This is a genomic window from Mangrovicoccus sp. HB161399, assembly GCF_013184745.1.
Classification (GTDB): domain Bacteria; phylum Pseudomonadota; class Alphaproteobacteria; order Rhodobacterales; family Rhodobacteraceae; genus Mangrovicoccus.
Genome location: NZ_JAATVU010000049.1, coordinates 1 through 44,456, shown reverse-complemented (window position 1 = coordinate 44,456; position 44,456 = coordinate 1). Strand labels below are relative to the sequence as shown.

General features: G+C 67.4%; 44 protein-coding genes, 1 tRNA gene and 2 pseudogenes. 27 read left to right on the top strand and 20 right to left on the bottom strand.

Going from position 1 to position 44,456, the window contains the following annotated elements:
• Positions 1 to 119 (bottom strand): annotated as a pseudogene (locus tag HCC78_RS22300) (IS5/IS1182 family transposase); the annotation flags it as partial.
• Between the two features lie 1,196 nt (positions 120 to 1,315).
• On the opposite strand from HCC78_RS22300, the gene groES reads away from it, so the two are divergent.
• A complete protein-coding gene (gene groES / locus HCC78_RS22295; protein ID WP_172331000.1) occupies positions 1,316 to 1,627 on the top strand; it encodes a co-chaperone GroES in 312 nt (103 codons plus the stop codon).
• A 54-nt stretch (positions 1,628 to 1,681) separates the two neighbouring features.
• Positions 1,682 to 3,322, top strand: coding sequence for a chaperonin GroEL (gene groL, locus HCC78_RS22290; RefSeq protein WP_172330999.1), 1,641 nt, complete (start codon positions 1,682 to 1,684; stop codon positions 3,320 to 3,322).
• 116 nt (positions 3,323 to 3,438) lie between these two features.
• Here groL and arsH read toward each other — a convergent pair whose 3' ends face one another.
• Positions 3,439 to 4,176 carry an arsenical resistance protein ArsH gene (gene arsH / locus HCC78_RS22285; protein ID WP_371743906.1) on the bottom strand — a complete coding sequence of 246 codons (738 nt, stop codon included), beginning with the start codon at positions 4,174 to 4,176 and terminating at the stop codon, positions 3,439 to 3,441.
• 72 nt (positions 4,177 to 4,248) lie between these two features.
• A pseudogene (locus HCC78_RS33255) lies at positions 4,249 to 4,635 on the bottom strand (arsenate reductase ArsC); the annotation flags it as partial.
• Between the two features lie 253 nt (positions 4,636 to 4,888).
• Here HCC78_RS33255 and HCC78_RS22280 point away from each other — a divergent pair.
• From HCC78_RS22280 to HCC78_RS22260, 5 genes are read left to right on the top strand one after another with little or no spacing between them, the layout of a single operon-like run.
• Positions 4,889 to 6,739, top strand: coding sequence for an extracellular solute-binding protein (locus HCC78_RS22280; protein WP_172330998.1), 1,851 nt, complete (start codon positions 4,889 to 4,891; stop codon positions 6,737 to 6,739).
• 7 nt (positions 6,740 to 6,746) lie between these two features.
• On the top strand, positions 6,747 to 7,841 hold the full coding sequence (locus HCC78_RS22275) for a microcin C ABC transporter permease YejB (protein WP_172330997.1): 1,095 nt from the start codon (positions 6,747 to 6,749) through the stop codon (positions 7,839 to 7,841).
• 1 nt (position 7,842) lies between these two features.
• Positions 7,843 to 8,994 (top strand): ABC transporter permease, encoded by a 1,152-nt coding sequence (locus HCC78_RS22270; RefSeq protein ID WP_253949304.1) that lies wholly within the window; start codon positions 7,843 to 7,845, stop codon positions 8,992 to 8,994.
• Positions 8,991 to 9,296 carry a hypothetical protein gene (locus HCC78_RS22265; protein WP_172330996.1) on the top strand — a complete coding sequence of 102 codons (306 nt, stop codon included), beginning with the start codon at positions 8,991 to 8,993 and terminating at the stop codon, positions 9,294 to 9,296. Before HCC78_RS22270 ends, HCC78_RS22265 begins: the two co-directional genes overlap by 4 nt.
• The gene (locus tag HCC78_RS22260) at positions 9,293 to 10,924 is read left to right on the top strand and encodes an ABC transporter ATP-binding protein (protein WP_172330995.1); all 1,632 of its coding nucleotides are present in this window, start codon (positions 9,293 to 9,295) and stop codon (positions 10,922 to 10,924) included. Before HCC78_RS22265 ends, HCC78_RS22260 begins: the two co-directional genes overlap by 4 nt.
• 18 nt (positions 10,925 to 10,942) lie before the next feature.
• Here the strand turns inward: HCC78_RS22260 and hemN are convergent, their stop codons facing one another.
• The gene (gene hemN / locus HCC78_RS22255; protein ID WP_172330994.1) at positions 10,943 to 12,298 is read right to left on the bottom strand and encodes an oxygen-independent coproporphyrinogen III oxidase; all 1,356 of its coding nucleotides are present in this window, start codon (positions 12,296 to 12,298) and stop codon (positions 10,943 to 10,945) included.
• 51 nt (positions 12,299 to 12,349) lie between these two features.
• Here hemN and fnrL point away from each other — a divergent pair, with 51 nt between their 5' ends.
• Entirely contained in the window at positions 12,350 to 13,105 is a 756-nt protein-coding gene (fnrL, locus tag HCC78_RS22250; RefSeq protein WP_172330993.1) for a transcriptional regulator FnrL, read from the top strand.
• Between the two features lie 160 nt (positions 13,106 to 13,265).
• Here fnrL and HCC78_RS22245 read toward each other — a convergent pair whose 3' ends face one another.
• Complete coding sequence (locus HCC78_RS22245; RefSeq protein WP_172330992.1) at positions 13,266 to 14,102, bottom strand: universal stress protein; 837 nt, start codon at positions 14,100 to 14,102, stop codon at positions 13,266 to 13,268.
• Between the two features lie 205 nt (positions 14,103 to 14,307).
• On the opposite strand from HCC78_RS22245, the gene ccoN reads away from it, so the two are divergent.
• The 5 genes from ccoN to HCC78_RS22220 all read left to right on the top strand — a co-directional run bounded on the left by ccoN (position 14,308) and on the right by HCC78_RS22220 (position 18,884).
• Entirely contained in the window at positions 14,308 to 15,921 is a 1,614-nt protein-coding gene (gene ccoN, locus HCC78_RS22240) for a cytochrome-c oxidase, cbb3-type subunit I (RefSeq protein WP_172330991.1), read from the top strand.
• A gap of 12 nt (positions 15,922 to 15,933) precedes the next feature.
• Entirely contained in the window at positions 15,934 to 16,659 is a 726-nt protein-coding gene (gene ccoO, locus HCC78_RS22235) for a cytochrome-c oxidase, cbb3-type subunit II (protein ID WP_172330990.1), read from the top strand.
• A gap of 10 nt (positions 16,660 to 16,669) precedes the next feature.
• Complete coding sequence (locus HCC78_RS22230) at positions 16,670 to 16,855, top strand: cbb3-type cytochrome c oxidase subunit 3 (protein ID WP_172330989.1); 186 nt, start codon at positions 16,670 to 16,672, stop codon at positions 16,853 to 16,855.
• Complete coding sequence (ccoP, locus tag HCC78_RS22225; protein WP_172330988.1) at positions 16,852 to 17,718, top strand: cytochrome-c oxidase, cbb3-type subunit III; 867 nt, start codon at positions 16,852 to 16,854, stop codon at positions 17,716 to 17,718. Before HCC78_RS22230 ends, ccoP begins: the two co-directional genes overlap by 4 nt.
• A gap of 98 nt (positions 17,719 to 17,816) precedes the next feature.
• A complete protein-coding gene (locus HCC78_RS22220) occupies positions 17,817 to 18,884 on the top strand; it encodes a calcium-binding protein (protein WP_172330987.1) in 1,068 nt (355 codons plus the stop codon).
• Between the two features lie 19 nt (positions 18,885 to 18,903).
• Here the strand turns inward: HCC78_RS22220 and HCC78_RS22215 are convergent, their stop codons facing one another.
• A complete protein-coding gene (locus tag HCC78_RS22215) occupies positions 18,904 to 19,593 on the bottom strand; it encodes a DUF2270 domain-containing protein (protein ID WP_172330986.1) in 690 nt (229 codons plus the stop codon).
• 350 nt (positions 19,594 to 19,943) lie between these two features.
• On the opposite strand from HCC78_RS22215, the gene ccoG reads away from it, so the two are divergent.
• From ccoG to ccoS, 4 genes are read left to right on the top strand one after another with little or no spacing between them, the layout of a single operon-like run.
• Positions 19,944 to 21,434 (top strand): cytochrome c oxidase accessory protein CcoG, encoded by a 1,491-nt coding sequence (gene ccoG, locus HCC78_RS22210; protein ID WP_172330985.1) that lies wholly within the window; start codon positions 19,944 to 19,946, stop codon positions 21,432 to 21,434.
• Positions 21,434 to 21,895 carry a FixH family protein gene (locus HCC78_RS22205; RefSeq protein ID WP_216671261.1) on the top strand — a complete coding sequence of 154 codons (462 nt, stop codon included), beginning with the start codon at positions 21,434 to 21,436 and terminating at the stop codon, positions 21,893 to 21,895. The genes ccoG and HCC78_RS22205 overlap by 1 nt, the downstream gene beginning before the upstream one ends.
• A gap of 3 nt (positions 21,896 to 21,898) precedes the next feature.
• On the top strand, positions 21,899 to 24,094 hold the full coding sequence (locus HCC78_RS22200) for a heavy metal translocating P-type ATPase (RefSeq protein ID WP_172330983.1): 2,196 nt from the start codon (positions 21,899 to 21,901) through the stop codon (positions 24,092 to 24,094).
• On the top strand, positions 24,095 to 24,256 hold the full coding sequence (ccoS, locus tag HCC78_RS22195) for a cbb3-type cytochrome oxidase assembly protein CcoS (protein WP_172330982.1): 162 nt from the start codon (positions 24,095 to 24,097) through the stop codon (positions 24,254 to 24,256).
• A gap of 10 nt (positions 24,257 to 24,266) precedes the next feature.
• Here the strand turns inward: ccoS and HCC78_RS22190 are convergent, their stop codons facing one another.
• The 7 genes from HCC78_RS22190 to HCC78_RS22160 form a co-directional block, all read right to left on the bottom strand.
• Complete coding sequence (locus HCC78_RS22190; protein ID WP_172330981.1) at positions 24,267 to 24,644, bottom strand: VOC family protein; 378 nt, start codon at positions 24,642 to 24,644, stop codon at positions 24,267 to 24,269.
• Positions 24,641 to 25,300, bottom strand: a complete 660-nt coding sequence (locus tag HCC78_RS22185) for a class I SAM-dependent methyltransferase (RefSeq protein ID WP_172330980.1) — start codon at positions 25,298 to 25,300, stop codon at positions 24,641 to 24,643. Before HCC78_RS22185 ends, HCC78_RS22190 begins: the two co-directional genes overlap by 4 nt.
• An 8-nt stretch (positions 25,301 to 25,308) precedes the next feature.
• Complete coding sequence (locus HCC78_RS22180) at positions 25,309 to 26,538, bottom strand: DUF3419 family protein (RefSeq protein WP_172330979.1); 1,230 nt, start codon at positions 26,536 to 26,538, stop codon at positions 25,309 to 25,311.
• A gap of 20 nt (positions 26,539 to 26,558) precedes the next feature.
• Positions 26,559 to 27,353, bottom strand: a complete 795-nt coding sequence (locus HCC78_RS22175; RefSeq protein ID WP_371743905.1) for a UDP-2,3-diacylglucosamine diphosphatase — start codon at positions 27,351 to 27,353, stop codon at positions 26,559 to 26,561.
• Positions 27,354 to 27,516: 163 nt separating this feature from the next.
• Complete coding sequence (locus tag HCC78_RS22170; protein ID WP_172330977.1) at positions 27,517 to 28,221, bottom strand: DUF1045 domain-containing protein; 705 nt, start codon at positions 28,219 to 28,221, stop codon at positions 27,517 to 27,519.
• A 168-nt stretch (positions 28,222 to 28,389) separates the two neighbouring features.
• A complete protein-coding gene (locus HCC78_RS22165) occupies positions 28,390 to 29,337 on the bottom strand; it encodes an alpha/beta fold hydrolase (RefSeq protein WP_253949303.1) in 948 nt (315 codons plus the stop codon).
• 17 nt (positions 29,338 to 29,354) lie between these two features.
• Positions 29,355 to 29,642, bottom strand: coding sequence for an SCP2 sterol-binding domain-containing protein (locus HCC78_RS22160; protein ID WP_172330976.1), 288 nt, complete (start codon positions 29,640 to 29,642; stop codon positions 29,355 to 29,357).
• Between the two features lie 62 nt (positions 29,643 to 29,704).
• Here HCC78_RS22160 and HCC78_RS22155 point away from each other — a divergent pair, with 62 nt between their 5' ends.
• The 5 genes from HCC78_RS22155 to HCC78_RS22135 all read left to right on the top strand — a co-directional run bounded on the left by HCC78_RS22155 (position 29,705) and on the right by HCC78_RS22135 (position 34,912).
• Positions 29,705 to 30,259, top strand: coding sequence for a tetratricopeptide repeat protein (locus HCC78_RS22155; RefSeq protein ID WP_172330975.1), 555 nt, complete (start codon positions 29,705 to 29,707; stop codon positions 30,257 to 30,259).
• A gap of 25 nt (positions 30,260 to 30,284) precedes the next feature.
• Entirely contained in the window at positions 30,285 to 33,305 is a 3,021-nt protein-coding gene (locus HCC78_RS22150; RefSeq protein ID WP_172330974.1) for a helicase-related protein, read from the top strand.
• Positions 33,305 to 33,670: an RNA-binding S4 domain-containing protein gene (locus HCC78_RS22145; protein WP_172330973.1), complete on the top strand. Its 366-nt coding sequence runs from the start codon at positions 33,305 to 33,307 to the stop codon at positions 33,668 to 33,670. Before HCC78_RS22150 ends, HCC78_RS22145 begins: the two co-directional genes overlap by 1 nt.
• Before the next feature lie 46 nt (positions 33,671 to 33,716).
• The gene (gene fdxA, locus HCC78_RS22140; RefSeq protein WP_172330972.1) at positions 33,717 to 34,055 is read left to right on the top strand and encodes a ferredoxin FdxA; all 339 of its coding nucleotides are present in this window, start codon (positions 33,717 to 33,719) and stop codon (positions 34,053 to 34,055) included.
• A gap of 347 nt (positions 34,056 to 34,402) precedes the next feature.
• A complete protein-coding gene (locus HCC78_RS22135; protein ID WP_108258842.1) occupies positions 34,403 to 34,912 on the top strand; it encodes a CarD family transcriptional regulator in 510 nt (169 codons plus the stop codon).
• Positions 34,913 to 34,976: 64 nt separating this feature from the next.
• Here the strand turns inward: HCC78_RS22135 and HCC78_RS22130 are convergent, their stop codons facing one another.
• The 3 genes from HCC78_RS22130 to HCC78_RS22120 all read right to left on the bottom strand — a co-directional run bounded on the left by HCC78_RS22130 (position 34,977) and on the right by HCC78_RS22120 (position 37,341).
• Positions 34,977 to 35,630, bottom strand: a complete 654-nt coding sequence (locus HCC78_RS22130; protein WP_172330971.1) for a serine protease — start codon at positions 35,628 to 35,630, stop codon at positions 34,977 to 34,979.
• The gene (locus HCC78_RS22125) at positions 35,602 to 36,024 is read right to left on the bottom strand and encodes a hypothetical protein (RefSeq protein WP_172330970.1); all 423 of its coding nucleotides are present in this window, start codon (positions 36,022 to 36,024) and stop codon (positions 35,602 to 35,604) included. Before HCC78_RS22125 ends, HCC78_RS22130 begins: the two co-directional genes overlap by 29 nt.
• Before the next feature lie 102 nt (positions 36,025 to 36,126).
• Positions 36,127 to 37,341, bottom strand: coding sequence for a bifunctional alpha/beta hydrolase/OsmC family protein (locus HCC78_RS22120; RefSeq protein WP_172330969.1), 1,215 nt, complete (start codon positions 37,339 to 37,341; stop codon positions 36,127 to 36,129).
• Between the two features lie 1,602 nt (positions 37,342 to 38,943).
• Between HCC78_RS22120 and HCC78_RS22115 the strand changes: the two genes are divergently transcribed.
• On the top strand, positions 38,944 to 39,735 hold the full coding sequence (locus HCC78_RS22115; protein ID WP_371743904.1) for a DUF3445 domain-containing protein: 792 nt from the start codon (positions 38,944 to 38,946) through the stop codon (positions 39,733 to 39,735).
• 72 nt (positions 39,736 to 39,807) lie between these two features.
• On the opposite strand, the gene glnA is transcribed toward HCC78_RS22115, so the two are convergent.
• Entirely contained in the window at positions 39,808 to 41,214 is a 1,407-nt protein-coding gene (gene glnA, locus HCC78_RS22110) for a type I glutamate--ammonia ligase (protein WP_172330967.1), read from the bottom strand.
• A gap of 48 nt (positions 41,215 to 41,262) precedes the next feature.
• Positions 41,263 to 41,601: a P-II family nitrogen regulator gene (locus HCC78_RS22105; RefSeq protein ID WP_108258133.1), complete on the bottom strand. Its 339-nt coding sequence runs from the start codon at positions 41,599 to 41,601 to the stop codon at positions 41,263 to 41,265.
• 151 nt (positions 41,602 to 41,752) lie between these two features.
• Here HCC78_RS22105 and HCC78_RS34945 point away from each other — a divergent pair, with 151 nt between their 5' ends.
• Positions 41,753 to 42,403, top strand: a complete 651-nt coding sequence (locus tag HCC78_RS34945) for an NAD(P)H-hydrate epimerase (protein ID WP_371743903.1) — start codon at positions 41,753 to 41,755, stop codon at positions 42,401 to 42,403.
• The gene (locus tag HCC78_RS34940; protein WP_371743902.1) at positions 42,400 to 43,266 is read left to right on the top strand and encodes an NAD(P)H-hydrate dehydratase; all 867 of its coding nucleotides are present in this window, start codon (positions 42,400 to 42,402) and stop codon (positions 43,264 to 43,266) included. The genes HCC78_RS34945 and HCC78_RS34940 overlap by 4 nt, the downstream gene beginning before the upstream one ends.
• A gap of 9 nt (positions 43,267 to 43,275) precedes the next feature.
• Here the strand turns inward: HCC78_RS34940 and HCC78_RS22095 are convergent, their stop codons facing one another.
• Positions 43,276 to 43,482, bottom strand: coding sequence for a hypothetical protein (locus HCC78_RS22095; RefSeq protein ID WP_172330966.1), 207 nt, complete (start codon positions 43,480 to 43,482; stop codon positions 43,276 to 43,278).
• Between the two features lie 168 nt (positions 43,483 to 43,650).
• On the opposite strand from HCC78_RS22095, the gene HCC78_RS22090 reads away from it, so the two are divergent.
• Positions 43,651 to 43,735 (top strand) — tRNA-Leu (locus HCC78_RS22090).
• Positions 43,736 to 43,819: 84 nt separating this feature from the next.
• On the opposite strand, the gene HCC78_RS22085 is transcribed toward HCC78_RS22090, so the two are convergent.
• Entirely contained in the window at positions 43,820 to 44,143 is a 324-nt protein-coding gene (locus HCC78_RS22085) for a tyrosine-type recombinase/integrase (RefSeq protein ID WP_172330965.1), read from the bottom strand.
• Positions 44,144 to 44,171: 28 nt separating this feature from the next.
• Here HCC78_RS22085 and HCC78_RS22080 point away from each other — a divergent pair.
• Positions 44,172 to 44,456 (top strand): transposase (locus tag HCC78_RS22080; protein ID WP_172330964.1); only part of this gene is annotated, 285 nt, incomplete at its 3' end.

Here is a 44,456-nt window from a genome sequence, read left to right as displayed (position 1 = left end):
GCGAAGATAATCCCGCTCAGGACGCGCCGGTCGTCGACACGCGGTTTGCCGTGGGACTTCGGGAAGCAGGGCTCCAGCCGCGCCATTTGCGCATCGTTGAGCCAGAAGAGATCAGACATGTCACCGCTCAGTTTTCGCGCGGAGAATCATGCCGTTCCGCTGGGATCAATGGGTCCTGACACTAGGCACAAGGTTTCGCTTGCCAGCGGCGAGAACGGCTTCATCGGTCCGCTGCGCGCCCTGGCTGCCATCCAGGGCAGCGCGGTCACCGGGACGGGCAGCGTCCGCCTGTCCGCGCTCGGCTCGGCCTGCACGCTGGCCGGGCGCATGATCTTCAATGACGGCACGCGGACCCGGCACGGCCGTCTATTCCGTCATCCAGACGGCAGTGGCGGCCCAGGTTTCCATCGTCGCCATTCTCGACAACGTCGGCCATGTGCAGGGCGACGCTTTCGGCATGTCCCCGGGCCGCACGGATGACGGCATGGCGATCTTCCTGCAAAATACCGGCAGCATCGGCGCGGTCTCGGCCGGGACCTTCATGCGGTCTCGGCCGGGACCTTCATATCGATATCGGCATGCAAGTCTCCTTGGTGCCGGATTCCCGGCTGATCGAGGGGGCCGAAGCGACCTCCATCTCCGAGGGCGGGCTGCGGCTCTCCAATTTCAGGCAGCGGGGCCGGACTCGATCTGGAAGGTTCCGGCGGAACGGCCATCCAAGTCGGCCCCCCTGCCGACAGGAGCTTGAACTCGGGGGCGATCAGCAGCGAGTTCCGCACCGGTTTGGGCCAGGATCCGGTACGGAAATCCTGGATGACATCGGGGGAAGCGCCGGCGGTGCCGGCGCTCCCAAACCGATCCATGAGGAGATCTGCGGCCGCCCCGGCGCAGCGCCGTGGAAATGCCCCGGCTGCCGGACCCCGGCCGGAGCTGTCCGCGAGGAACCCGCCATGCCAATCCCAACCCCAACCGGTGCCGCAACCGGGGTGGAACTCACTGCGCTTCGCGGGAAGGGCCGGTCACTCCGCGGGCGATTTCCCGGTCAGAGGTGCCGCGGCGGGGAATCGCCGTCCCGTCTGGCCCCGGCTTGCAGCCCGCCGGGCGCCTCCCTACCTGCGGAGGGCAGGGTCGGCCGTTCCCGCCGCCTGCCGGTCGCCGCCTTCTGCGGCACCGGAGCGCGAATCCGGGCAGCAGGAGCAATTTTGCGCAGTGCCGGACTTGACAGGCGGGGTCTGCGGTGACTACCTCGCCCGTGTTGGCACTCACACCGAGTGAGTGCTAAAAGCGTCATAAACCTCTGAGAGGAGAGTCAGAGATGGCATTCAAGCCGCTGCATGACCGTGTTCTCGTCAAGCGTGTCGAGAGCGAAGAGAAAACCAAAGGTGGCCTGATCATCCCCGACAGCGCGAAAGAGAAGCCCGCCGAGGGTCTCGTCGTCGCCTGCGGCGAAGGCGCGCGCAAGGATTCCGGCGAGCTCATCGAGATGTCCGTGAAGGCGGGCGACAAGGTGCTGTTCGGCAAGTGGTCCGGTACCGAAGTTTCGATCGATGGCGAAGAGCTGCTGATCATGAAGGAAAGCGACATCCTCGGGATCATCGAGGACGCGGCTGCCGCTGCCGCTGCCTGAAAAGGCGCCAGCGTCATCCCCTTTCCTGACAACCGAAATTAAGGAGTAATCTCCATGGCTGCAAAAGACGTCAAGTTCGACACCGACGCCCGCAACCGCATGCTCAAGGGCGTGAACATCCTGGCAGACGCCGTGAAGGTCACGCTGGGCCCGAAAGGCCGCAACGTGGTCCTCGACAAGTCCTTCGGCGCACCGCGCATCACCAAGGACGGCGTGTCCGTGGCGAAGGAAATCGAACTGGAAGACAAGTTCGAGAACATGGGCGCCCAGATGGTCCGCGAAGTCGCTTCGCGCACCAATGACGAAGCCGGCGACGGCACCACCACCGCGACCGTGCTGGCCCAGGCCATCGTCAAGGAAGGCCTGAAGCAGGTTGCTGCCGGCCTGAACCCGATGGATCTCAAGCGCGGCATCGACATGGCAACCGCCAAGGTCGTCGAAGCCATCAAGGCCGCTGCCCGCGACGTGACCGACAGCGACGAAGTCGCCCAGGTCGGCACCATCTCCGCCAACGGCGAGGCCGAAATCGGCCGCCAGATCGCGGACGCGATGCAGAAAGTCGGCAATGACGGCGTCATCACCGTCGAAGAGAACAAGGGCCTCGTCACCGAGACCGACGTCGTCGAAGGCATGCAGTTCGACCGCGGCTACCTGTCGCCGTACTTCGTGACCAACGCCGACAAGATGGTCGCCGAGCTCGACGACGCCATCATCCTGCTGCACGAGAAGAAGCTCTCCTCGCTCCAGCCGATGGTTCCGCTGCTCGAGTCGGTCATCCAGTCCGGCAAGCCGCTGCTGATCATCGCGGAAGACGTCGAAGGCGAAGCGCTGGCGACCCTCGTGGTCAACAAGCTGCGCGGCGGCCTGAAGATCGCAGCCGTGAAAGCACCGGGCTTCGGCGACCGCCGCAAGGCCATGCTGCAGGACATCGCGATCCTGACCGGCGGCCAGGTCATCTCCGAAGACCTCGGCATGAAGCTCGAGAACGTCACCATCGACATGCTCGGCTCGGCGAAGAAAGTCTCCATCACCAAGGATGAGACCACCATCGTCGACGGCGCTGGCGAGAAGGCCGAGATCGAGGCACGCGTGTCCCAGATCCGCGCCCAGATCGAAGAGACCACCTCGGACTACGACCGCGAGAAGCTGCAGGAGCGTGTTGCGAAACTCGCGGGCGGCGTCGCAGTCATCCGCGTCGGCGGCATGACCGAAGTCGAAGTGAAAGAGCGCAAGGACCGCGTCGATGACGCCCTGAACGCAACCCGCGCAGCTGTGCAGGAAGGCGTTGTCGTCGGTGGCGGCGTTGCCCTGGTCCAGGGCGGCAAGGCTCTCGAAGGCCTCAAGGGTGCGAACGCAGACCAGGACGCAGGCATCGCCATCGTCCGCCGCGCGATCGAAGCGCCGCTGCGCCAAATCGCCGAGAACGCAGGCGTCGACGGTGCCGTCGTTGCCGGCAAGGTCCGCGAATCCAACGACCTGTCCTTCGGCTTCAACGCACAGACCGAAGAGTACGGCGACATGTTCAAGTTCGGCGTCATCGACCCGGCGAAAGTCGTCCGCACCGCGCTGGAGGATGCCTCCTCCGTCGCAGGCCTGCTGATCACGACCGAAGCCATGGTCGCCGACAAGCCGGCCAAGGACGCGCCGGCCGGCGGCGGCATGCCCGACATGGGCGGCATGGGCGGCATGATGTAATCAGCCGTTCCGCCGGGAACTACGGAAAGGGTCGCCCTCGGGCGGCCCTTTCTGCGTTCCGGCCGTGGCCGGGCGCGGGTGAGGGCCCGGGAGAGGGCCTCCCTCTCCCGGCGGCTTCAGATCTCCGCCTGGCCGACCCGCTGCGACAGCGCCTCGCGGCTTTCCACCCGCTCGGAATAGCGGTCGAGCAGATAGCCGCCGCGGCCGCGGGTGAGCATCGTGAACTTCACCAGCTCCTCCATCACGTCGACCATCCGGTCGTAGAAGGGCGACGCCACCATCCGCCCGTCTTCGCCGAACTGGGTCCACGCCTTCGGGACCGAGCTCTGGTTCGGAATGGTCAGCAGCCGCATCCAGCGCCCGAGGATGCGCAGCTGGTTCACCGTGTTGAAGCTCTGGGAGCCGCCCGAGACCTGCATCACCGCCAGCGTCTTGCCCTGGGTCGGCCGCACGCCGCCGAGCGAGAGCGGGATCCAGTCGATCTGCGCCTTCATCACGGCGGTCATCGCGCCGTGGCGTTCGGGGCTCGACCAGACCATGCCCTCGCACCAGGTCACCATCTCGCGCAGTTCGGCCACCTTGGGATGCTCCGCGGCGGCATCGTCGGGCAGGGGCAGGCCCGAAGGATCGTAGATCCTCGTTTCGGCGCCCAGCCGGTGCAGCACGCGGGCGGCTTCCTCGGCCATCAGCCGCGAGAAGGACCGTTCGCGCAGCGAGCCGTAGAGCAGCAGGATGCGCGGCCGGTGCCCCATCGGCTCTGCTACCGCCAGCCGCGCGGCGTCTATGGGCTGGAACAGCGCCTCCTCGAGCTGCGGGACCGACGGATCGGCAGGCTCCGGCCCGCGGGCACCGATCCCGGCCAGGCTGGCGGCCAGTTCGTCCTTTGCCATTGTCTCCAGCGGCAGCGCCAGCATGGCGCGCAGCCGGTGGTCGAGCTGTCGCCAGGTTTCGGCCATGGCCGCGCCGGGATCCGGCGCGGCGGCCGGGTCGGGCAGGCTCCAATGCGCGCGGACGGCCGGTCCCGGGAAGACCGGGCAGGGCGACGCGGCGGCATCGTCGCAGAGCGTGATCACGATATCGACCGGCTCTGCGCCGGGCGCGGCAAATGCGTCCCAGCTCTTCGGCCGGACGGCGCCGGAGGCGATGCCGTTCTCCTCCAGGAGGTGCAGCGCGGCCGGGGCGGCCTCCGGGGCAGGGTCGGTGCCGCCGGACAGGGCGGCGACCCGGCCATGGCCCAGGCGGGCCAGCAGTGCCTCGGCCAGGATCGAGCGGGCGGAATTGCCTGTGCAGGCCAGGAGGACGCGGAGGGGCATGTCAGCCATCCATATTTCAAGAATTGTCGAACTGTTTTTGCCTAGCCCGGATCCCTGCAGCCTTCAACAAGCGGGCCGCCTGCGGCATCACTATCCCGCAAGGCACCGAATTCGCCGCTTGAAACTTGGACTCCGCCCCCTTTAGCTGAGGGCAACGGACCAGACTTTCCGAACGGAGGCCTCCATGACGCAATTCCGACCAGACGCTGCCGCCCCCCTGCGCGTGCGAGAGCGGGGCCGCAGGACGGGCCGGATGTTCGGGGCCTCCTTCGCGGCGCTCGTGGCGGCCGGCCCGCTGGCCGCGCAGGACGCGCCGAAAATCATCGAAAGCTATGGCTACTCCAATTTCGGCGAACTGAAATACCCTGCCGATTTCGACCATCTCGACTACGTCAATCCGGACGCGCCCAAGGGCGGCGAGATCTCGATCTGGGCTCAGGGCAATTTCGACAGCTTCAACCAGTACGCGATCGCGGGTGTGCCGGCGGCGCTGAACACGATCGGCTCGGAACGGATCATGACGTCCTTTGCCGACGATCCCTACGGGCTCTACTGCCTGATGTGCACCTCGCTGGAATATCCCGAGGACCTCGGCTGGGTGATCTTCCACCTGCGCGACGACATCAAGTTCCAGGACGGCACCCCGGCAACCGCCGAGGACGTGGCCTTCACCTCGAACCTGTTCATGACCCAGGGCATCCCGGAATACCGCCGGATCGTGGAGAACTTCTACAAGAGCGTCGAGGTGATCGATCCCTACACGATCAAGTTCACCTTCAACCCCGACAGTTCGGTGCGCGACCGGATCGGCCTGGCCGGGTCGACGCCGCTGTTCTCGAAGAAATGGTTCGAGGAGCGCGGGCAGAGGCTCGATGAATCGACGCTGGAGCCGTTCATGTCGACCGGCGCCTACATGCTGGACAGCTACGACTTCAACCGCCGCGTGGTATACAAGCGCAACCCCGACTACTGGGGCGAGGGCCTGCCGATCAACAGGGGCCGCAACAATTTCGACAGGATCCGGGTCGAGTATTTCGCGGACACCTCGGCCGCCTTCGAGGGCTTCAAGTCGGGCGAATACACCTTCCGGATCGAGGACAAGGCGCAGAACTGGGCCGAGAGCTACAACTTCCCCAATGTTGGCAACGGCTCGGTGAAGCGGGAGGAAGTTGCGGACGGCAATGTCGGCTACCACCTCGCCTGGGTGTTCAACCTCGACCGCGCCAAGTGGCAGGACAAGCGGGTCCGGCAGGCGATCGGCCTGGCCTTCAACTTCGAATGGACCAACCGGACGATATTCTACGATCTCTACAAGCAGCCCGTCAGCTTCTGGGACGGGACCGACCTGGCCGCGACCGGCACGCCCTCCGAAGGCGAGCTGGCGCTGCTGAAGCCGCTGGTCGAGGAAGGGCTGTTCGGCGAGGACATCCTGACCAACGAGGCGGTGACGCCGGTGCCGCACGAGGCCGACAGCAACCGGCTGTCGCGCAAGACGCTGCGCGAGGCGGGCAAGCTGCTGGAGGATGCAGGCTGGAAGATCGGCGATGACGGCATCCGCCGCAATGCCGAGGGCCAGCCGCTGGAACTGGTGATCATCCAGACCAACCCGACCTATGACCGCATGGTGAACCCGTTCCTGCAGAACCTTCAGCTGATGGGCATCCAGGGACGGCTGGAGCGGGTCGACACCTCGCAATATGTCGAGCGCCGCCGCTCGGGTAATTTCGACCTCGCGAACCAGGGCTTCACCATGGATTTCGAGCCGTCGCTCGGCCTCTACCAGTGGTTCGGCTCGGCCACTGCCGACAACAGCTCGCGCAACCTGATGCGGCTGCGCGACGAGGGCGTCGACAAGCTGATCGCGACCGCCGTCGCCGCGACCTCGCTCGATGCGCTGAAGACCTCGACGCGGGCCATCGACCGCGCGCTGCGCTACACCCGGTTCGACATCCCGCTGTGGTACAACGACAAGACCTTCGTGGCCTACTACGACATCTACGGCCATCCCGACATGCTGCCGCCGCTCGACCTGGGGCAATTCGATTTCTGGTGGTACGACCAGGCCAAGGCCGATGCGCTCAAGGCGAAGGGCGTGCTGAGGTAAGGGGCCCATGGGCAGCTACATCCTGCGGCGCCTTGCGCTGATCATCCCGACCCTGATCGGGATCATGCTGATCAATTTCGTGCTGACCCAGTTCGTCCCCGGCGGACCGGTGGAGCAGATCATCGCCCGCATCGAGGGGCAGGGGGACGCCTTCTCGGCGATCTCCGGCTCCGGCGACATGGGCACCCAGATGACGCCGGATGCAGGGGGAGGGGCCGACAAATATCTCGGCGCGCGCGGCCTGCCGCCGGATTTCATCGCGGAGCTCGAAAAGCAGTTCGGCTTCGACAAGCCCGCCTGGCAGCGCTTCCTCACCATGCTTTGGAACTACGCGCATTTCGATTTCGGGCAGAGCTATTTCCGCTCCATCTCGGTGGTCGACCTGGTTCTGGAGAAGATGCCGGTCTCGATCTCGCTCGGGCTCTGGTCGACGCTGATCGCCTACCTGATCTCGATCCCGCTGGGCATCCGCAAGGCGGTGCAGGACGGGTCGCGCTTCGACACCTGGACGAGCGGCGCGATCATCGTCGGCTACGCGATCCCGGGCTTCCTCTTCGCGATCTTGCTGCTCGTCGTCTTCGCGGGCGGCAGCTACCTGCAATGGTTTCCGCTGAGGGGCCTGCATTCCGACGGCTGGGAGCAGCTTAGCTTCCCTGCGCAAGTCGCGGACTATTTCTGGCACATCGCGCTGCCGGTCCTGGCCTCGACCATCGCCTCCTTTGCGACGCTGACGCTGCTGACCAAGAACAGCTTTCTCGACGAGATCAAGAAGCAGTACGTGGTCACCGCCCGCGCCAAGGGCCTGTCGGAAGGCGCGGTTCTCTACGGCCATGTCTTCCGCAATGCGATGCTGATCGTGATCGCGGGCTTTCCGGGGCTCTTCGTCTCGGTCTTCTTCGGCTCGTCGCTGATCATCGAGACGATCTTCTCGCTCGACGGCCTGGGCCGGCTGGGCTACGAGGCGGCGATCAGCCGGGACTATCCGGTGATCTTCGGCACGCTCTACGTCTTCGGCCTGATCGGGCTTCTGGTGGGGCTGCTGTCGGACCTGATGTATGTCTGGATCGACCCGCGGATCGATTTCGAGAGCCGGGAGACCTGAGATGGCCGCCACCGACATGTCCGACGTGACGCCGCCGCGCCAGGGCTGGCTGTCGCCGCTGAACCAACGGCGGCTGCGGAATTTCCGCGCCAATTCCCGCGCCTTCTGGTCGCTGGTGGTCTTCGGCGTGCTGTTCTTCGTCTCGCTCTTCGCGGAGTTCCTCGCCAACGACAAGCCGATCCTCGTGCGCTACCAGGGCGCCTTCTACACGCCGATCTTCAACTTCTACCCCGAGACGCAGTTCGGAGGCGATTTCCGCACGGAAGCCGTCTACCGCGACATCGAGGTGCAGTGCCTGATCGTCTCGGGCGGGTCCGAGGCCTGCTGGGACGACCCCGAGGGGGTGATCGCCGAGGCAAAGGACAGCGGCACGGTCGAGGGCGAGAAGGTGCAGGCGGGCTGGCTGCTGTGGCCGCCGATCCCCTACAGCTACAACACCGTCAACGACATTTCGGGCACGGCGCCCTCAGCGCCGGATGCGCAGCACTGGCTGGGCACCGACGACACCGCGCGCGATGTGCTGGCGCGGGTGATCTACGGCTTCCGGCTGTCGGTGCTCTTCGCGCTTGCCGTGACGTTCCTGACATCGGTGATCGGCATTGCGGCCGGCGCGGTCCAGGGCTTCTTCGGCGGCTGGACCGACCTGATCTTCCAGCGGATGATCGAGATCTGGGGCGCGACCCCGCAGCTCTACATCATCATCATCGTGGCGGCGATCTTCCAGATGAACTTCTGGCTCCTGGTCTTCCTGATGACGCTGTTCGGCTGGACCGCGCTGGTGGGCGTGGTGCGGGCCGAGTTCCTGCGGGCGCGCAACTTCGAATATGTCCGCGCCGCGCGCGCGCTCGGCGTGTCGAACGCGGTGATCATGGTGCGCCACGTCCTGCCGAACGCGATGGTGGCGACGCTGACCATGCTGCCCTTCGTGATCACAAGCACGCTGGGCGGGCTGGCCACGCTCGACTTCCTCGGCTTCGGCCTGCCGTCCTCGGCGCCGTCGCTGGGGGAACTGACGCTGCAGGCCAAGCAGAACCTGCAGGCGCCCTGGCTGGGATTCACCGCCTTCTTCACCTTCGCGATCATGCTGTCGCTGCTCGTCTTCATCTTCGAGGGGGTCCGCGACGCCTTCGATCCGCGGAAGACCTTCGCATGACCGGGGGCGCGCTGAACGGGCGGATGGTGGCGACCGCGGCCTGGTACGGGTCGCTGGCGATCATCGGCGGATGCCTGGCCGTCGCGGTCGAGACGCTGCATGCCGGGATGGAATTCCCGCCGCCGGCCTGGCTCGGCCAGATCATCGCGGCCGGGGCGCTTCTGCTGCCGGTGGGCTGCACCGGGCTGGGGCTGCGGCTCCACCTGCGGCTGGGCCGCCTGCCGGGCCCGGTGGTGCAGACTGCCGTCTGGGCGCTTGCCGCCTGCATTTTCCTCCTGACATGGGTGCTGACCGGGCAATGACGCGCGACACGATCCTGAACGTCCGCGACCTGAAGGTCGCCTTCTCGCAGGACGGCAAGCTGCATGATGCCGTGAAGGGGGTCGCCTTCGATGTCGGCCGCGGCGAGACCGTCGCGCTGGTCGGCGAATCCGGCTCGGGCAAGTCGGTGACGGCGCTCTCGACCGTCTCGCTGCTGGGCGACAACGCGCATGTGTCGGGCTCGATCACCTACAAGGACCGCGAGATGGTCGGAGCGGGCAAGGCCGCCCTGCGCGAGATCCGCGGCAACGACATCAGCTTCATCTTCCAGGAGCCGATGACCTCGCTCAACCCGCTGCACACGCTGGAAAAGCAGATCGGCGAAAGCCTTGCGCTGCACCAGGGGCTGAAGGGAGAGGCGGCGCGGGCGCGCATCCTGGAACTGCTCGACAAGGTGGGGATCGTCGATCCGGCCTCGCGCCTGTCCGCCTATCCGCACCAGCTGTCCGGCGGGCAGCGGCAGCGGGTGATGATCGCCATGGCGCTGGCCAACCGGCCCGAACTGCTGATCGCCGACGAGCCGACCACCGCGCTCGATGTCACCATCCAGGCGCAGATCCTCGACCTCCTGGCCGAGCTGAAGCGCGAGGAGGGGCTGTCGATGCTCTTCATCACCCATGACCTCGGGATCGTGCGCCGCTTCGCCGACCGGGTCTGCGTCATGAAGGACGGCGAGATCGTCGAGACCGGTCCGACGGCCGAAATCTTCGCGGATCCGCAGCATCCCTACACACAGAAGCTGCTGGCCGCCGAGCCGACCGGCGTGCCCGACCCGGTGCCCGCCGGCGCCGAGGAAATCGTCAGCACCGACCACCTGCGCGTCTGGTTCCCGATCACCGCCGGCTTCATGCGCAAGACCGTGGGCCACGTGAAGGCCGTCAATGCCGCCGCGCTGTCGGTGCGCCGCGGCGAGACGGTGGGGATCGTCGGCGAATCCGGATCGGGAAAGACCACGCTGGCGCTGGCGCTGATGCGGCTGGTCAGTTCCGAAGGGCCGATCGTCTTCCAGGGCACCGACATCCAGGGCTGGAAATCGAAGCAGCTGCGTCCCGTCCGGCGCGACATGCAGATCGTCTTCCAGGATCCGTTCGGATCGCTGTCGCCGCGGATGAACATCGGCCAGATCATCGGCGAGGGGCTGGGGGTGCACGGCACGTCGGAGGGCCGCAAGCCGGACGAGGCGGTCGCCGAGATCCTGACCGAGGTCGGGCTGTCTCCGGCGATGATGCACCGCTATCCGCATGAATTCTCCGGCGGGCAGCGCCAGCGCATCGCGATCGCCCGCGCCATGGTGCTGCGTCCGAAGCTGGTCGTGCTGGACGAGCCTACCTCGGCGCTGGACATGACGGTGCAGGTCCAGATCGTCGACCTGCTGCGGCGGCTGCAGGCCAAGTACAGGCTGGGCTACCTGTTCATCAGCCACGACCTGCGGGTCGTGCGCGCGCTGAGCCACAAGGTCATCGTCATGAAGCGCGGCGACATCGTCGAGTCCGGAGAAAGCGCGGCGGTCTTCGACCGGCCCGAAAGCGCCTATACCCGCGAGCTGATGGCCGCGGCCTTCGCGAAAACGGAAACGGCCGCGCCGGAGGTCCTGGCGCAGCCGGTGTGACGGGCATCGGCGCCGCGGTCAGACCGCGGTGCTGTGGCCGGTCTTGCTCATGTCATAGGCATCGAAGGCGCGGGCGACGATCCGTGCCAGCGGACGGCCGTCGCGGGTGATCTCGAACCGGTCGCCCTCTAGCGTGACGAAGCCCTGGAACTGCGCTGCCGCGGCGGCCATCCAGCTGCGCACGGTGTCGGCGCCGGGACCGTCCGGGCAGAGCACCGGAGCGAGATCGAAGGCGAAGTCGCACATCAGCATCTCGATGATCCGGGCGCGCACCTTGTCCTCGCCGGTGAAGGCATGGCCGCGCATCGTCGGCAGCCGCCCCGCGCGCACCAGCGCCGTGTAGTCCGAGGTCGAGGAGGCGTTCTGCGCGTAGCCCTGCGGGAAGCGCGAGATCGACGAGGCGCCGATGCCGATCAGCACCTCGGCCGGGTCCTCGGTATAGCCCTGGAAATTCCGCCGCAGCCGCCCTTCGCGCTGCGCCACGGCCATGCTGTCGAAGGGGCGGGCGAAATGGTCGATGCCGACTTCCATGTAGCCGTCCCAGAGGAACAGCTTGCGCGCGGTCTCGAACAGCTTCAGCCGCTCTTCGGGCGTGGGCAGCAGCGCAGAGGGGATCATCGACTGCCGCCGCGCCATCCACGGCACATGCGCATAGCCGTAGAGCGCGACCCGGTCGGGCGACAGGCTCAGCAGCTTCTGCACGGAATCGGCGATGCGGGCGGGGGTCTGGTCGGGCAGGCCGTAGAGGATGTCGGCATTGAGGCTGCGGACGCCCGCCGCTCGGATAAGCTGGACCGCCTGCTCGGTCACCTCGTAGCTCTGGATCCGGCCGATGGTCTTCTGGATCTCGGGGTCGAAATCCTGGACGCCGATCGAGGCGCGGTTCATCCCGGCTTCGGCCAGCGCATCCATGCGTGCCGCGTCGATCTCGTTGGGGTCGATCTCCACCGAAAATTCGCCGCCCGGCGCCAGCGGGGCCACGGCGCAGATCGCCTGCGACAGGGTGCGGATCATCTCCGCGTCCATCATGGTCGGCGTGCCGCCGCCCCAATGCAGCCGCGACAGGGTCACGCCCTCTGGCAGCATGGCGTCCAACTGGCGGATTTCCGACAGCAGGGTATCCAGATAGGCGCGCACGGTGTCGAGCTTCTGCGTGCCCTGGGTCCGGCAGGCGCAGAACCAGCACAGGTGCCGGCAGAAGGGAACATGCACGTAGAGCGAGATTTCCGAGCCGGGCGCGACGGAACCGATCCACTTCCGGTTCAGCGCCGCATCCACGTTGTTGGAAAATTGCGGCGCAGTCGGATAGCTGGTGTAGCGCGGAACGCGCGCGTCAAATAATCCGAGGCGGGAGAGTTGTGTCATCAGGCTCATTCGAATACGTTTAGCCGGTCCATCACCTCCGACCTTGATCGAGGTCAAATCATGAACACCGCCGTGAAACTGAGCCACAACGACCATGTCCCCGATTGCCGCGACTGCCCGATTCGGCATCGGGCCGTCTGTGCGCGCTGCGAGGCCGAAGAGCTCGAGCGGCTGGAAGAAATCAAGTATTACCGTACCTATCCGGCGGGTCAGACGGTGGTCTGGGCCGGTGACCGGATGGATTTCGTGGCCTCCGTGGTCTCGGGCATCGCGACCCTGTCGCAGACGATGGAGGACGGGCGCACTCAGATGGTGGGCCTGCTGCTGCCGTCGGACTTCATCGGGCGGCCGGGACGCGACGACGCGGCCTATGACGTGACCGCGACGACCGACCTGATCATCTGCTGCTTCCGCAAGCGGCCGTTCGAATCGCTGATGGAGAAGACCCCGCATATCGGCCAGCGCCTGCTGGAGATGACGCTGGACGAGCTCGACGCCGCGCGGGAATGGATGCTGCTGCTCGGCCGCAAGACCGCGCGCGAGAAGATCGCCAGCCTGATCGCGATCATCGCCCGCCGCGACGCCTCGCTGAACCTCAAGGGCAAGGACAAGTCGATGGTCTTCGACCTGCCGCTGACCCGCGAGGCGATGGCCGACTACCTCGGCCTGACGCTGGAAACCGTCAGCCGCCAGATCACCGCGCTGCGCAAGGACGGGGTGATCCAGCTCGAGGGCAAGCGCCACGTCACAATCCCGGATTTCGAGCGGCTGCTCGGCGAAACCGGCGACGACAGCGACGGCGGCTACCTGGTCTGAGCCGCCCGCAGCCCGACTGAACGGACAACGCCCCGGCCGCAAGGACCGGGGCGCTCTTTTTCGGCGAAAGGGGAGGGGCCGCCCCCTGCGGGGCGGTCGTCTTGCCCGGCCCGGGCCCGGAGGCCCGGAGCGGAGGCTGACTGCCTTGCCGCGGCCCGGTTCAGCGGGCCATCAGCACCGGGACCGGCGCCTCGGCCAGCATGTCGCGGGTCGGGCCGCCGAGCACGGCCTCGCGCAGCCGCGAATGGCCGTAGGCACCCATGATGATCAGGTCGGCCTTGCGGTCCTGCTGGTGGCGGATCAGCACGTCGGAGATCCGCGGCATGGTGCGGGCGAGGATCGAGACCTCGGCGCGCACGCCGTGGCGGGCCAGCATCATCGACAGCGCGCCACCCGGATCGGAGCGTTCCGGCCCATGGCGGGGCGGATCGACGATGGCGATGTTGGCCTGGCCGACCATTTCCAGCGCGGGCATCGCGGCGCGCACGGCGGCGATCGCCTCGGGGCCCTGGTTGGTCGCGATCATCGGATCGGCGGGGGCGTCGCCCTCCCAGCCCGGCGGCACGGTCAGCACAGGCGTCGGACCGAGGAACAGCGCGGCTTCGGTGATGGCCTCGTCCTCCGGCCCGCGGATCTCGCCATAGGGCTGCGGCAGGATCACGAGGTCGGCATAGCGCGCGGCCTGCTCGACGGCGGGCCCGATGGCGCCCCACTGGACGATCATCGCCTCGGCCGCCCAGCGGATGTCGCTGTCCTCCAGCCGTGCGGAGACGAAGTCCTTCAGCTTGCGGGCATCTTCCTCTGCCTGGGCGAGCGAGTTCTCGGCGACCAGCGCGGTCGCGCCGGCATAGTAGAAGCCGACCTGGACGCGGTCCACGCCGAGGCACAGCACGTCGAGATGTGCGTCGTAGCGCCGGGCCAGCCTTACCGCATGGTCCAGATGCGCCAGATCGCCCTCCGCAGTGCGCAGGATGCACATGAGGGATTTGTATGTCATGGCCCTTCCTCCTTTCGAGTGAGTACGACCAATGTAGCTGCGTCGCATTGCAGCGCCTTGATCTGAAACAATGGTGTAATCGCGATGTTTTGATACAGATCAATGAGGTGGTAACGTGCTCTCGCCATAGCAGCACGGACGAAAACCCCGCGGAGATTCCGTCTCGACTCTCTCCGCAACTCAACAAGGGACGAAGGGACAAGACATGGTCGATTATCTGAAGCTCATAGCCTTCGGATTGATCGCACTCATCGCGGCCATCGCGGCGAATTACGCCCACGATGTGTCCTACATGGTGCACGCAATCATCATCATGCTCGTGAGCGGGGGGCTGTTCCTCTACACCCTGCGCACGATCGACGAGCCTAAGACGCCCATCGACACCACCGTCTACATGGATGATGTGGTGCGCTACGGCGTAATTGCAACCTGCCTGTGGGGAGTCGTCGGCTTCGCGGCGGGCACGTTCATCGCCTCCCAGCTCGCCTTTCCCGGGCTGAACTTCGAATTTGCGCAGCCCTACATGAATTTCGGGCGCCTGCGTCCGCTGCATACTTCGGCGGTGATTTTCGCCTTCGGCGGCAACGCGCTGATCGCGACCGCCTTCTACGTGGTGCAGCGCACCTCGGCGACCCGCCTCTGGGGCGGCAACCTCGCCTGGTTCGTGTTCTGGGGCTACAACCTCTTCATCGTCCTGGCCGCGACCGGCTACCTGCTGGGCGGCACCCAGTCCAAGGAATACGCCGAGCCGGAATGGTACGTCGACTGGTGGCTGACCATCGTCTGGGTCGCCTTCCTGGCCGTGTTCCTCGGCACGGTCATCAAGCGCAAGGAACCCCACATCTACGTGGCGAACTGGTTCTACCTTGCCTTCATCGTCACCGTAGCGATGCTGCACGTGGTCAACAACATCTCGATCCCGGTCTCGCTCTTCGGCTCCAAGTCGGTGCAGGTCTTCTCGGGCGTGCAGGACGCGATGGTGCAGTGGTGGTACGGCCACAACGCCGTGGGCTTCTTCCTGACCGCGGGCTTCCTGGGCATGATGTACTACTTCATCCCGAAGCAGGCGGAACGCCCGGTCTTCTCCTACAAGCTGTCGATCATCCACTTCTGGGCGCTGATCTTCCTCTACATCTGGGCCGGTCCGCACCACCTGCACTACACCGCGCTGCCTGACTGGGCCGCGACGCTGGGCATGGTGATGTCGGTGATCCTGTGGATGCCCAGCTGGGGCGGCATGATCAACGGCCTGATGACGCTCTCGGGCGCCTGGGACAAGCTGCGCACCGATCCGGTCATCCGGATGATGGTGGTCGCGGTGGGCTTCTACGGCATGTCGACCTTCGAGGGCCCGATGATGTCGATCCGCTCGGTCAACTCGCTGTCGCACTACACCGACTGGACCATCGGCCACGTGCATTCCGGCGCGCTCGGCTGGAACGGCATGATCACCTTCGGCGCGCTTTACTACCTGACGCCCGCGCTTTGGCAGAAGAAGAAGCTGTATTCGCTGCCCATGGTCTCCTGGCACTTCTGGCTCGCCACCATCGGCATCGTGCTCTACGCCGCCTCGATGTGGGTGACCGGCATCATGGAAGGCCTGATGTGGCGCGAAGTCGACGCCAACGGCTTCCTCGTGAACTCCTTCGCCGACACCGTGGCGGCCAAGTTCCCGATGTATGTCGTGCGCGCGCTCGGCGGGGTGATGTACGTCACCGGCGCGATCATCATGTGCGTCAACCTCTACCTGACAGCCACCCGCGGCGAAGCGAAGGAAGACGCGCCTTCCGCCGCCCCGGCTGCGCAGCCCGCGGAATAAGGACCGAAGAGAATGGGTATTCTTGACAAGCACAAGGTCCTCGAGACCAACGCCACCCTTCTGCTGGTCTGCTCCTTCCTGGTCGTGACCATCGGCGGGATCGTCGAGATCGCGCCGCTGTTCTGGCTGCAGAACACCATCGAGGACGTGGAGGGCGTGCGCCCCTACTCCCCGCTGGAGCTGACCGGGCGGGACATCTACATCCGCGAGGGCTGCTATGTCTGCCACAGCCAGATGATCCGCCCGATGCGCGACGAGGTGGAGCGCTACGGCCACTACTCGCTGGCGGCGGAGTCGCAGTACGACCATCCGTTCCAGTGGGGCTCTAAGCGGACCGGGCCGGACCTGGCCCGCGTCGGCGGCCGCTATTCGGACGCCTGGCATGTCGCGCACCTGACCAACCCGCAGTCTGTGGTCCCGGAATCGATCATGCCGAAATACGGCTTCCTGACCGAGACCCTGGTCACGCCGGAGATGATCGAGGCCAAGATGGAGACCCACCGCATGGTCGGCGTCCCCTACACGGACGAGATGATCGAGAACGCCGAGGCCGACTTCATGGCGCAGGCGGATCCCGACAGCGACTACGAGGGGATGCTGGAACGCTATCACGGGGCGCAGGTGCGCAACTTCGACAGCCAGCCGGGCATCTCCGAAATGGACGCGCTGATCTCGTACCTGCAGATGCTGGGCACGCTGGTCGATTTCTCGACCTTCACGCCCGACGCAAGCCGCTGAGGAGGGAACCATGGAACAGCTCTTCCGCGAGTTCATGGACCATTTCACCCTGGTCTATCTCTTCACGATCTTCACCGGCATCTGCATCTGGGTGATCTTCGGCAAGTCCAAGTCCTACCGCGACAGCGCCGAGATCATCTTCCGCCATGACGACAAGCCCGCCCAGGACGACGCGGGTCAGGAGGCCCGGACATGAGCAACCATTCCGACAAGACCCACCAGGGCGATGTCCCGACGACGGGCCATTCCTGGGACGGGATCGAGGAATACGACAACCCGATGCCGCGCTGGTGGCTGATCGTGTTCTACATCTGCATCGGCTGGGGCCTGGTCTACTCGATCCTGATGCCGTCCTGGCCCGGCTTCTCCGGCGCCTGGCCGGGGCTGCTCGGCTGGTCGACCCGCGGCCAGGTGGCCGAGGAGATCGCCCAGATGCAGGAGGCCAATGCCGCGATCGACGCGCAGCTGGCCGCGGCCGACCTGACCGCGATCGGCGACGATCCCGAGCTGAACCAGTATGCCGTCAATGCCGGCGCCGCGGTGTTCCGCACCTGGTGCGCGCAGTGCCACGGCTCGGGCGCGGCGGGGGCCACCGGCTTCCCGAACCTGCTGGACGACGACTGGCTCTGGGGCGGCGACATCGAGGCGATCCACTACACCGTCACCCACGGCATCCGGAACGAGACCGACCCGGACGCCCGGTTCAGCCAGATGCCGGCCTTCGGCGAGATGCTGGCCCCGGGCGAGATCGCCTCGCTGGCCAACTACGTCATGTCGCTTTCGGGCGAGCCGCAGGATGCCTCGCTGGTCGACCAGGGCGCGCAGCTCTTCGAGGACAACTGCGTCGCCTGCCACATGGAAGGCGGCGTGGGCAACCGCGAATTCGGCGCACCCAACCTGTCGGATGCAATCTGGCTCTACGGCGGCGACTATGACACCATCGTCGAGTCGATCACCAAGGCCCGCTTCGGCGTCATGCCGAACTGGAATGCGCGCCTCACCGACGCCCAGATCAATGCCGTGGCCACCTATGTCCACGGACTCGGCGGCGGCGAGTAAGCAAATTCTGCCCTGCGATCGGTGGCCGCGGTCTTCCGCGGCCCCATTTGTGTTTGAGAGGTAGTCCCCTATGGTTTCGGGACGCGGAGGTTATTGAAATGACGACCTATGTTCTTGTCGGATACGCATTCGACAATACTTCCAGCCTGCGTCCGGGCGACGACGGCTATGAATATGTCCCGTTGGAGCTGCGCATCGTCCTGCCGGACGGCATCTCGATCGTGCAGGGCGATCCCTCGCCGCTGGAGCAGAGTCCGGGACTGAACGCCCTGACGTTCAGCGACGGCACCGGGGACGCGGTCAGCCCCTATGCCTTCGAGCTCGACGGGCTGGAGCTGACCACGGACGATGCGGCCTGGACCGGCATCGTCTTCCGCTACATCGATACCGGCGGCAGCGGCGAATATGACGGCATGCTGGGCCTGTCCTTCCTGTCCGACGACTATGTCTCCGGGCCGGTCCCGCTGTTCAATGTCACCGGGCTGGACGTCAGCAGCTATGCGAAGCTGGTGGAGTTCTTCGAGCTGACCACCGCAGAGGACAGCAGCTACGCGCTGCAGGTGGCACCGCAGGAAGCGGCGGTTTTCGACCTTCTGGACGTGCCGGGCGTGATGATCACCGAGGATGACGTGATCGTCGGGACCGCGGCGTCGGAAACGTTCTATTCCGGCATCGGCAACGACACCGTGACGGCCAAGTTCGGCGCCGACTGGGTCTATGGCGGCACCGGAAACGACTGGCTGGCCGGGAAGGCCGGGCGCGACCACATCTTCGGCGGCAAGGGCCATGACCGGCTGTTCGGCGGCATGGGCGACGACACGCTGAACGGCGGGCGCGGCGAGGACAAGCTGTTCGGCGGCTTCGGACGCGACGTGCTGGACGGCGCGCTCGGCGACGACGAACTGGAAGGCGGCGGCGGGGCCGACGAGTTCCGCTTCGGCGTCGGCTACGGCGACGACGTCGTGACCGATTTCGGCACCGGGGCGGACGAGCTGGTGTTCGATCCCGCGCTGTGGTCCGGCGAGCTCACTGCCGACGAGGTGGTCGATGCCTTCGCCGAGGTCGAGGGAAGCGACCTGGTGTTCCGCTTCGACGGGGGCGAGTCGCTGACGCTGCTCGGCTACACCGATGTCGCGGCCATCGCCGACGACATCTCCTTCGCGTGATCCGGACGGGCGGCGGCCGCTAGCCCAGCGACTTGCCGCCGCCCTTCCTGCGCGCGCTGGCCGCGTCCTTGCGGCGGACCCATTCCGCCAGCGCCAGCCAGCTTCCGAGATAGAACAGCCCGAAGCCCAGCACCGCCCAGCCCGGCGCCGGTCCGATCGCGGCGCGGCCGATCACGTCGCCGATGCCGCGCGCGGGAACCGGATGGACGGTCAGCTTGCCCAGATAGGCGAGATACTGGATCGACAGGATCCACAGGTAGTTGCGCCGGATCCGGCGGCCCATCGCGCGGGACATGCTGACATGGTATTCCGGCCGCCAATAATCCTTGGCCAGGGTCTTCTGCCAGTTCTCCTCGGTATGCAGGTCGCCGTCATCCAGCATCGGCGCGTAGAAATGCGTCTCCATCCAGCGCGCCCGCGCCCGCCAGACGTTGAAATAGCGGTAGCGCCGCGCCTCCAGCACCATGAAGAGCCCGATCAGCACGCCCACCAGCAGCAGCGGCAGCTCCGACGCGCCCGGCGAGGAGAAGGCAATCGACAGCGCCACGCCCAGCGTCACCACCGACCAGTTGGTCGTCGTGTCGAGCCGCGTCCGCCAGATCGTGCTGCGGTAGACTTCGCCGCGGTAGAGATGCGCGATCGCGCCGATCTCCGCCTGGGTGAATTCCCTCTTCGCGGATGTCGCCACCCGCGGCTCTGCCTGGCCCATCTGTCCTCCCCTTCCGCAGCCTGCCGAATCTATGCCCGGTCATTCCGACTATCTGCCGGAAGCATGTGCAGGCCCAGCATGGATCGCCGGATTGACCTGTGTCAAAGCCGGGGGGGCGAGTCGCGCGTAGAACCGGGGGCAAGGACCGACCGGTGCTGAACCTCGTTCGGATCCTCTCAACATCGGCACCCCTTCCTGTTCGCGCGTTTCCTTGGGGGGTGCCGATGTTTTTTTGTTCGGAATCGAGGGATTTGCGACGATTAGGCTATGATTGATCCACGTCAAGTCCCTAGCCAATCGCGCATGGCAGATACACGAATAAGACAAGTGCAGTCGAATCGGAATATGTCATGAGCGCGAGCGAGCAGCCCCCCTCCCTTTATGCCAGCCGCGAGCCGATCTTCCCCAAGCGCATCTCGGGGAACTACCGCCGGCTCAAATGGATCATCATGATCGTCACGCTGGGCATCTACTACGTGACGCCCTGGATCCGCTGGGACCGCGGCGCCAAGCTGCCCGACCAGGCGGTGCTGATCGATCTCGCCAACCGCCGCTTCTTCTTCTTCTGGATCGAGATCTGGCCGCATGAATTCTACTTCGTCGCGGGCCTCTTGATCATGGCCGGTCTCGGCCTCTTCCTGTTCACCTCGGCCCTGGGCCGGGTCTGGTGCGGCTATACCTGCCCCCAGACCGTCTGGGTCGATCTCTTCATCCTGGTGGAGCGCTGGATCGAGGGCGACCGCAACAACCGCATCCGCCTGCTGCGGCAGAAATGGGACGCGCACAAGGCGCGGCTCAGGATCACCAAATGGGCGGTCTGGTTCGCCATCGCCGTCGCCACCGGCGGTGCCTGGGTGTTCTATTTCGCCGATGCGCCGACGCTGCTGCATGACCTCGTGACCTTCCAGGCGCCGCTCGTGGCCTACACGACCGTCGGGCTGCTGACGGCCACGACCTTCATCTTCGGCGGCTTCATGCGCGAACAGGTCTGCATCTACATGTGCCCCTGGCCGCGCATCCAGGCGGCGATGATGGACGAGGACACGATCACCATCGCCTACCGCTCCTGGCGGGGCGAACCGCGCGGCAAGCACCGCCGCAAGCATGTCGAGGTGGCCGAGACGACCCGCACCGCCGATGCGATCAGCCAGCGCGAGGCGCCGAAGGACGCGCCCTCCCTGGGCGACTGCATCGACTGCAACGCCTGCGTGAACGTCTGTCCGATGGGGATCGACATCCGCGACGGCCAGCAGCTGGAATGCATAACCTGCGGCCTGTGCATCGACGCCTGCAACGAGATCATGGACAAGATCGGCAAGCCGCGCGGGCTGATCGACTACATGGCGCTGACCGACGAGGAGCACGAGAAGTCGGGCAAGACCCCGATCCCGGTGCTCAAGCATGTCCTGCGGCCGCGCACGATCCTCTATACCGTGCTCTGGGGCGGGGTCGGCGTCGGCCTGGTGGCCGCGCTCTTCATGCGCGAGGACATATCGGTCACCGTCGCGCCGATCCGCAACCCGGTCTACATCACCCTTTCGGACGGCACGATCCGCAACACCTATGACGTGCGGCTGCGCAACAAGCACGGCGAGGACCGGCCCTACCTGATCACGGTGGAATCGGACGAGCCCTTCGCCGTCGATCTCGAAGGTTCCGACACCCAGACGGTGATGGTGCCAGCGGATTCGACGATGCTGCAGCGGGTCTATATCATGGCGGCGCCGGGCTCCGAGGCGGCGGCCGCGAACCGGACCGACCTGTGGATCCATGTCGAGGACACGGTGAGCAAGGAAGCGACCGAGAAGGATACCGTGTTCAACGGCAAGGGGACGAAGTGATGGGCGAACTGACCGGCTTCAAGGTTCTGATGATCGCGGTGGCCTCCTTCGGGATCGTCATCGCGGTGAACGTGGTCATGGCCTGGCAGGCGGTGGCGACCTTCCCGGGGATCGAGACCGCCAGCAGCTACCAGGCAAGCCAGGAATTCGACGTCCACAAGTCGGCGCAGCTGGCGCTGGGATGGACCGTGGATGCCCGCTATGCCGACAAGGTGCTGGAAATCGAGATCACCGGGCCGGATGGCGGTCCCGCGGAGATTTCCTCGATGGCCGCGCTGGTCGGCTGGGCGACCTCGACCCGGGACGACGTGACCCCGGAATTCACCCGCAACGGCGCGGTCTATGCGACGCCGCTGGACCTTCCGGACGGCAACTGGAACATCCGGCTGAAGGCGGTGGCCGCGGACGGCACGGAATTCAGCCGCCGCATCCCGTTCCCGATCCGGAACGGGCAAGGCTGAGCCATGGCGCTGGCGGACACTTCCGAGCTGCCCGGCGCCGTTGCCTGCCCGGCCTGCGTCGCCACCGATCCGGCCGAAACCGTCGCGCAGATCCGCGCGGCGCGGTCGGAGAAGCTGATGCTGTCGGTGCCCGGGATCGCCGATGCCGATGCGATGCTGGCGGCCGAGCGCGCGCTGCGCGGCGTCGAGGGCGTGCGCGAGGCGCGGGTCAACATGACGCTGAAGCGCGCCTCGGTCACGGCCGGGGCGGGGGTGACGCCCGAGGCGCTGGTCTCGGCGCTGGAGGCCGCGGGCTTCGAGGCGCACGAGCTCGATGCCGGAACGCTGGCCGCGACCCAGACCGACCGCGCCGGGCGCGAGCTGCTGATGCGCCTGGGCGTGGCGGGCTTCGCGGCGATGAACGTGATGCTGCTGTCGGTCTCGGTCTGGGCCGGGGCAGAGGGCGCGACCCGCGACATGTTCCACTGGATCAGCGCCTTCATCGCCCTGCCGACCGTCGCCTTCGCCGGCCAGCCCTTCTACCGCAACGCCTTCGCCGCGCTGCGCCGGGGCGCGCTCAACATGGACGTGCCGATCACGCTTGCCATCGTGCTGACCATCGTCACGTCGCTCTACGAGACCATCCAGTCCGGGGCGCATGCCTATTTCGACGCGACGCTGATGCTCTGCTTCTTCCTGCTGGCCGGGCGCTATCTCGACCACCGGACGCGTGCCGTCGCGCGCTCCGCCGCCGAGGAGCTGGCCGCGCTTGAAGTGGCCCGCGCCACCCGCATCCGGGGCGGCATCGAGGAAACCGTTCCGCAAGCCGAGCTGGTCGCGGGCGATCTGATCCGGGTCCGCCCGGGCGGCCGCATCCCGGTGGACGGCGAGGTGACCGAGGGCATGTCGGAGCTCGACCGCGCGCTGCTGACCGGCGAGACCCTGCCGGTGCAGGCGCGGCCCGGCATGGCGGTTTCGGCGGGTGAGGTGAACCTGACCGGGCCGCTGCTGCTGCGCGCGACCGCCGTGGGGGCGGATACCTCGCTGCATGCGCTGACCGACCTGGTGGCGATCGCCGAAAGCGGCCGGTCGCAATATTCCTCGCTGGCCGACAAGGCGGCGAAGCTCTACGCGCCCGGCGTGCACATCCTGTCCGCGCTGGCCTTCCTCGGCTGGTTCGCAGGCACCGGCGACCTGCGCGTGGCGCTGAACATCGCGGCGGCGGTGCTGATCATCACCTGTCCCTGCGCGCTCGGCCTCGCCGTGCCGGCGGTGACCACGGCGGCCTCTGGGCGGCTGTTCCGCCGCGGGCTGCTAATCAAGGACGCGACCGCGCTGGAGCGGTTGGCAGAGACCGACACGGCGGTCTTCGACAAGACCGGCACGCTGACCCTCGGCCAGCCCGAAGCGGTCGATTTCGCCGCTCTGGCGCCGGAATGGCAGCGGCTGGCGGCAGGGATCGCCGCCGGCTCTGCCCATCCGCTGGCGCAGGCGGTCCTGCGGGCTGCCGGGGACATCGATGCGGCCGGCGTGGCGGAGCTGCGCGAAGTGCCGGGCTACGGCATAGAGGGCCGCGCGGACGGCGCGCTGCTGCGTATGGGTCGGCTCGACTGGGTCGGCGGCACGGGCGCGGCGGTGCAGGGCACGGCCACCTGGCTGCGCCTGGGCGACGGGTCGCCGGTGGCGATCCGCTTCCGCGACCGGCTGCGGCCGGGGGCACGCGAGGCGGTCGAGGGGCTGAAGGCGCAGGGGCTTCAGGTGCACCTGCTCTCGGGCGATGCGGAACCGGCGGTGCGCGCGCTGGCCGAGGAGCTGGGCATTTCCGAATGGCGCGCGGGAATCCTGCCGGCCGAGAAGGCGGGCTACGTGCAGGATCTGGCCGCGAAAGGCGCCAAGGTGCTGATGGCCGGGGACGGGCTGAACGACACGGCGGCGCTGGCCTCGGCGCATGCCTCGCTCTCGCCGGCCTCGGCGCTGGAAGCGGCGCGGGTCGCCTCCGACATGGTTCTGCTCCATGCCGACCTGTCGGCGATCCCCGAGGCGCGGGCGACGGCGCGCAGGGCGGTGCGCCGCATCCGGGAAAACTTCCGCATCGCGACGGTCTACAACGTCCTGGCCGTGCCGCTGGCGGTGGCCGGGCTCTGCTCGCCGCTGATCGCGGCCGCGGCCATGTCGGCGAGTTCGATCACGGTCTCGCTGAATGCATTGAGAGTGAGATAGATGGAAATCCTGGCTATCCTGATCCCGGCTTCGCTGCTTCTCGGCGGCGTGGGCCTGATCGCCTTCCTGTGGTCGCTGCGGGCGAACCAGTACGAGGACCCCGAGGGCGATGCCCGCCGCATCCTCTCGGGCGAGTACGACGACAAGCCCAAGCAGGACTGAGCCGCGCGGCTCAGGCGGGTTCCGAGATCTCGATCAGGTTGCCGTCGGGATCGCGCAGGTAGACCGAGCGGATCGGTCCGGTCGCGCCGGTGCGCATCACCGGGCCTTCCTCGATTGCGGCGCCGGCATCGCCGAGGCGGCGCATCACCTCCTCGAGCGGGCAATCCGCCAGGAAGCACAGGTCGAGCGCGCCGGGCTGCGGGATCCGCGCCTTGGGATCGAATTCCCGGTCCTTCACATGCAGGTTGATCTTCTGGTCGCCGAAGCGGAAGGCGCGGCGCCCCGCGCCGAAGGTTTCCAGCGCCATGCCCAGAACGCGGGTATAGAACTCTATGCAGGCCGCCTCGTCCGCGGTGGTCAGCACCAGATGGTCGAGCGACCTGATCATGCCGCCGGGCGCGCGAGCGTGCCGATCACCGCGTAGTCGCGGTAGAGCGGCCGGACGTCTGTCTCGAGCCCGTGCTCCGCGGCGAGGCGCTCGAACGCCTCCGCCATGCCCGCGCGCGGGGCGACATGGAATTTCGACAGCCACAGGTGCATGCCCTTGCCGAACCAGCGGGGCAGGCCGCTCTGCAGGCCGAAATCGACCATGTGGATCCGTCCGCCCGGCGCCAGCATCGGCACGGCATGCGCCAGCGCGCCCTGCCAGTCGGGGATCATCGACAGGCAGTAGCTGAACACGATCCGGTCGAACTGCGCCTGGCCGAGCGTCATCCCGGGATCGAAGCTGCAGGCATCCGCCTTGGCCAGCTTGATCCGCCAGCGCATCGCCGAGCGGGCGCTGTTCTTCGAGGCCTGGCGCAGCATCTTGTGGGAGATGTCGACGCCGAAGAGCTGGGCGTCGCGGTAGCGGTTGCCGATGCGGATCAGGTTGCGCCCGGTGCCGCAGGCGATCTCCAGCACCGTGCCGTCGCCTTCCACGTCCAGCTCGTCGATCAGCCGGTCGCGGCCCAGCAGGTAGTATTTCCGCGTCAGGTCGTAGATCGCTGCCTGGTGCCGGTAGACCCGGTCCATCAGGTCGCCATGATCGTGATCAGCCTGCATGCCGCGCCCTATCCCTGGAACGTGTACTTGTGGAAGCCGCCGTAGATGGCGGACCGGTCCTTCTGCCAGAATAGGTGGCCCTCCTCGGGGATCGAGACCCAGCGTCCGAGGGTCGCAGGGTCCACGCGGCCGGGCAGGATATCGGGGGCGCCGCCGGTGCGGAAGATCACGCGCGCCCCGGGCCGGGCGGTGCGGGTGATCTGGCTCCAGAGCGCATCGAGCTGTCCGTCGGTCATCCAGTCCTGCGCATCGAGCAGCACATAGGCGTCCTGGCTGGCATCGGGCTTTTCCGCCAGCATGTCGGTCAGGTTGCGGTTCGCCACCTCGGCGCGCGGCGCGGCAGCGCGCACTGCCTCCCAGTTCTCCGCCGCCAGGTAGGGCGGGACCGGGCCGGTTCCGTCCGGCTTGTAGCCGCGGTTGAAGGCGGCCCAGGCGAAGTAGTTCTCGGAGATCGGGAAATCGCACATCAGCTTGCGGGTGCGCTCGCGCAGCACCGGGACGATGTCGCCGCCGCCGTCGGCCGCGAGCTTGTCGAACTGCGCGGGCGGGATGCCGAGCCCGAAGAGCGAGGCCTTGCGCCGCGCCAGGAAGCGGACGCCGCGGGTCTCGAACAAGGGTGCTACCTCGGCCTCGAAGAAGTCGCGCTGCTCCTCCAGCGTCCGCGCGGCCAGAAGCGGGCGGAAATCGACCTTGCCGAGCCCGGCGACCAGATGCGCGGCGGCGATGAAGCGGCCGAGCACGCCGTAGCGGTAGAAGCCGTTCTCGAACATCTCGATGCGGCGGCGCATCCGGCCCTGGCGGGCCTCCCAGAAGGCGCGGCTTTCCGCGTCGAGCGCGGGCGCGACGAACTGGTCGTAGAGCGCGGCATTTCCCTTGCGGTCGGCATGGCCGAAGAAATCGTAGAACGTGGCGTGGCTGGGCAGGGCCTGGACCGCCGCGAGCTTCAGCCGGTTCAGCGCGACATGCGCCGGGCTGAGATCGACAGCGGTGACGCCCGCCAGCCCGGCGGAGAGATAGCTCATCATGTTGCAGCCGCCCGAGGCGATGCAGACCAGCCGGTCGGAGGGCCGGAGCTGCAGCGCCGCCATGTCGACGACCGGGTCCTCCCAGATCTGGGCATAGACCAGCCCGGTGAAGAGGTTGGAGAAGACCCGCTCCAGCGCGCCGGTGGCCGAAAGCGCCGGTTTCTGGTGGACGGCGCCGCCGAGCTGCTGGCGCGCGATGCTCTGATCTGTCATGTCGATGCCCCGGTGCCGCCTCAGGAGGCGAGCTTTGCCTTCTTGGATTTCTTCTTCTTCTTGCCCTTGCGCTGCTCGTCCCGCTCCTCGCGGGCGCGCTCGCGCACGGCGCCTGCCCAGTCGACCAGGCGCAGGCTGCCGTCGTGATCCTCGATGATTCCCGTGCAGCTTTCCACCCAGTCGCCGCAGTTCGCGTAGAGCACTTCCCCGAGCCGGGAGAGCTCCGCCTTGTGGATATGGCCGCAGACGATGCCGTCGAACCCGCCGCGGCGGGCCTCGTCGGCCAGAACCTTCTCGAATTCGCCGATGAAGTTCACCGCGCGCTTTACGGTCTGCTTGGCCCAGTTGGACAGCGACCAGTACTGCCCGCCCCAGAGGCGGCGGACGCGGTTGTACCAGGTATTGGCCAGCAGGATGAGGTTGTAGGCCCAGTCGCCGATATGGGCCAGCCACTTGGCGTTCATCACCACCACGTCGTACTTGTCGCCGTGGACGACCAGCAGGCGGCGGCCGTCGGCGGTGACATGGGTGTCCTCGTCGCGCACGTCGATGCCGCCGAAATGCGTGCCGAGATAACGCCGCATCACTTCGTCATGGTTGCCCGGGATGTAGATGATCGGCACGCCCTGGTGGGCGCGGGCGAGAAGCGCCTCGATCACGTTGTTATGGGCCTGCGGCCAGTGCCAGCCGCGGCGCAGCCGCCAGCCGTCGAAGATGTCGCCGACCAGGTAGATCTGCTCGGCCTGCACATGGCGCAGGAAGTCGAGGAACATCTCGGCCTGGCAGCCGCGCGTGCCCAGATGGATGTCGGACACGAACAGCGTTCGGCAGCGGGCGGGCAAGCCGGGGAGGGGGGCGGCACAGGTCATCTTGGCCGTCCCTAGACACCTTTTCCGTGACAGGTGAATGACAGGACAGGGGGAGCGGCAAGCTGCCGCCGGCCGGCAGCGCTGTCGTCTCTGCGGGGCATGGGCCTCCTCAGCTCTCCGGGCGTCCGCTCAGGCGGATCCGCTCGATCAGGTGGAACCGGTCCTCCTCGTCGGCACCGGCAAGGCACAGGGTGTCAAGCCGGAAGGGCGAGGGCAACAGCGGCTCCAGCGCCGGCTCCAGCGCCGCGCGGATTTCCGCCTGCCGCGCCGCGTCGCGGATCCGGCCGGTCAGCGTCATGTGGAAGCGGAACTCGTCCATCACGTAGGGATAGCCCCAGCGCGCCAGGTTCCCTTCCTGTGCCGGGCTCAGGCCGCCGCTGCGGCGGCGGGCCTGCTCGGCTTCCGAGGCGGGGGCGCGGAAGCTGTCGAGATCGCGCACTGCGGCGCCGGCCAGGGTCGACAGCGCCCGGATGTCGCCGTCGGGGACGAGGGCGAGGAAGCCGCCCAGGCTGGCCAGCGACAGGCCGGACAGGTCCAGCGGCTGCTGGCGCGCGCAGAAATCGCGGAAGGCGATCGAAAGCTCGGCCGCGCTGCGGCCCTCTGCGAGGCGGAAGGGCGGCTTGATCGTGGCGTGGAAGCCGTATTTGCGCGGCGTGGCGGTTAGCGCGGCACGGTCGATCCCGGGGTCGACCCCGGCGGGCGGTTCGGTGCTGCAGCCGCGGACGGGATCCCAGCCCAGCCAGGCGGCACCGAACTCCGCCAGCGCGCCCTCGGGCGGCAGGTAATACACGGCATAGCGAAGGAAGTCGCTCATCTTTGTCCTCGTCACTCGGTAATCTACGCCGCCGCGGAGATGCGCGGGACGGGGCGGCCACGGCCGGTCCGGACCTGCGGCAGACATCGGGGCGGACAGCTGGCTGCGGTTTCTGGCTGACATGCCCACCGGGAAAAGGTAGGTGCGCGCCCCGGGCATCACAATCGCTCAGATGCCGCAATGCGCGTCAAACAGCGCAACTGTTTCCGAAATCACCCTGCTGCGCAGCTCGGGCCGCTCCATCAGCACCTCGTGCTCCGCGCCGCCCAGTTCGGTCAGCGCGGCCGAGGGCCAGCGCGCGGCCATGCGCCGGATCCGGTCGGACGAGACGATGCGCTCGCGGCTGCCGACGAAGACCCGGACCGGCAGCCGCGGCAGCGCGGTGCGGTTGATGGCCTCGCAGGCCTTCAGCGCCTCGGCAAACCAGCGCAGGGTCGGCCCTGCCAGGGCGAGTTCGGGATGGCGCTGCAGGTGGCCGCGGAACCAGCGGAAGGTCGCGGGATCGCTGGTCAGCAGGTTGTCCGCCGGATCGGCGCCGAGAATGTAGGATTTCCGGGTCGTGCCCGGCACCACCGCGCGCCACAGGCCCAGCGGTTCGGCGAGGGCGGGAATGATCCGCGCGGCCGGCCGCAGCACCGCGGCCATCGCCACCTGCCACATCGGCGCGGAGAAGGCGGCGGCGCGCACCTCCAGCCCGGCTTCCAGCGCCTGCAGCGCGATCGCCCCGCCCATGGAATGCGACAGGAGGAACCAGGGTTTCGGCAGGTCGGCCTCGCCGGCATGGGCGAGATAGGCCGCGACGTCCTGCTGGTAGTCGGAGAAGCGGTCGACATGGCCGAGCCGCGGATCGGGCAGCAGCCGGTCCGCCAATCCCTGGCCGCGCCAGTCGATCGCGGCGAAGCCGTAGTCCGCCGCAAGGAAGTCGCGGGCGGTGGGGCCGTATTTCTCGACATATTCGGTCCGGCCGGGGAAGCACAGGATCGTGCCCTTGGGGCCGCGGCCGAATTCGGCGATGCGGATCCGCACGCCGTCCGGGGTCCGCCGCCAGACCGCATGCGTCCCCTCGGGGGCGCCGCTGTCCTCGGCGAAGAAGGGTGCCATGCCGGTTCCGGCCATGCCCCCTCCGTCCCGCATCAGGACAGGGCCGCGCCGAGCTTCATGGCGGCGCCCATGTCTCCGTCGATCTTCAGCCGGCCGGACATGAAGGCGCTGGACGGGTCGAGCGCGCCGTCCAGCATCGCCTCGAAGGTCTCGCGGTCGGCCGAGAGGGTCACGTCGGTGTCGTCGTCGCTTTCGCGCACGCCCGCGCCGTCTGCGACGATGCTGCCCTCGCCGACGATGTGGAACTTTGCCGAGCCGTCGAAACCGTCGCCCAGCTTGGCCCGCAGGGCCTCGACGGCCGCGTCGATCACATTGCTCATATCGGGCCCTTCCTCGTCACGATGGGTATGGCAAAACGGCGCCGAGCCGCTATGGTCGAAGTATGATCAGACCTGCGCCGCTTTTGAAACCGGTTTTCCTCGCCCTGGCCTGTTCCGTTGCGTCGCCTCTGGCGGCGGCGGCGGACCACATCGACGATCTCTTCGCCGAGCTGCAGGATCCCGGGACCGAGAATTGGCAGGGCGTCGAATCCGAGATCTGGCAGGAATGGTCCAAATCGGGCTCGGCGGCGATGGATCTTCTGTTGCAGCGCGGCCGCGAGGCGATGGAGGCGGGCGACCTCGATGCCGCCATCGACCATCTCACCGCCCTGACCGACCATGCGCCGGAATTCGCCGAGGGCTGGAACGCGCGGGCCACCGCCTTCTACCAGGAGGGCAAGCTGGGGCTGGCCGTGGCGGATATCGAGCGGACGCTTGCGCTCAACCCGCGGCATTTCGGGGCGCTCTCGGGCTTCGGCATGATCCTGGAGGAACTGGGCCATCCCGGCCGGGCGCTGGAAGTCTACGATGCCGCACTGGCTATACATCCGCACCAGCCATCCGTAGAAGAGGCCATCGAGCGGATCAAAAGGGAACTGGGCGAGCAGGAAATCTGACCCGCCCTTTTCAAGGAAAAGGCCAATGACGGCGCGCGGACGGGTCCAGGCAGTTCTGGGCCCAACGAACACGGGCAAGACCCATTACGCGATCGAGCGGATGCTCTCCTATCGCACCGGGGTCATCGGCCTCCCCCTGCGGCTCCTGGCCCGGGAAGTCTATGACCGCATCGTCGAGAAGCGCGGCCCCTCGGTCGTGGCGCTGGTGACCGGCGAGGAACGGATCGTGCCCGAGCGGACCCAGTACTGGGTCTGCACGGTCGAGGCGATGCCGGAAGGCCTCGGCGCCGATTTCGTCGCGATCGACGAGATCCAGCTCTGCGCCGATCCCGAGCGCGGCCATGTCTTCACCGACCGGTTGCTGCGCTCGCGCGGCTTCCAGGAGACGCTGTTCCTCGGCGCCTCGACGATGCGCGGCGCCATTGCCGCGCTGGTGCCCGAGGCGACCTTCCAGAGCCGCGAGCGCTTCTCGGAGCTGTCCCATACCGGATCGAAGAAGATCAGCCGGATGCCGGCGCGGTCTGCCATCGTCGGATTCTCGGTGGATTCGGTCTACTCCATCGCCGAGGTGATCCGCCGCCTGAAGGGCGGGGCGGCCGTGGTGATGGGAGCGCTGTCCCCGCGCACCCGCAACGCGCAGGTCGAGATGTACCAGAACGGCGACGTCGACTATCTCGTCGCGACCGATGCGATCGGCATGGGGCTGAACCTCGACATCCGGCATGTCGCCTTCTCCTCGACCCACAAGTTCGACGGCCGCCGGATGCGGCCTTTGCAGCCCAACGAGCTGGCGCAGATCGCCGGCCGGGCGGGACGGCATACCGAGGACGGCACCTTCGGCGTCACCGGCGAGGCGCGGCCGCTGCACGAGGATCTGGCGCAGGCCATCGTCGACAACCGCTTCGCGCCGGTCACCAAGCTGCAATGGCGCAATTCGCGGCTGAACTTCGCCAATCTCGGCGGGCTGATCGCCTCGCTCGAGGAGCACACCCATGACGAGTGGCTGACGCGGGCGCGCGATGCCGACGACGTTCTGGCGCTGAAATCGCTCGCCTCGTCGGTCGAAGTGCGCAACCGTGCCAACAACGCGAAGTCGATCCGGCTGCTGTGGGATGTCTGCCGGATTCCGGATTTCCGCGGCATCTCCGAGACCGAGCATGCGGCGCTGCTGGAGCGGATCTACGAATTCCTGCACGATCAGGGGCGAATCAGCCAGGATTGGATGGCGGCGCAAGTCCGCCGCATCGACCGGACCGAGGGCGATATCGATGCACTGTCCAAGAGACTGTCCTATATTCGCACCTGGACCTACGTGGCGCAGCGCCAGGGCTGGCTGGATGACGAAAGCCATTGGCGCGAGGTGACTCGTTCTGTAGAAGACCGCCTGTCGGATGCGCTTCACGCGCGTTTGACCCAGAGATTTGTTGACCGGCGCACCAGCGTGCTTCTGCGGCGGTTGAAAGAAAAGGAGAGCCTTGTGGCTGAGGTGAATGACAAGGGCGAAGTGACGGTCGAAGGTCAGTTCGTCGGACGGCTGGAAGGATTCCGCTTCAGCCAGGACAAGGCCGCAACGGCGGACGAGGGCAAGACCCTGCGCCAGGCCGCGGTAGCTGCACTGGCACCGGAATTCCACCTGCGCGCCGACCGCTTCTACAACGCGCCGGATACCGAGCTCGACTTCACCGACCAGGGCGGCCTGATGTGGGGCGAACATGCCGTCGGCAAGCTGACCGCGGGCACCGAGACGCTGAAGCCGCAGGTGAAGGCCTTCGTCGACGAAGAGGCGGGGCATGACGTGGCGCAGAAGGTCCAGCGCCGCCTGCAGCACTTCATCGACCGCAAGGTCAACGCGGCCTTCGAGCCGCTGCTGGCAATGTCCCGCGACGAGGCGCTGAGCCCGGCCGCGCGCGGCTTCGCATTCCGGATGATGGAAGGCCAGGGGATCATCCCGCGCGATGCCATCGCCCAGGAGGTCAAGGCTCTCGACCAGGAGACCCGCGGCCAGCTGCGCAAGCACGGCGTGCGCTTCGGCCAGTTCACCATCTTCATGCCGCTCCTGCTGAAGCCGGCTCCGACCCGGCTGCGGCTGGTGCTGTGGTCGCTCGAGAGCAATCTCGACGAATTCCCCTCCGCGCCGCCGCCCGGCCTGGTCACCGTGCCGACCGACGAGCATGTGCCGGAAGGCTATCACGCGATGGCGGGCTACCGTCCGGCCGGCGTGCGCTCGATCCGCATCGACATGCTGGAGCGCCTGGCCGACCTGCTGCGCGCGCAGGACACGCGCGGCGGCTTCGAGGCGACGCCCGACATGCTGTCGATCACCGGCATGACACTGGAGCAGTTCGCCGACCTGATGCAGGGGCTGGGCTACAAGGCCGAGCGCGGCGAGCGCCAGAAGGTCAAGGCGGCACCCGCCGAGGCCGCGGCGCCCGAAGCCGAAGAGGTCGTGGCCGTGGCCGCGCCCGAGGGAGGCGACGCGCTGGCCGATCCGGCTGCGGCCGAGGAAATGGTCGCGCCCGCCGAGATCTCCGAAGGCCCGATGCTGGCCGAGGAAGCTGCCGAGGCCACCGGCCCCGAAGGCGATGTCGCGCCCGAGGCGGACACGCTGTCCGTCGAGCCCACTGCCGAGGACGCAGGTGCGGAACCGGCGGCAGAGGAGCAGATCGTCTCCACCGATGCGGAGCCCGCGGCCGAGCCCGAAGCGGCCGGCGAGACCGTGACGGAAGTCTTCTACACCTTTGCCTGGGCTCCGCGCCGCCGCGGCGGCGACCGTCCGGGCGGGCGCAAGAACTTCCGCGGCCAGGGCGGCAATGCCGGGGCGAATGGCGGCGAAGGCGGCAAGCGCGACGGCAAGCCGCGCGGCGAGGGCGGCAAGCCCCGCGGCAAGGGCAAGCCCGGCGGCGGCAAGCGCGACTGGAACAAGGACGGCCCCCGCAAGGAGCAGGGCGCCAAGGTCTATTCCGCCAAGCCGCAGCGCAAGGAAAAGGCCATCGATCCGGACAATCCCTTCGCCGCCGCTCTGATGGGGCTGAAGGACAAGCGCTGATGTCCGAGGACGCGCGGCTTAGGGTCGACAAGTGGCTCTGGCAGGCGCGTTTCTTCAAGACCCGGGGACTGGCCGCAGAGGTGGCGTCCTCGGGGCATCTGCGCCTGAACGGCGCGCATGTGAAGAAATCCTCGCAGGTGGTGAAGCCCGGCGACACGCTGACCTTTCCGCAGGGCAGCCGCATCCGGGTGATCAAGGTGGCGGCCATCGGCACCCGCCGCGGGCCGGCTCCGGAGGCGCAGGCGCTCTACGAGGATCTCACCCCGGACCAGCCGCGAGATGTCTCGGCCCCCGCGGCCGGGGCGGCGCCCAGCCGCCGCGAGCGGGAACAGGCGCGGTCGCTCAAACGTTCCGCGCTTGAATGACCGGGACCAAGGCCTTAAGGACCGACCTGATCAATCGAGAGAGTCCATGACCTACGTCGTCACCGAAAACTGTATCGCTTGCAAGTACACCGACTGCGTCGAAGTCTGCCCCGTGGATTGCTTCTACGAGGGCGAGAACACGCTGGTCATCCATCCCGACGAATGCATCGACTGCGGCGTCTGCGAGCCTGAATGCCCCGCCGACGCGATCCGTCCCGACACCGAGCCGGGCATGGAGCAATGGGTCGAGTTCAACCGCAAGTACAGCGAGCTCTGGCCGGTCATCGTCGAGAAGAAGGACCCGATGCCGGATGCCGCCAAGCATGACGGCGAGGACGGCAAGATGGAGAAGTACTTCTCCGAAGCTCCGGGCGCCGGCAGCTGAGAATCGCCGACGCGGCAGATTCGCTCTGGTTCACCCGGAAGAAGCGTTCTAAGAGGGAAAGGGCATCGCGGCTTGTCCGCGGGCCCGGCCGAATGGCCAAGATAACCGGCAGATCGTGTCCGGCCACGTCACTTTTCACGTGACATGGCGGCTATGCGGGTGCTGGGACTTTTTTTCCTGCCCATTTTTTGCTATACACCCCGTCACAAACGAGTCCCGTCTCAAGCGGCCTGCACATCCGTGCGGTCGTTTTTTTGCCCTGTGAGTCCCGGTTGCGGCGAGTGTTTTTGTGCCGGAAAGGGATCATGGGGCCGGGATTGCTGGGGAAAGCCGAGGATTATACCGCGATGAGCAAAGCGAAGATGTCTGAATTCCGCCCGAACGACTACGTTGTCTACCCGGCCCATGGAGTGGGGCAGATCGTATCGATCGAGGAACAGGACATTGCCGGCATCACGCTGGAACTGTTCGTGATCTCTTTTGAAAAGGACAAGATGACTCTGCGCGTCCCCACGGCCAAGGCGGCCGAGGTCGGCATGCGTTCGCTCTCCAGCCCCGATGTCGTGACCAAGGCGATGGACACGCTGCGCGGGAAGGCCAAGGTCAAGCGGGCCATGTGGTCTCGTCGCGCCCAGGAATACGAGCAGAAGATCAATTCGGGCGACCTGATCTCGATCGCCGAAGTCGTGCGCGACCTGCACCGCGCCGACGACCAGCGCGAGCAGTCCTATTCCGAGCGCCAGCTGTACGAAGCTGCGCTGGAGCGCCTGACCCGCGAAGTCGCTGCCGTCTCCGGCACCGACGAGGGCTCCGCCCAAAAGACCGTCGGCGAAGTTCTGGTCGGCCGCGCCGCCTGATCTTCCTGACATAAGATTTCATGACAGGGCCGTGCCGCGAGGTGCGGCCCTGTCGCTTTTCGGCTCAGGGCAGGGGGGCGGCCAGCGTGCCGCCGGCGTCGATTGCCGAGACCACTGCCACCACCCGCCAGCCCCCGGCGGTCTCCTGCAGCACCGGTCCGCCGGAATTGCCGAAGGTCGCCTCGCAGGTCAGCCGCAGCACGCCCTGGCCGAGCGGGCGGAAGGCGCAGCTTCCGGCATCGCTGAGCGCGTGCGGCCGGTCCCAGCGGTAGCCGAGGATGCGCACCGGCCGTCCCGGCTCGGGCGGCGCGGTGTCCAGCGGCGCGACCCCGGACATCGGCGCGGCCAGCGTCAGCACCGCGGTATCCGTGGCGACGGCGCGCTGTCCGCCGGCGCGGGGCAGCGCGACCGAGGCGACCTCGCCGAGTGCGGCATAGCTGCCCCGCAGCCAGCCGGCCACGAAGCGCAGCCGTTCGGGAGGGATCATCGTGCCGTCGGCCTGCTGCACGCAATGCGCGGCCGTAAGGACGGTCTGCGGCGCGACCAGGGTCGCGGTGCACATGGCGAGATTGCGGTAGCCCGTCCGGTTGAGCCGGCCGATCGCCTGCCATGCGGCATGCGCCCCGGGCGGCAGCATGGCGGGTTCGCCATGGGCCAGCCCGGCGGCGCAGAGCAGTAGCGCGGCGAGGCTAGTCCTCTTCGTCGCGGCTGCGGTCATGGGCGCGCAGGGTTTCGGCCTGGGCGATCAGCACGCGCAGGAATTCGTAGAGGCTGCCCACGAAGATGCCGCCGGCGCCCCAGACCGGGAAGAGCCAGGCAGGGATGCCCTCCAGGTGCGGCGCGGCGAAGGTCAGCGCGCCGGCATTGACGGCATGCATGGCGAAGGTCGGGCCAAGGACGCCCGCGGCGAGGCCGGTGACGGTCATGGCGAGGGTGCGCTTGACCAGCAGCATCGCGGCCATGATGCCTGCGCTGCCGGCCAGCATCTTCAGCACGTCGGTCCAGTAATGCTCGGTCAGCCGCATCAGCCCGAAGGCGAGCGCGCAGATCAGGAGGAACTGGCCCAGCTCCTTGCCCAGGAGGGACAGGGTTTCGGTCTGCTTGCTGGACATGGGATCAAGGGGCTCCGGCAGGATACTGGTCACGATGGGCTGGGCCCGGCCTAGCGCAGAAGGGGGGCGGAGGTCCAGAAGGGCAATGCGCGCAACCCGGCGTCACTCGGCCAGCGCCGTCAGGATGCGCGAGCTGGCCTCCAGCGTGCGGTGCACCGGGCAGCGGTCGGCGATCTCGATCAGCTTCTGCCGCTGCGCTTCGCTCAGCGCGCCCTCCAGCCGGATGGTCCGCTTGAACTGGTCGATCTTGGAGGCGATCTCCGGCGTGCAGTCCTGGGCGTGGACCTTGTCATGGGTGACGTCGACCGAGACATGGTCTAGCGGCCAGCCCTTGCGGCGGGCATACATGCGGATCGTCATCGAGGTGCAGGCGCCCAGCCCGGCAGCGAGGAAGCCGTAGGGCGACATGCCCTTGTTGGTGCCGCCATAGGCCATCGGCTCGTCCGCCAGCGCGTGGTGGAACGGGCCGCTGGTGACGTCCTGCAGGAAGCCGCCGGCATCGGCCTCGGCGACGCGGACGATGCCCTCGGGCGCGCCGATCGGCGGGGCGGGCGGCCGCAGCCGCACCTTGGTCCCGGCCCAGGCGGCGATCACCTCGGCGGCATACTCGGCATCCTCGGGCTGGGTCAGAAGGTGGTCGGCATCGGCCAGCGTCACGAAGCTCTTCGGGTGGCGCGCGGCGCGGAAGATCCGGGTGGCATTGTCGATGCCCACCACCTCGTCGCGCGGCGCGTGAAGCACCAGCAGCGCCTTGTCGAGATCGCGGATCGCGGGGGCAAGCTGCGCTTCCGAGACATCCTCGACGAAGGCCTTGCCGATCCGCACCGGCCGGCCGCCGAGTTCGACCTCCGCCGCACCTGCCGCCGCGATGTCGGGCAGGGCCCCGGCGAAGTTGCGGGTCACCATGGCAGGGTCGAACGGCGCGCCGATCGTCACCACCGCCCGCGCCGAGGGGATCTCGGCGGCCGCGCGCAGCACCGCCGCGCCGCCCAGCGAATGGCCGATCAGCAGGTCGGGCGCCATGCCGCGTGCCTCCAGCGCGCGTGCCGCGGCCACCACGTCCTCGACATTCGTGGTGAAGGTCGTGTTCTCGAACTCGCCGGCGGAATGGCCCAGCCCGGTGAAGTCGAAGCGCAGCACCGCAATGCCCATCGCCGCCAGCCGCGCCGCGATCCGGCGGGCGCCGACGATGTCCTTGCCGCAGGTGAAGCAATGGGCGAAGAGCGCGGTGGCCAGGCGCGGGCCGTCGGGCAGGTCAAGCCGGGCTGCCAGCTCTGCGCCGTCATGGCCGGGAAAGCTGAATCGTTCGGGCACCATCGGCGCGACTCCTGCTGGCTGCTCGGGGCGGGGGTCTCCAAGAAATGCCGCCCCCCTGCGGCAAACTCAACCCCGCTGCAACCAATGACACGCGCCAGTGAGACCTGCGGAGCGCACTGACACGCGGACGTTACGCGATGCCGCCGGCGCGGGCGCAGTTGAAAGCGGAGCCGCCCATGATCCTGCGCCTGCCGGCCGTCCTGGCCGCCTCTTGCCCGCCGCCGCCCATGCCGGGGACAGGCGCGGAGGCCTGCCGGGCCGGAAAGGATTGCGCCGCGCCGGTTTCGCGCCATGGGCGGTGGCCGGTGGGCAAACAAATGGCGGGCCGGGCGTCGTTCTGTCCGCTGACTCCGGGATGCAGGCGGAGGAATCTCCGGGGCCGGTGCCGGATGCCACGCTGGACTGCGGCTGCTGGCCAGAAGCGCTTGCTCGATGCCGTGGCCGGGGGCTGGCGTGGGCGCCCCCGATTCCGGTGCGGACAAGGCAACGGCATGATCGTTGGCCGGGTGACCGCGGAGAAGGCAGGGACAGGTTCGCCGTCACCTTTGCCGTGCGGGCGAGTGAAGCGGCAATGGCGGTCTGAGGAGCCTGTGGAGGCAATGCCGGGATCAGTCTCGTCTCTGCGGTCGTGGACCCGGCGGCGTCCGGCGTGGCGGCGTCGATGGAGCCGTGCCGCTGGCGGGCGATGCCGCCGATCCGGGACGAACCCGAAAACCCGCGGGCCCTTCGTCTTCGAGCCGTCCGGCGCGCAGGTGGCGAAGCCGCCGATGGCGAGCTCGCCATTGCCGATTTTCGGTCCTTCCCGCTCGCCGGGCCGGTGTGGTGATACGCGGGCAGGCGCCAGTTGCCGCCACCGGATCTTTGCTGATGCCAGCATTGGGCGGCAGCGTCCGCTTTCGGGGAAGCCGGCGGAGATGGCGTGCGGGGTGGGCGCGAACTGCGGTCTCGCCGGGCAGCGCCTACCCATCGGCGGGACCGCGGCCAAGCGATCTGCAGATCAGGCCCAATCCTCCGTTGGGCACTGCGCACCGAGGATGGGCGGGTCCGGCTGTGCCTCCGGCGGCAATGGCATGTGCCGGGGCAGTCCGCGGGCCCGGCCGGAAATGAGCATGCCGGAAGGATCGGTCTCGGCCGGAATGTCGGCGCGACGGCGCGCCCTCCGGAACGGGGGGCGCCTTGATCACTTCCGTCGGCCTCGCGTGCTGCGGCCATGGCGGGCAGGAACGCGATCTTGCTGCCCGGTCCGGGGCATCCGGTGGGGAGCGCTCCGGAACCTTGCCGTGTCCGGCATGCCACGCCGCCCGCTGGCGGAAATCTCGCCGGTGGCAGCATTGACGGCCTCGGTGCGACCGGCGGGCTGGCCATCGCCGCCGCGCCGCGCCGCGGCCCGGCCGTCCCGCGGGCGTTGCGGTGATTGTGGACGCCGGGATCGGGGGGCTCGCGGTCATTTGCAGCCTTGTTGGATCGGGCGCGCATTGCCGGGGGACGCGGCGGCAACGGAGGGACTGCCCGTTTTGCAGGCATTGCGTGGGGGTAGGACCTTTTTCGGTGCGGATTCCGCTTGGCCGGGCCCAAGGCCCGTGCTGCTGATCGGGAATGACCGTGACCCTCGCCTCCCCGATCCTGAACGCGGCTCCCGCCGATCCCGAAACCCTCTGGTCCAAGGCCAACGGCCTTCCCGGCATCTCTCCCCTTGGCGATGCGCCCTGGTTCTGGGTGCTGGAGAATTACGCCGCGCAGATGGCCGAGCGGGAGCGGCTGATCGGCGAAACGCCCGGTCTCGTCACTGGTGTCTGCCCGGGGGCGGAAGAGGCGGCTGCAGAGCTGCTGGAGACCGTGCTGGAGACGGTGGCGGCCCATCCTGGCTTCCGCGTCGGCGCCGCGGAGGCGGAATGCCCGGACGGGCGGGTTGTGGCGATCGACCGGGAGTCGCCGATGGCGACAGCAGGGCGGCTGGTCCAGGAGGACCTGTGCCTGATGCAGCGGCCCGACGGCGCACAGGAGCATGTCCTGACGGCCGCGGCGCTGTGCTTTCCGGCGAACTGGACGCTGGCGGAGAAGCTCGGCCGCCCGATGCTGCGCATCCACAAGCCGGTCGATGCCTATGACGACGGCGTGGCGAAGCGGGTGCAGCGTCTTTTGGACGGGGTGCAGCCCGGCCGGGCGATCTGGCGGGCCAACCTGCACCGCGCGCAGGATCCGCGCCTGTTCCAGCCGCAGGCGGAAAAGGACAAGTGGCCGCGCCGGACCGGCGGAGACTACGTCCGCTCCGAACGCCAGGTGCTGACCCGCCTGCCTGCCAGCCGCGGCGTGGTGTTCTCGATCCACACGCTGGTGCTGCGGCTTGCCGACATGCCCGAGCCCTGGCGCAGCTCGCTGCAGGCTCACGGCTGATCCCGCAGGGCAGGGCGGAACGCAAAAGGGGCGCCCGAGGGCGCCCCTTCCGGTCTGCATCTCCGCGAGGGATCAGCAGCCGTAGTACATCTTGTACTCGATCGGGTGCGGGCAATGCTCGTAGGCATAGACCTCGTCCCACTTGAGCGCCAGGTAGCCTTCGATCTGGCCCTTGGTGAACACGTCGCCTGCCAGCAGGAACTCGTGATCGGCTTCCAGCGACTCGAGGGCTTCGCGCAGCGAGGCACAGACGGTCGGGATGCCTGCCAGTTCTTCCGGCTCCAGGTCGTAGAGGTCCTTGTCGGAGGCTTCGCCCGGATCGATCTTGTTCTTGATGCCGTCGAGGCCGGCCATCAGGAGTGCCGAGAACGCCAGGTAGGGGTTCGCTGCCGGATCGGGGAAGCGGGCTTCGACGCGCTTCGCCTTCGGCGACTCCGCCCACGGGATACGCACGCAGCCCGAACGGTTCGAAGCGGAGTAGGCGCGCAGCACCGGTGCCTCGAAGCCCGGGATCAGGCGCTTGTAGGAGTTGGTGGTCGGGTTGGTGAAGGCGTTCAGGGTCTTGGCATGCTTCAGGATGCCGCCGATGAACCACAGCGCCTCGTCCGACAGGTCAGCGTACTTGTCGCCTGCGAAGAGCGGCTTGCCGTCCTTCCAGATCGACATGTTGACGTGCATGCCGGTGCCGTTGTCGCCGGAAATCGGCTTCGGCATGAAGGTCGCCGACTTGCCGTAGGCCTGGGCAACGTTCTGCACGACGTACTTGTACTTCTGGATCTCGTCGGCCTGCTTGGTCAGCGTGCCGAAGATCAGGCCCAGCTCGTGCTGGCAGGACGCCACTTCGTGATGGTGCTTGTCGACCTTCATGCCCATGCGCTTCATGGTCGAGAGCATCTCGGAGCGGATGTCCTGGGCGTCGTCGATCGGGTTGACCGGGAAGTAGCCGCCCTTGATGCCCGGGCGCATGCCGGTGTTGCCCATCTCGTACTCGGTATCCGAGTTCCAGGCCGCATCGACCGCGTCCACCTGGAAGGAGACCTTGTTCATCGAGACCGAGAAACGGACGTCGTCGAACAGGAAGAATTCCGCTTCCGGACCCATGTAGGCCGCGTCGCCGATGCCCGAGGAAATCAGGTAGGCTTCCGCCTTCTCGGCGGTGCCGCGCGGGTCGCGGTCATACGCGTCGCCGGTGTCGGGCTCGACGACCGAGCAATGGATGCACGCGGTCTTCTCGGCGTAGAACGGGTCGATGTAGACGGACTCGGTGTCGGGCATCAGCTTCATGTCGGACTGGTCGATCGATTTCCAGCCGGCGATGGAGGAGCCGTCGAACATGAAGCCCTCGTCCAGGAAGTCCTCATCGACCAGATCTGCCAGCACGGTGACGTGCTGCAGCTTGCCGCGCGGGTCCGTGAAGCGGATGTCGACGTACTCGACGCCCTCGTCCGCGATCAGTTTGAGAACGGCTTCTTTACTCATTTGACCGTTTTCCCTTCTCTCTTAACGGTTGTTCCAGTGGTTTCCGGCTCAGAGGGCGGTTTCGCCGTCTTCGCCGGTACGAATGCGAATGGCCTGCTCGACAGGGCTGACGAAGATCTTGCCGTCGCCGATCTTCTTGGTGCGCGCGGCTTCCATGATGACGTTGATCGCGGTTTCGACCATGTCATCCGAGAGCACAACTTCGACTTTTACTTTGGGAAGGAAATCAACTACATATTCTGCGCCGCGATAGAGTTCCGTATGGCCCTTCTGACGTCCGAATCCCTTGACCTCGACGACGGACAGACCTTGGACACCGTTTTCCTGAAGCGCCTCCTTCACTTCATCAAGCTTGAACGGCTTGATGATCGCTTCAATCTTCTTCATTCACCGACTCCTTCGCATCGTCTGGCGTTGCATCGGACAGATCACTTTCAAACTGCCACCACAATTGACTAGGGTCGGGCGGCAGCAGGATGGCGGATCGCGGGAAGAGACAGGCCTGAAAAATGGGCAGAGCGCAAGCGAAATGGGCGAAATGAAAAGCCGCGAATCCAAAGGGTCGCAGGAGGTGCTGTCCGCCGAGGCGATGCGGCACCTCGAAGAGGCTGCTTTTGCTGGCGGACGCATCTCCAGCCGCGAGGCGATGGAGCGTGCCGGGCAGGGCGTTGCGGCCGGGATTCTCGCCCGCCATCCGCAGCCCGGACGTGTCCTGGTGCTCTGCGGTCCCGGCAACAACGGCGGCGACGGCTATGTCGTCGCCCGCATCTTGCACGGCCGCGGATGGACGGTGCGCGTGGCGGCTCTGGGCCGTCCCGAGGCTGCCGGTCCGGATGCCGCGGCGAACCGGCATCTCTGGGAGGCGCGCGGCGGCATCGCCCGGTTGCCCGACCCGCTGGAGGATGGCGCCGCCGACGTGCTGGTCGACGCGCTTTTCGGCATCGGCCTCAGCCGCGGCATCTCGGGCGAGCTCGGAGCGCAGCTCGAGGAGATCGCCGCGGACGCGGCTGCCGCCGGAACGCTGCGCGTCGCAGTCGATCTTCCCTCCGGTCTCGATGCCGACAGCGGCGCGGCGCTGGGGACGGTGCTGCCCGCCGACCTGACCGTCACCTTCCATTGCCGGAAGCCGGTGCATGGTCTCCGCCCGGACTTGTGCGGGGAGGTGAAGGTGGTGGATATCGGGCTATGAACAAGTCCACGGAGGGGGTCTCCCCCGCGCTGCTGGCCCGTCTCGCGAAGCGGGGCGACCGGCACAAGTACGATTACGGCCATGCCCTCGTCCTCGCGGGCGGCGTGGGCCATGGCGGGGCGGCCCGTCTTGCCGCGCGGGCGGCGCTGCGCGTCGGCTCGGGGCTGGTGACGGTGGCGCCGCCGCCTGCCGCGCTGATCGAGAATGCCTGCCAGCTCAACGCGGTGATGCTGCGCCCGGTGGCGGATGCGGATGCGCTGTGCGAGGTTCTGAAGGATCCGAAGATCAGCGCGGTCTGCCTCGGCCCGGGGCTGGGGACCGGCGAGCGGACGCGGGCGCTGGTGGCGGCGGTGCTGGCCTCGGGCCGCTCGGCCGTGCTCGATGCCGATGCGCTGACGTCTTTCTCGGAGGCGCCCGAGACGCTGTTCTCGATGCTTCACCGGCGGGTGGTTCTGACGCCGCATATGGGGGAATTCGCCCGGCTCTTCCCGGCGGAGGCGCAGGAGATGCGCTCTGCCAAGACGGCGCTGGCGCATCGGCGGCTGCTCTTCGGTGCGGTTCAGCGGGCGCAGGCGGTGGTCCTGCTCAAGGGCACGGTGACGCGGATCGCCGATCCGGGCGGCGGCAGTGCCGAGCATGCCGCCACCGGCGAGCGTGCGGCCCCATGGCTGGCAACCGCGGGATCGGGCGACGTGCTGGCCGGGCTGATCTGCGGGCTGCTGGCGCGGGGCTTCTCGGCGATGGAATCGGCGCAGCTGGGCGCCTGGCTCCACGCCGAGGCCGCGCTCCGGGTCGGTCCGGGGCTGATTGCCGAGGACCTGCCCGAAGCGCTGCCCGAGGTGTTCCGCTTCATCGGGCTGTGACCGCGCGGTTTAGCGCGCGGGCACGGTGGCGGGGGCCTCGCCGATCCGTTCGAGGCTGGCGCTGTTGCCGCGCCAGATGTCTCCCGCCGCAGGGGCGGTCTCCTGCGGTGCGCGGGCCAGGGCCGCGAGGGCGAGGATGAGGGCGAGCCCCGCGGCGGCGGGCCGGAGCATCCGTCCGGAGCCTGGCAGGAGGGGGGCGCTTGCAGCATGGGCCATGGTCGATCTCCTTTGTTGAGGCATGGTTGAAGCATGGCCTGAACATGGGGAAAGGTGTGGCATTATGGAAATGAATGTTTATGGGTCATGAGATCACTGATGGTGATCATATTTGGCCGCGAGAAACCCCTCGCATCCCTGCGGGAGCTTTGCTAAACGGCCCGGTACGCGGGTGTGGCGAAATTGGTAGACGCACCAGATTTAGGTTCTGGCGCCGCAAGGCGTGGGGGTTCAAGTCCCTCCACCCGCACCACATTGATAACAAAATGGAAAGTGATGTTCTCATGCGAGAACATGTCCGCGGCTTCGCTGGTGTTTCCCAGTCTGTTTCCCACTCTCACGTTTCGTTCTCGTTCTGTTCCCGTGCAAGCTGCGCGCGCTTAGATGCCTTCTTCTGCTCTGCGCGGCGCCGATACTTCTGGACCATCTCCAGCGACCTGTGGCCGGTCACGGCCTGGATGTCGGAGTCAGAGCATCCAGCTTCGGCAAGCTCCTGCGCGGCGGTGTAGCGCCAGCCGTGCGGGACGAGGCGGTCATCGCCATCGCGGGCGCCGATAGCCTCCCGAATCGTCTCGATCTCTTTCTGCACCTGCCGCTTGCCGAATGGCTGGGTCAGGTTCTTCGCTAGGCTCAGGACCCATTGATTTCGGCTGGACGGCATGATTCAGCGTTCGAAAACGAGCGGTGACATGTCTGATCTCTTCTGGCTGAGCGACGCGCAGATGGCGCGCTTGGAGCCCTTTTTCCCGAAGTCCCACGGCAAGCCGCGTGTCGACGACCGGCGTGTCTTGAGCGGGATTATCTTTATCAATCGCAATGGCTTGCGCTGGAGGGATGCGCCGATAGAGCATGGCCCCCACAAGACGCTCTGCAATCGCTGGAAGCGGTGGAGCGATAAGGGCATCTTCGCGCGGATGCTGGCCGGGCTGGCGGGCGAGGACCACGAGAAGAAGACCGTGATGATAGATGCGACC

Bases quoted from the DNA above. Each gene is read 5' to 3' on its own strand.
- groES (WP_172331000.1), top strand. From the start codon at position 1,316: ATGGCATTCAAGCCGCTGCATGACCGTGTTCTCGTCAAGCGTGTCGAG.
- groL (WP_172330999.1), top strand. From the start codon at position 1,682: ATGGCTGCAAAAGACGTCAAGTTCGACACCGACGCCCGCAACCGCATG.
- HCC78_RS22280 (WP_172330998.1), top strand. From the start codon at position 4,889: ATGTTCGGGGCCTCCTTCGCGGCGCTCGTGGCGGCCGGCCCGCTGGCC.
- HCC78_RS22275 (WP_172330997.1), top strand. From the start codon at position 6,747: ATGGGCAGCTACATCCTGCGGCGCCTTGCGCTGATCATCCCGACCCTG.
- HCC78_RS22270 (WP_253949304.1), top strand. From the start codon at position 7,843: ATGGCCGCCACCGACATGTCCGACGTGACGCCGCCGCGCCAGGGCTGG.
- HCC78_RS22265 (WP_172330996.1), top strand. From the start codon at position 8,991: ATGACCGGGGGCGCGCTGAACGGGCGGATGGTGGCGACCGCGGCCTGG.
- HCC78_RS22260 (WP_172330995.1), top strand. From the start codon at position 9,293: ATGACGCGCGACACGATCCTGAACGTCCGCGACCTGAAGGTCGCCTTC.
- hemN (WP_172330994.1), bottom strand. From the start codon at position 12,298: ATGAGCCTGATGACACAACTCTCCCGCCTCGGATTATTTGACGCGCGC.
- fnrL (WP_172330993.1), top strand. From the start codon at position 12,350: ATGAACACCGCCGTGAAACTGAGCCACAACGACCATGTCCCCGATTGC.
- HCC78_RS22245 (WP_172330992.1), bottom strand. From the start codon at position 14,102: ATGACATACAAATCCCTCATGTGCATCCTGCGCACTGCGGAGGGCGAT.
- ccoN (WP_172330991.1), top strand. From the start codon at position 14,308: ATGGTCGATTATCTGAAGCTCATAGCCTTCGGATTGATCGCACTCATC.
- ccoO (WP_172330990.1), top strand. From the start codon at position 15,934: ATGGGTATTCTTGACAAGCACAAGGTCCTCGAGACCAACGCCACCCTT.
- HCC78_RS22230 (WP_172330989.1), top strand. From the start codon at position 16,670: ATGGAACAGCTCTTCCGCGAGTTCATGGACCATTTCACCCTGGTCTAT.
- ccoP (WP_172330988.1), top strand. From the start codon at position 16,852: ATGAGCAACCATTCCGACAAGACCCACCAGGGCGATGTCCCGACGACG.
- HCC78_RS22220 (WP_172330987.1), top strand. From the start codon at position 17,817: ATGACGACCTATGTTCTTGTCGGATACGCATTCGACAATACTTCCAGC.
- HCC78_RS22215 (WP_172330986.1), bottom strand. From the start codon at position 19,593: ATGGGCCAGGCAGAGCCGCGGGTGGCGACATCCGCGAAGAGGGAATTC.
- ccoG (WP_172330985.1), top strand. From the start codon at position 19,944: ATGAGCGCGAGCGAGCAGCCCCCCTCCCTTTATGCCAGCCGCGAGCCG.
- HCC78_RS22205 (WP_216671261.1), top strand. From the start codon at position 21,434: ATGGGCGAACTGACCGGCTTCAAGGTTCTGATGATCGCGGTGGCCTCC.
- HCC78_RS22200 (WP_172330983.1), top strand. From the start codon at position 21,899: ATGGCGCTGGCGGACACTTCCGAGCTGCCCGGCGCCGTTGCCTGCCCG.
- ccoS (WP_172330982.1), top strand. From the start codon at position 24,095: ATGGAAATCCTGGCTATCCTGATCCCGGCTTCGCTGCTTCTCGGCGGC.
- HCC78_RS22190 (WP_172330981.1), bottom strand. From the start codon at position 24,644: ATGATCAGGTCGCTCGACCATCTGGTGCTGACCACCGCGGACGAGGCG.
- HCC78_RS22185 (WP_172330980.1), bottom strand. From the start codon at position 25,300: ATGCAGGCTGATCACGATCATGGCGACCTGATGGACCGGGTCTACCGG.
- HCC78_RS22180 (WP_172330979.1), bottom strand. From the start codon at position 26,538: ATGACAGATCAGAGCATCGCGCGCCAGCAGCTCGGCGGCGCCGTCCAC.
- HCC78_RS22170 (WP_172330977.1), bottom strand. From the start codon at position 28,221: ATGAGCGACTTCCTTCGCTATGCCGTGTATTACCTGCCGCCCGAGGGC.
- HCC78_RS22165 (WP_253949303.1), bottom strand. From the start codon at position 29,337: ATGGCCGGAACCGGCATGGCACCCTTCTTCGCCGAGGACAGCGGCGCC.
- HCC78_RS22160 (WP_172330976.1), bottom strand. From the start codon at position 29,642: ATGAGCAATGTGATCGACGCGGCCGTCGAGGCCCTGCGGGCCAAGCTG.
- HCC78_RS22155 (WP_172330975.1), top strand. From the start codon at position 29,705: ATGATCAGACCTGCGCCGCTTTTGAAACCGGTTTTCCTCGCCCTGGCC.
- HCC78_RS22150 (WP_172330974.1), top strand. From the start codon at position 30,285: ATGACGGCGCGCGGACGGGTCCAGGCAGTTCTGGGCCCAACGAACACG.
- HCC78_RS22145 (WP_172330973.1), top strand. From the start codon at position 33,305: ATGTCCGAGGACGCGCGGCTTAGGGTCGACAAGTGGCTCTGGCAGGCG.
- fdxA (WP_172330972.1), top strand. From the start codon at position 33,717: ATGACCTACGTCGTCACCGAAAACTGTATCGCTTGCAAGTACACCGAC.
- HCC78_RS22135 (WP_108258842.1), top strand. From the start codon at position 34,403: ATGAGCAAAGCGAAGATGTCTGAATTCCGCCCGAACGACTACGTTGTC.
- HCC78_RS22130 (WP_172330971.1), bottom strand. From the start codon at position 35,630: ATGACCGCAGCCGCGACGAAGAGGACTAGCCTCGCCGCGCTACTGCTC.
- HCC78_RS22125 (WP_172330970.1), bottom strand. From the start codon at position 36,024: ATGTCCAGCAAGCAGACCGAAACCCTGTCCCTCCTGGGCAAGGAGCTG.
- HCC78_RS22120 (WP_172330969.1), bottom strand. From the start codon at position 37,341: ATGGTGCCCGAACGATTCAGCTTTCCCGGCCATGACGGCGCAGAGCTG.
- glnA (WP_172330967.1), bottom strand. From the start codon at position 41,214: ATGAGTAAAGAAGCCGTTCTCAAACTGATCGCGGACGAGGGCGTCGAG.
- HCC78_RS22105 (WP_108258133.1), bottom strand. From the start codon at position 41,601: ATGAAGAAGATTGAAGCGATCATCAAGCCGTTCAAGCTTGATGAAGTG.
- HCC78_RS34945 (WP_371743903.1), top strand. From the start codon at position 41,753: ATGAAAAGCCGCGAATCCAAAGGGTCGCAGGAGGTGCTGTCCGCCGAG.
- HCC78_RS34940 (WP_371743902.1), top strand. From the start codon at position 42,400: ATGAACAAGTCCACGGAGGGGGTCTCCCCCGCGCTGCTGGCCCGTCTC.
- HCC78_RS22095 (WP_172330966.1), bottom strand. From the start codon at position 43,482: ATGGCCCATGCTGCAAGCGCCCCCCTCCTGCCAGGCTCCGGACGGATG.
- HCC78_RS22085 (WP_172330965.1), bottom strand. From the start codon at position 44,143: ATGCCGTCCAGCCGAAATCAATGGGTCCTGAGCCTAGCGAAGAACCTG.